This window comes from Acinetobacter sp. AYS6 (assembly GCF_025630795.1).
Classification (GTDB): Bacteria; Pseudomonadota; Gammaproteobacteria; order Pseudomonadales; family Moraxellaceae; genus Acinetobacter.
Window position 1 is genome coordinate 91,259 of record NZ_JAOTNV010000010.1, and the last position, 57,671, is coordinate 148,929.

At 37.3% G+C, this 57,671-nt stretch carries 51 protein-coding genes and 2 pseudogenes (2 of these 53 running past the window's edge); 17 read left to right on the forward strand and 36 right to left on the reverse strand.

Translation table 11 applies throughout. From position 1 onward, the window contains the following. The 4 genes from OD757_RS16165 to OD757_RS16180 all read left to right on the forward strand — a co-directional run. Nucleotides 1-610 carry the final stretch of an MFS transporter gene (locus OD757_RS16165; RefSeq protein ID WP_263032492.1) on the forward strand. Its footprint begins 1,034 nt before the window's first position, so 610 of the gene's 1,644 nt are visible here — the last part of the coding sequence; its start codon lies off the left edge, out of view; its stop codon occupies nt 608-610. A 40-nt stretch (nt 611-650) separates the two neighbouring features. Further along, the gene (locus tag OD757_RS16170) at nt 651-1,790 is read left to right on the forward strand and encodes an HlyD family secretion protein (protein WP_263032493.1); all 1,140 of its coding nucleotides are present in this window, start codon (nt 651-653) and stop codon (nt 1,788-1,790) included. Nucleotides 1,791-1,854: 64 nt separating this feature from the next. Then, nucleotides 1,855-2,736, forward strand: a complete 882-nt coding sequence (locus tag OD757_RS16175; protein ID WP_263032494.1) for a 1-aminocyclopropane-1-carboxylate deaminase/D-cysteine desulfhydrase — start codon at nt 1,855-1,857, stop codon at nt 2,734-2,736. Between the two features lie 117 nt (nt 2,737-2,853). Then, complete coding sequence (locus tag OD757_RS16180; protein WP_263032495.1) at nt 2,854-4,053, forward strand: NAD(P)/FAD-dependent oxidoreductase; 1,200 nt, start codon at nt 2,854-2,856, stop codon at nt 4,051-4,053. Between the two features lies 1 nt (nt 4,054). On the opposite strand, the gene OD757_RS16185 is transcribed toward OD757_RS16180, so the two are convergent. The 3 genes from OD757_RS16185 to OD757_RS16195 all read right to left on the reverse strand — a co-directional run bounded on the left by OD757_RS16185 (nt 4,055) and on the right by OD757_RS16195 (nt 6,494). Then, nucleotides 4,055-4,225, reverse strand: a complete 171-nt coding sequence (locus tag OD757_RS16185) for a hypothetical protein (protein ID WP_263032496.1) — start codon at nt 4,223-4,225, stop codon at nt 4,055-4,057. Nucleotides 4,226-4,353: 128 nt separating this feature from the next. Beyond that, a complete protein-coding gene (locus OD757_RS16190) occupies nt 4,354-6,039 on the reverse strand; it encodes a mechanosensitive ion channel (RefSeq protein WP_009393900.1) in 1,686 nt (561 codons plus the stop codon). 221 nt (nt 6,040-6,260) lie between these two features. After that, nucleotides 6,261-6,494, reverse strand: coding sequence for a hypothetical protein (locus OD757_RS16195; protein ID WP_263032497.1), 234 nt, complete (start codon nt 6,492-6,494; stop codon nt 6,261-6,263). A 290-nt stretch (nt 6,495-6,784) separates the two neighbouring features. Between OD757_RS16195 and OD757_RS16200 the strand changes: the two genes are divergently transcribed. Continuing rightward, nucleotides 6,785-7,204, forward strand: a complete 420-nt coding sequence (locus tag OD757_RS16200) for a hypothetical protein (RefSeq protein ID WP_009393815.1) — start codon at nt 6,785-6,787, stop codon at nt 7,202-7,204. Nucleotides 7,205-7,252: 48 nt separating this feature from the next. Here OD757_RS16200 and OD757_RS16205 read toward each other — a convergent pair whose 3' ends face one another. Continuing rightward, entirely contained in the window at nt 7,253-8,014 is a 762-nt protein-coding gene (locus tag OD757_RS16205) for a ferredoxin--NADP reductase (RefSeq protein ID WP_263032498.1), read from the reverse strand. A gap of 86 nt (nt 8,015-8,100) precedes the next feature. Here OD757_RS16205 and gigC point away from each other — a divergent pair, with 86 nt between their 5' ends. Continuing rightward, nucleotides 8,101-8,985: a LysR family transcriptional regulator GigC gene (gene gigC / locus OD757_RS16210; RefSeq protein ID WP_263032499.1), complete on the forward strand. Its 885-nt coding sequence runs from the start codon at nt 8,101-8,103 to the stop codon at nt 8,983-8,985. A 208-nt stretch (nt 8,986-9,193) separates the two neighbouring features. Here the strand turns inward: gigC and OD757_RS16215 are convergent, their stop codons facing one another. From OD757_RS16215 to ndhC, 15 genes are all read right to left on the reverse strand, one after another. Then, nucleotides 9,194-9,487 carry a cold shock domain-containing protein gene (locus tag OD757_RS16215; protein WP_009393933.1) on the reverse strand — a complete coding sequence of 98 codons (294 nt, stop codon included), beginning with the start codon at nt 9,485-9,487 and terminating at the stop codon, nt 9,194-9,196. A 117-nt stretch (nt 9,488-9,604) separates the two neighbouring features. Beyond that, the gene (gene upp / locus OD757_RS16220) at nt 9,605-10,240 is read right to left on the reverse strand and encodes a uracil phosphoribosyltransferase (RefSeq protein ID WP_009393950.1); all 636 of its coding nucleotides are present in this window, start codon (nt 10,238-10,240) and stop codon (nt 9,605-9,607) included. 100 nt (nt 10,241-10,340) lie between these two features. Then, nucleotides 10,341-11,837, reverse strand: coding sequence for an NADH-quinone oxidoreductase subunit NuoN (nuoN, locus tag OD757_RS16225; protein WP_009393750.1), 1,497 nt, complete (start codon nt 11,835-11,837; stop codon nt 10,341-10,343). Nucleotides 11,838-11,839: 2 nt separating this feature from the next. Further along, nucleotides 11,840-13,438: an NADH-quinone oxidoreductase subunit M gene (nuoM, locus tag OD757_RS16230; RefSeq protein ID WP_263032500.1), complete on the reverse strand. Its 1,599-nt coding sequence runs from the start codon at nt 13,436-13,438 to the stop codon at nt 11,840-11,842. 1 nt (nt 13,439) lies between these two features. Continuing rightward, the gene (nuoL, locus tag OD757_RS16235) at nt 13,440-15,329 is read right to left on the reverse strand and encodes an NADH-quinone oxidoreductase subunit L (RefSeq protein WP_003653465.1); all 1,890 of its coding nucleotides are present in this window, start codon (nt 15,327-15,329) and stop codon (nt 13,440-13,442) included. Beyond that, entirely contained in the window at nt 15,326-15,634 is a 309-nt protein-coding gene (gene nuoK, locus OD757_RS16240; RefSeq protein ID WP_003653467.1) for an NADH-quinone oxidoreductase subunit NuoK, read from the reverse strand. Before nuoK ends, nuoL begins: the two co-directional genes overlap by 4 nt. After that, the gene (nuoJ, locus tag OD757_RS16245; RefSeq protein ID WP_171061991.1) at nt 15,634-16,152 is read right to left on the reverse strand and encodes an NADH-quinone oxidoreductase subunit J; all 519 of its coding nucleotides are present in this window, start codon (nt 16,150-16,152) and stop codon (nt 15,634-15,636) included. The genes nuoK and nuoJ overlap by 1 nt, the downstream gene beginning before the upstream one ends. Next, nucleotides 16,152-16,694 (reverse strand): NADH-quinone oxidoreductase subunit NuoI, encoded by a 543-nt coding sequence (gene nuoI, locus OD757_RS16250; protein ID WP_013198843.1) that lies wholly within the window; start codon nt 16,692-16,694, stop codon nt 16,152-16,154. Before nuoI ends, nuoJ begins: the two co-directional genes overlap by 1 nt. An 18-nt stretch (nt 16,695-16,712) precedes the next feature. Next, entirely contained in the window at nt 16,713-17,729 is a 1,017-nt protein-coding gene (gene nuoH, locus OD757_RS16255; RefSeq protein ID WP_004703499.1) for an NADH-quinone oxidoreductase subunit NuoH, read from the reverse strand. A 3-nt stretch (nt 17,730-17,732) separates the two neighbouring features. Then, complete coding sequence (gene nuoG / locus OD757_RS16260) at nt 17,733-20,417, reverse strand: NADH-quinone oxidoreductase subunit NuoG (protein WP_263032501.1); 2,685 nt, start codon at nt 20,415-20,417, stop codon at nt 17,733-17,735. 11 nt (nt 20,418-20,428) lie between these two features. Then, nucleotides 20,429-21,760 (reverse strand): NADH-quinone oxidoreductase subunit NuoF, encoded by a 1,332-nt coding sequence (gene nuoF, locus OD757_RS16265; protein WP_009393863.1) that lies wholly within the window; start codon nt 21,758-21,760, stop codon nt 20,429-20,431. Next, nucleotides 21,757-22,266, reverse strand: coding sequence for an NADH-quinone oxidoreductase subunit NuoE (nuoE, locus tag OD757_RS16270; RefSeq protein WP_003653477.1), 510 nt, complete (start codon nt 22,264-22,266; stop codon nt 21,757-21,759). The genes nuoF and nuoE overlap by 4 nt, the downstream gene beginning before the upstream one ends. 13 nt (nt 22,267-22,279) lie before the next feature. Beyond that, nucleotides 22,280-24,067, reverse strand: coding sequence for an NADH-quinone oxidoreductase subunit C/D (nuoC, locus tag OD757_RS16275; protein WP_009393828.1), 1,788 nt, complete (start codon nt 24,065-24,067; stop codon nt 22,280-22,282). A gap of 84 nt (nt 24,068-24,151) precedes the next feature. Continuing rightward, entirely contained in the window at nt 24,152-24,829 is a 678-nt protein-coding gene (locus OD757_RS16280; protein WP_002120034.1) for a NuoB/complex I 20 kDa subunit family protein, read from the reverse strand. Between the two features lie 6 nt (nt 24,830-24,835). After that, nucleotides 24,836-25,387 carry an NADH-quinone oxidoreductase subunit A gene (gene ndhC / locus OD757_RS16285; protein ID WP_009393853.1) on the reverse strand — a complete coding sequence of 184 codons (552 nt, stop codon included), beginning with the start codon at nt 25,385-25,387 and terminating at the stop codon, nt 24,836-24,838. Nucleotides 25,388-25,811: 424 nt separating this feature from the next. Here ndhC and OD757_RS16290 point away from each other — a divergent pair, with 424 nt between their 5' ends. Next, entirely contained in the window at nt 25,812-27,230 is a 1,419-nt protein-coding gene (locus tag OD757_RS16290) for a GGDEF domain-containing protein (RefSeq protein WP_263032502.1), read from the forward strand. A 91-nt stretch (nt 27,231-27,321) separates the two neighbouring features. Continuing rightward, complete coding sequence (locus OD757_RS16295; protein WP_009393940.1) at nt 27,322-27,675, forward strand: hypothetical protein; 354 nt, start codon at nt 27,322-27,324, stop codon at nt 27,673-27,675. 21 nt (nt 27,676-27,696) lie between these two features. Here the strand turns inward: OD757_RS16295 and bfmS are convergent, their stop codons facing one another. The 3 genes from bfmS to OD757_RS16310 are packed head-to-tail and all read right to left on the reverse strand — an operon-like array spanning nt 27,697 to nt 30,274. Beyond that, entirely contained in the window at nt 27,697-29,346 is a 1,650-nt protein-coding gene (gene bfmS / locus OD757_RS16300; protein WP_263032503.1) for a sensor histidine kinase BfmS, read from the reverse strand. 32 nt (nt 29,347-29,378) lie between these two features. After that, nucleotides 29,379-30,095 (reverse strand): response regulator transcription factor BfmR, encoded by a 717-nt coding sequence (bfmR, locus tag OD757_RS16305; protein WP_003653488.1) that lies wholly within the window; start codon nt 30,093-30,095, stop codon nt 29,379-29,381. After that, entirely contained in the window at nt 30,092-30,274 is a 183-nt protein-coding gene (locus tag OD757_RS16310) for a hypothetical protein (RefSeq protein WP_034679197.1), read from the reverse strand. The genes bfmR and OD757_RS16310 overlap by 4 nt, the downstream gene beginning before the upstream one ends. Before the next feature lie 353 nt (nt 30,275-30,627). On the opposite strand from OD757_RS16310, the gene OD757_RS16315 reads away from it, so the two are divergent. The 3 genes from OD757_RS16315 (at nt 30,628) to OD757_RS16325 (ending at nt 35,072) form a co-directional block, all read left to right on the forward strand. Then, on the forward strand, nt 30,628-33,459 hold the full coding sequence (locus OD757_RS16315; RefSeq protein WP_263032504.1) for a ribonucleoside-diphosphate reductase subunit alpha: 2,832 nt from the start codon (nt 30,628-30,630) through the stop codon (nt 33,457-33,459). Nucleotides 33,460-33,515: 56 nt separating this feature from the next. Beyond that, on the forward strand, nt 33,516-33,650 hold the full coding sequence (locus OD757_RS16320; RefSeq protein WP_263032505.1) for a preprotein translocase subunit YajC: 135 nt from the start codon (nt 33,516-33,518) through the stop codon (nt 33,648-33,650). Nucleotides 33,651-33,788: 138 nt separating this feature from the next. After that, on the forward strand, nt 33,789-35,072 hold the full coding sequence (locus tag OD757_RS16325) for a ribonucleotide-diphosphate reductase subunit beta (RefSeq protein WP_009393831.1): 1,284 nt from the start codon (nt 33,789-33,791) through the stop codon (nt 35,070-35,072). Nucleotides 35,073-35,575: 503 nt separating this feature from the next. Here the strand turns inward: OD757_RS16325 and OD757_RS16330 are convergent. The 6 genes from OD757_RS16330 to OD757_RS16355 all read right to left on the reverse strand — a co-directional run bounded on the left by OD757_RS16330 (nt 35,576) and on the right by OD757_RS16355 (nt 42,195). After that, nucleotides 35,576-35,941, reverse strand: a complete 366-nt coding sequence (locus OD757_RS16330; protein WP_263032506.1) for a hypothetical protein — start codon at nt 35,939-35,941, stop codon at nt 35,576-35,578. A 71-nt stretch (nt 35,942-36,012) separates the two neighbouring features. Further along, nucleotides 36,013-36,294, reverse strand: a complete 282-nt coding sequence (locus tag OD757_RS16335) for a hypothetical protein (protein WP_263032507.1) — start codon at nt 36,292-36,294, stop codon at nt 36,013-36,015. A 47-nt stretch (nt 36,295-36,341) separates the two neighbouring features. Then, nucleotides 36,342-37,505, reverse strand: coding sequence for a cupin domain-containing protein (locus tag OD757_RS16340; protein WP_263032508.1), 1,164 nt, complete (start codon nt 37,503-37,505; stop codon nt 36,342-36,344). A gap of 47 nt (nt 37,506-37,552) precedes the next feature. After that, nucleotides 37,553-39,667 (reverse strand): peptidase domain-containing ABC transporter, encoded by a 2,115-nt coding sequence (locus tag OD757_RS16345; protein ID WP_263032509.1) that lies wholly within the window; start codon nt 39,665-39,667, stop codon nt 37,553-37,555. 1 nt (nt 39,668) lies between these two features. Continuing rightward, complete coding sequence (locus OD757_RS16350) at nt 39,669-40,844, reverse strand: HlyD family secretion protein (protein ID WP_263032510.1); 1,176 nt, start codon at nt 40,842-40,844, stop codon at nt 39,669-39,671. Between the two features lie 751 nt (nt 40,845-41,595). Continuing rightward, complete coding sequence (locus OD757_RS16355) at nt 41,596-42,195, reverse strand: TetR/AcrR family transcriptional regulator (protein ID WP_263032511.1); 600 nt, start codon at nt 42,193-42,195, stop codon at nt 41,596-41,598. A 121-nt stretch (nt 42,196-42,316) separates the two neighbouring features. Here OD757_RS16355 and OD757_RS16360 point away from each other — a divergent pair, with 121 nt between their 5' ends. The 4 genes from OD757_RS16360 (at nt 42,317) to OD757_RS16375 (ending at nt 45,947) form a co-directional block, all read left to right on the forward strand. After that, a complete protein-coding gene (locus OD757_RS16360; RefSeq protein ID WP_263032512.1) occupies nt 42,317-42,646 on the forward strand; it encodes a darcynin family protein in 330 nt (109 codons plus the stop codon). A 333-nt stretch (nt 42,647-42,979) separates the two neighbouring features. Next, on the forward strand, nt 42,980-43,621 hold the full coding sequence (locus OD757_RS16365) for an HIT family protein (protein ID WP_263032513.1): 642 nt from the start codon (nt 42,980-42,982) through the stop codon (nt 43,619-43,621). Further along, nucleotides 43,618-44,895 carry a phosphotransferase gene (locus tag OD757_RS16370; RefSeq protein WP_263032514.1) on the forward strand — a complete coding sequence of 426 codons (1,278 nt, stop codon included), beginning with the start codon at nt 43,618-43,620 and terminating at the stop codon, nt 44,893-44,895. Before OD757_RS16365 ends, OD757_RS16370 begins: the two co-directional genes overlap by 4 nt. Further along, nucleotides 44,880-45,947 carry an AIR synthase related protein gene (locus OD757_RS16375; protein ID WP_263032515.1) on the forward strand — a complete coding sequence of 356 codons (1,068 nt, stop codon included), beginning with the start codon at nt 44,880-44,882 and terminating at the stop codon, nt 45,945-45,947. The genes OD757_RS16370 and OD757_RS16375 overlap by 16 nt, the downstream gene beginning before the upstream one ends. A gap of 90 nt (nt 45,948-46,037) precedes the next feature. Here OD757_RS16375 and OD757_RS16380 read toward each other — a convergent pair whose 3' ends face one another. The 7 genes and pseudogenes from OD757_RS16380 to OD757_RS16410 all read right to left on the reverse strand — a co-directional run. Further along, complete coding sequence (locus tag OD757_RS16380; protein ID WP_263032516.1) at nt 46,038-49,844, reverse strand: DUF4365 domain-containing protein; 3,807 nt, start codon at nt 49,842-49,844, stop codon at nt 46,038-46,040. Between the two features lie 107 nt (nt 49,845-49,951). After that, nucleotides 49,952-50,515, reverse strand: a complete 564-nt coding sequence (locus OD757_RS16385) for a TetR/AcrR family transcriptional regulator (RefSeq protein WP_263032517.1) — start codon at nt 50,513-50,515, stop codon at nt 49,952-49,954. A gap of 188 nt (nt 50,516-50,703) precedes the next feature. Further along, nucleotides 50,704-50,859 carry a hypothetical protein gene (locus OD757_RS16390; protein ID WP_263032518.1) on the reverse strand — a complete coding sequence of 52 codons (156 nt, stop codon included), beginning with the start codon at nt 50,857-50,859 and terminating at the stop codon, nt 50,704-50,706. A gap of 334 nt (nt 50,860-51,193) precedes the next feature. Next, entirely contained in the window at nt 51,194-51,685 is a 492-nt protein-coding gene (locus OD757_RS16395; RefSeq protein WP_009390640.1) for a flavin reductase, read from the reverse strand. A 187-nt stretch (nt 51,686-51,872) separates the two neighbouring features. After that, a complete protein-coding gene (locus tag OD757_RS16400; protein ID WP_009390634.1) occupies nt 51,873-52,916 on the reverse strand; it encodes a methionine synthase in 1,044 nt (347 codons plus the stop codon). A 21-nt stretch (nt 52,917-52,937) separates the two neighbouring features. After that, nucleotides 52,938-53,924, reverse strand: coding sequence for a DUF1852 domain-containing protein (locus tag OD757_RS16405; RefSeq protein WP_151964661.1), 987 nt, complete (start codon nt 53,922-53,924; stop codon nt 52,938-52,940). A gap of 367 nt (nt 53,925-54,291) precedes the next feature. Further along, nucleotides 54,292-54,735 (reverse strand): annotated as a pseudogene (locus OD757_RS16410) (LysR family transcriptional regulator); the annotation flags it as partial. A gap of 249 nt (nt 54,736-54,984) precedes the next feature. Between OD757_RS16410 and OD757_RS16415 the strand changes: the two are divergent. Then, nucleotides 54,985-56,142 (forward strand): hypothetical protein, encoded by a 1,158-nt coding sequence (locus tag OD757_RS16415; RefSeq protein ID WP_263032519.1) that lies wholly within the window; start codon nt 54,985-54,987, stop codon nt 56,140-56,142. A gap of 1,115 nt (nt 56,143-57,257) precedes the next feature. Then, nucleotides 57,258-57,491, forward strand: a pseudogene (locus tag OD757_RS18340) (hypothetical protein); the annotation flags it as partial. Nucleotides 57,492-57,552: 61 nt separating this feature from the next. Here OD757_RS18340 and OD757_RS16430 read toward each other — a convergent pair. Next, nucleotides 57,553-57,671, reverse strand: partial view of a fatty acid desaturase gene (locus OD757_RS16430; RefSeq protein ID WP_263032559.1) — the 3' portion only. It continues 907 nt past the right edge of the window; only the last 119 of its 1,026 coding nucleotides appear in the window; the start codon falls outside the window, past its right edge — the gene reads right to left on this strand; its stop codon occupies nt 57,553-57,555.

Below are 57,671 nucleotides of genomic sequence, written 5' to 3' on the forward strand. Positions count from 1 at the left end.
ACTTTTTAGTGCACTTACTTTTTCACGTGAACGAATTATCTTCCACTTACTTTTTGCAGAGTTCCTCATTCTGGTTGCATGTGGATTAGATTATCACTTAACCAGTGATGTTCGGCCTGTGAACTTCTTTGCAAGTCAGTTCTTAGTCGGTTTTGCTGGCGGTTTATTTATTGGACCCTTACTTCTTATTGGCTTTGCTCAAACCTTAGCTAAAGGTCCATCTTACGTTGTGACCTTTATCGTATTATTCTCTGCTACCCAAACTTTTGGTGGTTTGGTCGGGTCATCTTTCTTTTCGACCTACCAACAACATCGTACGCAAAACTATCAAGCCGAGATTATTAAAGATTTAGAACAAGCAGACCCTTTAGTCGCTCAAAGACTCTCTACCTATCAACGCAGTGCATCAATTACTACGACTGACCCAGCATTACAAACAGCTCAATCCATGCGCTCACTTAATCAAGTGGTCACTCGTGAAGCTCAAGTACGCGCCTACAATGATGTTATTGCTTTAAATGGTATTTTTGCCGTCGCACTGCTTTTATGGGGTGGATTTAATATTGCACGTAGCAAATATCTCCAACGCAAAGGAATTAGCCGTCCTTAACGGCTCTCATATTTGATGAAATAGAAATTGAGATTGATATATGTCAGATGATCAAAACAAACCGGAACCAACACCAGCTCAGGCACCCGCCAACGAGCCAACACCTGCACCTGCACCTGCACCTGCACCTGCACCTGCAAGTAAACTGATTCCGACAAAACGTTCAACCTTACTGTGGATGTTGGTTGTTCTCATAGTCGGTATTTTAGTGATTTTATGGGCATGGAGAATCGGACCTTTTGCAACAAGTGTTCAGCAAACTGACAACAGTTATGTCAAAGGGAAAACAACAATTTTATCGTCACAAATTAACGGCTACGTTAAAGATGTAGTCGTTAAGGACTTTGATCATGTTAAAAAGGGTCAAGTGCTCATGCATATTGATGCCACCACTTATGATCAAAAAGTAACACAAGCGGCATCGGGTGTTGAACAAGCTAAAAATACTTTAGCCAATCAAACCCAATCTATTGCTCAAAAACAAGCTGATATTGTGGCTGCCCAAGCCAAAGTAGATCAAGCAAGAGCTCAATATGAACTTTCTTTAGCACAGCTTAGACGCTATCAACAGTTAGGAAATAGTGGCGCGGCTTCTAAATCTGAGCAAGATAAAGCCGCAGCAGATGCGGAAAATAACCTTGCCGCCCTTAAACAGGCAGAAGCCAATGTTTTAGTTGCAAATGAAGCGCTAAAAACAGCACAAGTTGCAAAAGCAGGTTTGGAAGCACAAGTTTCAAGTGCTAAGGCTCAATTAGACCAAGCGCAAACCACCAAAGACTATAGCGTCATTGTTGCCCCGATGGACGGCCAACTTGGTGAGGTGAACCCTCGTGTTGGGCAATATGTTGCAGCTGGGTCACAATTACTCTACCTCATTCCACAGCAAACTTGGGTGATTGCCAATTTCAAAGAAACCCAAATTGCCAATATGCGGATTGGTCAAAAGGCGTGGTTTACAGTCGATGCAATGAAACATAAAAAATTTACAGGACATGTTGAGCAAATTTCACCTGCTGCAGGTTCTGAATTCAGTGTGTTAAAACCTGACAATGCAACAGGTAACTTTACCAAAGTTGTTCAACGGATTGCCGTACGTATTACCATTGATCCAAATCAGGAAGGGATGGAACATTTACGTCCTGGCATGTCAGTGGTTACTTCTGTGGATACAAATTCGTAAACAGCTTTTTAAAGTTCTCTTTAAAAAGCTACAATGTGATCAATCATTATTTTCTCAATTTCTAATGTTTGATCACATTGCTCAATCAGTTCCTCATCAACATATTCAACTCCCCTATCCCTTGCATCTCGACATTAAGCGGTTAGATCTAATTCACCCTCAAATCTCGGGTAATAAATTTTTCAAATTAAAATACAATTTGCTTGCGGCAAAGCAGCAAAATTTATCAAGTATTTTGACTTTTGGAGGGGCCTATTCAAATCATATTGCGGCAACCGCTTATGCAGCTCATCTTTTTGGCTTAAAAAGTGTAGGCGTTATTCGTGGTGAAGAATTAGCGAGCAAACCTCTCAATCCAACCTTAGCAAAAGCCCAAAGCTTAGGAATGCATTTACATTTTGTCTCGCGCAGTGAATATCGTTTGAGAGAGGATGCGAACTACCTTCAACAATTGCACAATCAATTTCCTGAAACTTACATTATTCCTGAAGGCGGTTCTAATGAGCTAGCAGTGCAAGGTTGTCAGGAAATTCTCAGTCAAAGTGATTTGCAAAACTATGATGTGGTTTGCTGTGCAGTTGGAACTGGTGGAACGATTTCGGGGCTCATTGAACGAAGTGCATCTCATCAAAAAGTTTTAGGATTTTCGGCTTTAAAAGGTGACTTTTTACAACAAGAAATTCGGCAGTGGACCAAAAAGCAAAATTGGACGCTGACAGATGCTTATTGCTGCGGTGGTTATGCGAAAACTTCACTTGAGCTATTGGCATTTATCCAAAACTTTGAAGAGCAATACGCTGTACCCCTTGAACCGATCTATACGGGGAAAATGATGTTCGGTCTGTTTGACCTTATGAAAACTAATTACTTCCCTGAAGGAACTCGCATTTTGGCAATTCATTCTGGTGGTTTACAGGCAGATATAAGAAATACATCACATCAATAACTTATGAGTTTTTAGGACGGATTGTTCACGATCGTGGCAAATGTCTTTAGCATGACTAAGGCTCAGCATGGTAGTATATGCCCCTTTTAAATTTTCACGATTAATCGAGAATCTCTTATGTCTAACAGTCATGTCGATGTCATTGTCTTAGGTGCAGGTGCTTCTGGACTCATGTTGGCTGCACATGCTGCTAAACGCGGACGCTCGGTTCTAATTTTAGAAAAAGCCAATAAAATTGGTAAAAAGATTTTAATGTCAGGCGGCGGTAAGTGTAACTTTACCAACTTGTATGTCGAACCTGAAAACTATATTTCTCACAATCCGCACTTTGTTATTTCTGCCCTGTCGCGTTATAGCAACTGGGACTTTATCGGTTTGGTATGCGATTATAAAATTGCTTATGAAGAACGTAAACACGGGCAATTATTTACGCTAAACGGCGCTAAAGAAATTTTAGAAATGCTTGTGAATGAGTGTAATAAAACTAAAAATGTGGATATGCAAACCCATTGCGAAGTTAGTCAAATTACACCCTTAGAAAAAGGTGGATTTTCACTAAACACCAATCAAGGGCATTACACTTGTGATTCTTTAGTTATTGCCACTGGGGGCTTATCGATTCCAACATTAGGCGGTTCTGGTTTTGGCTACGAACTGGCACAAAAATTTGGACATCAGGTTTTCCCAACTCGTGCAGGTTTAGTTCCATTTACTTTTTCAGATCATATTAAAGAAGTCACCACACGCTTAAGTGGTAATGCCCTCGATGTAACGTTAAGCAATTCAAAAAATAGCTTTACTGAAGCGTTATTATTTACCCACCGTGGCTTGAGTGGACCAAGTTCTTTACAGCTTTCGAACTATTGGAATTCAGGAGAAAGTTTTAAAATTGACTTTTTCCCAAGCCAAGATTTAGCAACCTATTTAAAAGATAAAAAGAAAGCACAGCCTAAAGTTTTATTACGTACCCTTCTTAATGAGTTTACTGCCAAAAGTATTATCCAAGAGTTACAACAACTCATATGGCCAGAGCAGAGCGAAACAGCGATTGGTAATATCAGTGATGTACAACTAGATTATATTGCCGAGCAATTACATGGCTTTGCAGTTAAACCCTCTGGCACAGAAGGATATCGTACCGCTGAAGTTACTTTAGGTGGAATAGATACAACAGAAGTATCTTCCAAAACCATGGAAAGTAAAAAGCAGAAAGGGCTATTTTTTGTTGGCGAAGTACTCGATGTTACGGGACATTTAGGAGGTTATAACTTCCAATGGGCCTGGTCTTCTGCCTATGCTGCTGCCCAATATGTATAAGCTAATTTGAATTTTTTGAACTATTTGAAGCGGTCTCAGTATCTCTTGGCTGAGAAGTAGTTTGTTTTGAGCTTTCCGACTTACTAAATACAAATTTATAAGCACTCGCTAAAAACCCTACCGTAATTCCGGCAATGACAATTGGTGCTAAAAAACGACCTGGTTTTTTCATCGTATTTTCCTCACTTATTTGTTTTTATAACGGTCAAAAAAGAACGACCACTCAATATAGAGTGGTCGAACTTATCACAAAAATCAAAGATTTTTTGTACTGTTTATCTGAAATTTAATTTAATTCCCTTAAATTTCATCATTTTCGCCTGTAGAGCCAAACGGTTTATTCACTGGCGGTTGTGCTGGATTTACTTGCGCAGAATCAGCCGGTTTTGCATCAGATGAAACTGTTGATGGTGGAGTCGTTGGTGTAGATGTAGTTGTGGCTGGAGTAGATGTAGTTGTAGCCGGAGCCGCACTACTCGTACTAGAAGGTGGTTGATAAAGAGGATTTGGTTGATTCGCTTCTTTTTTAGCTTTATCCAGCAAGTCAGTTAAAAGTCGTTCTGCTGGTTGGCGACCACCTAAACCGAATGCAAGAGCGAAAGCTACTGCAACCGCACCTAGAGTCAAACCAAATGCAAGATTAACAATTGAATCGGCAATACCCATCGCTCTTAAACCAAGCGCAAGTACAAGACCAATAATTAAAACACGAACTAAACTGCCTAACCAACGTGAGCTATTATATTCACCACGTTGAACCACATTCGCCACAACATTTGCTAGCCAGAAACCAATTACTAAAATTACAGCGCCCAATAGAATGTTTGCACCGAAATGGATAAACATTGCAATGAGACCACTGATTTGGTCGAAACCAAGACGATCCGCTGCTTCAGATACTGCAAAAAGCATGGTAAAGAATACGATTAGGCAGCCGACAGCGCTAGAAACTTTAGTTTGGCCTAAAAAGCGTTGTATATCTAATTTAGCAGGAATTTCATCAACCCCAGTCCCAGCAATTAACTCTGCGACCAAGCGTCCAACAAAACGAGAAACTATATAAGCAACCAGTAAAATTAAACCAGCTGCAATAATGTTTGGAATTGCCTGCAAGATTTCATTCAACATTGCTGTCGCTGGCTGAGAAATTGTCTCAATACCTAAAGCTTCGAATGCTACAATCAATGTTGTAATGATGATGATGGCAAAAACAAATGAACCTAAAAATTTGCCTACATTAGAGCTTTTGAAAAGCCCAATTTTTTCAGCTTGAGCTTGAACACCTAAGCTATTAATTAAACCTTCAACAATACCGCGTACAATTTTTGCCAAGATATAACCAACAAAAATGATAACGCCCGCAATAAAGATATTTGGTAAGAAAGCGACTGCTTCATTTACCATATTCTGAACTGGAATGAGTAAGCCTGTAAGTCCTAATATTGAAAGAACAATCGGAAGGAAAAGTAACAATACAAGCCAGTAAAGAATCTCACCAATATTTTGGCTAATTCCACCTACACCCACTTCATTACTTAATTTATCATCGAGTTGGGTTCGGGATAAAACATTGGTAATCCCTGCCCGCACCAGTCGAGCAACAATCCAACCAATAAAACCCACCACGACAGCAGCAATAATATTTGGAATGTAAACAAGTACCTGATTCACCATATTGCTGAATGGACCGCTCACTCCACTAATGTTGAGCACATTGAGAGCCGCTACAACAGCTAAAATTAAGATAAACCAGAATACGACCTTGGAAATCAGGCCCTCAATATTTGGGGCTCTGCCAGTGGCTGAGGATAGTTTTGCATTGGTATTTACTTTTTGTAGTAGCTTTTTCACACCTGCCGCTACCAATAAAGCAATTATCCAACCTACTAATAAGATCACTATTGCAGCCAGAATAGGATGAAACTGATCCCAGTAATACATTGCATCAAATTGAGCGCCGCGAGGCCCATCAAAAAATTCATTCATATTGTTATGTCCTCAATTGTTCTGTTCTTTTCAGTGTTATCTCTAGGAAACACCATTCGTTGTAAAAAATGACGATGAATGCGGTCTATCTCACATTATGTTTTGAATATTTTCTAATCAACACACTTCTGCACAAATACAACAAATTGATGCAAAAGGTTGCAAAAAAGCCTTCAGGTTTACACCTAAAGGCTTGATATTAAGATAGACTGATTCGTTTATTACCCCGTATAGGACTTTAAATTCAAATCAGGACTACCCTTAATTACATGTGGTGTGGTCTCATATTGAAAAGCGCCTTCTTCTTTAGGAGCCTGGCTGTGGTCAGCAACCATATAGACAATAAGCGCAATAAGAAAAAGCCCAACAATAATTAAAATGTAAACTGGCAATCTTCTTTTTTTCGCAGTTTCTTCAGGACTCGTCACATGAGGTGGTTTTGAAAAGTCATGCATCTTCTTTCCCCTCTTCTATTATCATTAACTTTATATTCATGATAGCAATTTGCTTTGTTGCATTGTGTGAAAAAGCATTATGCTAAGGTGTCTAAGGTTGCAAAACTCTACTTTTAAAATATCAAAAATAGTATAAAATTTGCGCACACCAATTTAGACGATTAAAAATAATTTCTAGTTATTTATGAGCTTCGGCTATGTCCTATTTGTAATACAATATGTTTTAGCGCTTACTTTTTAGAAAATAGGCTATAATAAGCCCCCTTGTTTTAAAGCTACTCTATTTTATGATGTATCGTCAGCAAAACGTAACTCTTGATCTCGACACTGACGTCACACATCAATGTTATCTACACCAGACAAGAGACGAACATCTCATTGGTATTATTGAATTTAATAAACCAAGTTATGAGCTCAAATGGGGTGATCTGGAGTATTTTCGTCGTCGCACTGAAGAGTTTTCAGTCATGCCATTTCCCGATTGTATTAATGCCATGATTGTTGATATTCGTAATATCAATATTTTTCTGGACAATGAAGTTCCAATTTTACCTTGGCGTTTACTTGAAGAAGACTGTCCTGTTCGCTTAGTTGTTCCCCAAGACCGTTTAGAACATTATGCGGGCCTTTTTGAACCTACTTGGCTTTCAAGTGATGTAGATAGTGCAATTGCCGAAATTCGTGAATTTATGGATATGTTTGTCCATTAATAAACATATCCATAAAAATAATTTTAAAGTTCTTTTAATTGTCGTTTGTTACCAGTAATTTTCTACTGCAATATTTCCCTCACCTCGACGATTCATCGTCAAACCACGGCGTTTTAAAGCCTCTTTCGTATCATCTACCATTTGTGGATTTCCACACAGCATGACATGGCTTGTTGCAGGGCTCAGTTCTATACCAGCAACTTTTTCTAATTCACCGTTTTCAATCAGTACTGGCAAACGTTCATGTAACTGTGCAGATGGATCGCGAGTGATAATTGAAATAAATTTAAATCCGACGTGCCCTTCTCCAAAAGTTTCAGCAATCTCTTGAATACGATCGACATAAGCTAACTCGGCTGCAGTACGTACGCTGTAAACCAAATTAATCATTTGATATTTAGACCATGTATCGAAGTCTTGCAGCATCGACAAAAATGGGGCTAAACCAGTACCTGTAGCTAACAACCATAAATCATGCGGTAAAGGTTGTTGATAGCGAGCTAAAGTAAGATAACCATAAGGTATTTTTTCTAAGTAAAGCTCATCACCTACCTTCAAATGTTGAAGATTTGAGGTAAAAGCACCATCAGGCACTACAATCGAGAAAAATTCTAGCGTTTCATCAAATGGAGACGACACCACCGAATAAGCACGAACAACAAGTTCTTCTCCAACTTTCAGTCCAATACGCGCAAATTGCCCAGCCGTAAATTTAAAATGTGCAGGGCGAGTCATGGTGAAACTAAAAAGAGTTGGGGTCCAGCGGTGTACAGATAAAACTTTTTCTACGCTAAATTTTTCAATTGACATGATTTCAACGTGGCATGAAATAGTGCGCTCATGTTAGCATGACAGCCGAAATAATGAATACTTTTAAACGTTAAGGCTTTTTAAACATGCGCATGACATTACGCCAGTTGGCTGTTTTTGTAGCAGTCGCTCAAGAAGGAACTGTCACCAAAGCCAGTGATGCGGTCAGACTGACGCAAAGTGCAGCAAGTATGGCTTTAGCTGATTTAGAGGATGGTCTTGGTGCCCCTCTATTTGATCGTTTAGGTAAACGATTACAACTCAATGATCTTGGTCGTTTTCTATTGCCACAAGCACTCGAAATATTAGGTCGCTGTGAAGCATTTGAGCAAGCTGCAAAAGGTGAGCTGCAAAGCATTGATTTACGTATTGGGGCAACTCTAACGATCAGTGATTACCTCATGCCAGATTTGATGGCGAACTTTTTACAGCATCATCCTAAAGCGCACTTGCAATTACAGGTGGGCAATACACGCCAAATGATTGAGGCGGTCAATCAGTTTCAACTTGATTTGGCATTAATCGAAGGCTCATGTCATCTGCCTCAACTCCAATGTATTCACTGGCGTGATGATGAGCTTGCAGTATGTTGCTCCCCTACTCATCCATTAGCACGTTTAAATCGACCTTTAACAGCCCATGACTTTTATCAAGTTGAATGGATTTTACGTGAAGAAGGTTCGGGAACTCGTGAAGTATTTGATAATGCCATATTGCAAGATTTACCAGACGCTAATATCCGCCTAACCCTAGGTCATAATGAAGCAATCTTGAAAATCGTTGCTGGTGGTTTAGGAATGTCTTGTATCTCTAAACTCGCTATTGAACCTTTAATTGAAAAAGGACAACTCGTTATTTTAGATACACCATTCTGGCAACTGACCCGCCCGCTTTACATGCTGGTACACCGACAAAAATACCAAGGTCCTGGCCTCAAAGCATTCTTACAGTTCTGTGAAGATCAGGTTTAAGACCTGATCGTCTAGTGCCATCTTGAGTCATTCTCACATGGCTCGGCATTCTTTTCATTTCATTATTTATGACTTCAGAATAATTAAGGGAAGCTAACGCCTCCCTTAATTTTGCATTACTTACTTGTTCGAAACGTTATCAACAATCTTCTCTGTCCGTCACAGCTAAACTCGACAACAAGCTAACCTTGAAGATTGAGAGTCTCTATTAACGTCGAAAATGTGATAACAACTCTGACGTGATCGCTTTATTATGATCGGTGATTTTATTTTTTTTGGTTTTCGCAGGATTTGGGTCAACACGTTCAATCTTGATCGCTTTAAATTTCCCCTGATTGTCTGCCGCAAGAAATCTCACTTTTTCATTTCTTTTCGGTTCACCTTCGGATGCAGGGAAATCAGAAATATGAAAGAAAATATCTCCTTCAGTGGTCGAAATAAAACCAAATCCTTTTTCAGGATCATATTGTTTAACTTTTCCGGTATAAAATTCTTGCTTCATGATCTTTACCTACTTTTTCAATACTGTCGTTACAGCAGAAAATTAAAAAGAGACTTTCAATCCGCCCTCAAAAAGTCTATGGATTGATCAAGTCTCTTTTTATTGTTATTTCAAAAATTAGTCTTTTTGGACACTACCAAAAATTTTATCGCCTGCATCGCCTAAACCAGGAACAATATAACCTTGTTCATTTAAGCCATTATCAATAGATGCAGTATAAATCTGCACATCTGGATGAGCTGCTTCAACTTTAGCAACGCCTTCTGGGGCAGCAACTAATACCATAACACGTATATCTTTACAGCCACTTGCCTTTAATACATCAATGGCAGCAACTAATGAATTACCGGTTGCCAGCATTGGATCGATAATCATTGCAAGACGATTAGCGACATCTGGAACTAATTTTTTATAATATGTACGAACTTCTAGGGTTTCTTCATTACGCTCAAGACCTAGAACACTGACTTTTGCACTTGGAATTAGATTAAGTACACCCTCCAGCATACCAATTCCTGCACGTAAAATCGGTACAACCGTTATTTTTTTACCAGCAATACGCTGCGTAGTAACCGTTCCAGCCCATCCATTAATTTCACAATCCACAACTGGTAAATCTTTTGTTGCTTCATAAGTCAACAACATAGTCACTTCCTGAGCTAGCTCACGGAAATTTTTAGTACTGATGTCAGAACGACGTAACAAACCTAATTTATGACGAATAAGTGGGTGACGAATTTCTTGAATGGCCACAGATGTTACCTAAAAATATAAAAACGTATTTATTATAATCTTTTTTTAACGCCCAATAAAAAAAAGCCTCCAGTTTTGGAGGCTTTTTTGTACATCGGGATTATTGTTGTTGTGAAAGCATGAAATGTAATGGAGATAAAATTTCTGCTTTTAATGCCAAATTAATCATTGGATCTGGGTAAACACCAAGAATAATAACTAATGCAGCAGCAGCCAATACCATTAAACCACCTACTTTTTGACCCCAGTGAGCATCAGCATCAATACGAGGAGTTTCAGGTGGTGTCATATACATGACAACCATCACACGTAAGTAGTAGTACAAACCAATACCACTACCCACAATAATCATTGCAGCTAAGAACCAGTGTTGAGTTGTTACAGCAGCCATTACCACCAAGAACTTACCAATGAAGCCCGCTGTTAATGGAATACCAGCCAAAGATAACATCATGACTGTTAAAGTTGCTGTAAGTACTGGACGACGCCAGAACAAACCACGGTAATCTGCAAGACTTTGTGCTTCATCTACGTTGTTATATGGGCTAGACATTAACGCTACCGCACCAAAAGCACCGATAGTTGTTAATACATAAGACACCACATATACAGTTACGCTACCCAAGCTTGCATAAGTCATGCTGATTAAAGCAATTAACAAATAACCAAAATGAGCAATAGATGAATAACCAAGAATACGTTTTAAATTAACTTGACGAACAGCGAGTAAGTTACCAACTAAAATCGACAATACGGCAATGATTGTCAAAATAGTTACTAACGAGTTCACCATAATTGCGCCTGAAGCAAGCATATAGCGCACAAACAAACCAATTGTTGCAACTTTAGCAGCTGTCGCCAAGAAAGTTGCCATTGGCGCTGGTGCACCTGCATATACATCTGGTGTCCATTTATGGAACGGCGCAAGCGATAATTTAAATGCAACAGCAAAGATAATGAGTGCTAAACCTAATAACACCATTGGCTGTTTGATTGCGCTAAATAAAGCCTGTACAGAATCATAGAATGAAAGTGAACCAGTATATGCATAGATATATGCCATACCCATCAACAACATTGCAGAAGCTGTCGCTGAAAGTACAAGATACTTAATACCAGCTTCAAGTGAACTACTACGTTGATAAGTATAAGCAAGCAAGCCATATACAGGGATCGACATTAACTCAAGGCTAATGAAGAACGATGCATAATGAGAACTTGCAACCATCAACATTGCACCTGCTACTGAAGCAAGTAACAAAAGATAGAGTTCTTCGCGGTTGTCTTTATAGGTTTCGATGTAAGCGTGAGACAAAGTACAACACGCCAATGCCGCAATCAAAATCATAAATTGATAGAACATGGTAAATGGATCAACCATAAACATGCCCATCACATTTGCCGGTACAAACTTACCGCCAAATACTGCAAATAAAATATAAAGTGCAGCGAGGTTTAAACCAACAACAGAAGCTGTTGCGATTAAATTATGATTACGCTTAATTGAAATTAACAGCATGACGACAATTGTTGTCAAAGCAACAATCATCACCGGAGCTAAAGGCATAAGCGTAGAGAGTGATACTGTGAAGTTCATGATTATTGGATCTCCACATGGTCAAGTTGAGTAGCTGTTTGCTGAACAGTTTCAACGACTTCTTGAACTGGCACATAACTATTGACAAACCACTGCATACTTGAATGAGATACATCCAAGAATGTTTGTGGGTAGATACCAAGCCAAACGAGACCAATCGCACAAATCATCAAAATACCAACTTCACGAGCAGATAAGTCTTTTAGTGGACTAGTGTAATGTTGCTTTTGTTCAGGATTTGGTTCACCAAACAAAGCACGGTGAATCAAGATCAAGCCATATAAACCTGCAAATACAAGGCTGATAGAAGCAAGAATCGTGAATACAGGATATTTATTAAATGAACCCATCAAAATCAGGAATTCACCAATAAAGTTACCTAAACCTGGTACACCAACAAGAGCAGCCACGAAGAACATCAAGAAAAATGGCAAGTACTGAAGCTGGCCACGAAGACCACCCATTAAACGTAAGTCACGTGTATGTAAACGTTCGTAGATTTGACCAGACATAATGAACAATGCAGCTGATGACAAACCATGTGCCAACATCATGATCATTAGACCTTGGAAGGTCAAAATATTACCTGCGTAGATCGCAAGTAAAATAAAGCCCATGTGTGAAATCGACGTATACGCAAGTAAACGTTTCATGTCAGTTTGCTGATAAGCACACCATGCGCCGTAGAAAATACCAATCAAACCGAAAATAATCGCAATATCTGCAAACTGAGCAGAAGCTGTCGGGAAGAATGGAATAACAAAACGAAGCAAGCCATACGCAGCTGTTTTAATCAAGATACCCGCCAAGTCTACAGAACCTGCTGTAGGTGCTTGAGCATGCGCATCTGGTAACCAACCGTGTAATGGGAAAACTGGTAACTTCACCGCAAAACCGATGAAGAAACAGATCATGAAACCGTACGCTAAGCCAGGCGGTAAGTGATTAGCTACAGCTAATAAATAGTTGTAATCGAAACCAATCATTCCTGTCATCATGTAGCCATAAACTACAAGACCAAGAATACCGATTAACATCACTAAACCAGCGATTTGCGTGTAAAGGAAGAACTTAGTTGCTGCGTAAACACGTGAACGACCGTTTGAACCTTTATGACCCCATAACGCAATCAGGAAGTAGATTGGTACAAGCATCATCTCCCAGAAGAAGAAGAACAAGAACAAGTCAATCGCTAAGAATACACCAATAACGCCACCTAAACTCCATAAGAGGTTTAAGTGGAAGAAACCAACGTTCTTTTGAATTTCGCCCCATGAACAACCAACAGCAAGTACACCAAGTAATGCTGTTAGTAACACCATGAGTAAAGATAAGCCATCCACAGCTAAGTGAATGCCGATACCGAGTGATTGAATCCACGGTAAATAGAACTCAGCAGACCAAGTTGGGATTTTTGAACCCATCTCATAGGTATAAGTTCCACTTTGCCAAAGTGCAAGACCTAAGCCCAAAGTAATGAGCATACCAATTAAGGCAATCCAGCGTGGCAAAGTTTTGTCGAGCTTATCGACTAACCAACAAATAAAACCAGCAATGAATGGAACAAGAATCAGCGCGGGTAAAATTAAATTGTTTTCCATTTTATTTCCCCACTACCTGAATAACGATCAAGATCATCAATAACACCACTACACCGAGTGACATACTTGATGCGTATTCACGCAATGAACCGGTTTGACGTGAGCTTGTAAAACTATTTCCGCCTTTCACAAGTGCAGGAAGAACTAACCACAAACTGTCAATCGGATCACGGCCAAAGATTTTGGCGAAGAATAAATAAGGTTTAACAAAAACGATGTCATACAATGCATCAAAACCAAAAGCGGTACGGCAAATATGCGCCAGACCTGCACCCAAACTTGTTTGAGCAAATGATTTAACTGCACCATAAGCAAATGTAAATAATGCTATACCAACAACTAGACCAACTAGCGCAATTCCTACTGCTAAATGCTCTGCCCCATGCATGCCTTCAACAAATTGTTCAGCCACATGGAATTCAGGAATTTTTGCAGTATTAAGAATACCAGCTACAGGTGCTTTTAATACGGCACCCACAAAAGTAGACAGTACAGCTAAAATGCCCAATGGAGCCCAGTAAGTTGCACCTTTAATTTCATGGTAAGGCGTGTTTTCTTGACCAAAGAATACAACCCAGATTAAACGGAATGTATAGATTGAAGTCAGGAATGCACCTGCTACACCTACCCAATATAAGGTGTGATATAGAGCAACTGATTGACCTTGTACCCAAACTTCACCAAGAATCGCATCTTTAGAGAAGAAGCCAATGGTCAAGAATGGAATCGCTGCTAATGCACCGCCACCAATCGCGAAACAAGCAAACAGGAATTTGTTACGTTTGAACAAGCCACCCATTTTGAAGATGTTTTGCTCGTGGTGGTAAGCCAGAATCACCGCACCAGAAGACAAGAATAATAATGCCTTAAAGAATGCGTGAGCCAACATGTGGAACAAGCCAGCTTGATAAGCTTCCGCACCTACAGCCATAAACATATAACCCAACTGACTCATTGTTGAGTAAGCCAAGATACGTTTGATGTCTGTTTGAACGAGTGCAGCAAAACCTGCAACTAACAAAGTCACCGCGCCAGTTACTGAAATGAATTGCATCACTTCAGGAGCAAGTTCAAATACGCTGAATAGACGGCAGCATAAGTACACGCCAGCTGTTACCATTGTTGCAGCGTGGATTAATGCAGAAACAGGTGTTGGGCCTGCCATTGCATCTGCCAACCATGTTTGCAATGGAATTTGAGCAGATTTACCTGCAGCACCCAAGAACAACATTAATGCAGTCCAGATCGTAAGTGACGAACTCTTCGTCATTACTTCTGCTGCGTGTTCAACGATGTACTGAGTATTCAGCGTACCAAATTGTTGGTAAAGCAAGAATAAAGCGATAAGTAAGAATACGTCACCTACGCGGGTCACTGTAAATGCTTTGATCGCAGCCCAACCATTTGCAGGGTTTGCATAATAGAAACCGATAAGCAAATAAGAACAAAGACCTACGCCTTCCCAACCTAAGAATAACAACGCCAAGTTGTCGCCCAACACAAGCACAAGCATGCTGGCAACAAACAGGTTGAAATAAGAGAAGAAACGCGCATAACCTTCTTCACCGCGCATGTACCATGATGCAAAGATGTGGATTAAGAATCCAACACCTGTCACCATGCCCATCATGAGTAAAGATAAGCCATCTAAATGTAAGCTAATGCCCGGTGCAAAACCGCCAACATTGAACCACGTCCACAAGTTTTGAACAAAAACTTGCTGACCACTTGTGGTAAATGCCATGCCAGCAATTAGAGCAAATAATGCAGATAAACCTACAGAACCCACGCCAATAATTGCTGCAACATTTTCAGAGAGTTTGTCTCGTCCCGCCGCCAATAAAATAAAACCGATTAGCGGAAATAATACTGTTAGATATAAATAACTCATCCGCGCATCTCACTAGCAGCATCTACATCCAAATGATGGAAGCGATGATAGAACTGAAGGACAATCGCAAGACCGATACATGCCTCTGCTGCTGCAAGGGTCAAAATCAGAATGAACATCACTTGTCCATCTGGTTGTGCCCATACGCTACCCGCAAGAACAAATGCCAATGCAGCAGCATTCATCATGACCTCAAGGCTCATTAACATAAATAATAGGTTGCGTCGCACCATTACACCGTAAAAACCGAGTGCAAAAAGGATGGTTGCAACAATCAAACCATGTTCTAAAGGAATCTGGCCCATTATTCTTTTTCCTCTTCTGCACCTGGTTCACGTTTACCTAAGTGGTATGCTGCAACAAGGGCTGCAAGCAATAACATCGCGGCAACTTCAACCAATAGTAAATAGTGAGTAAAGAGTGCTTGACCCACTGCTTTTGGTCCAATCACTTGCGCCCCAAGTGGTGCTGAAATTGTGGTGTATTCACCACCAAGCATCCAAACCAAAAGCAAGCCGAGTAAGAAACTCATGAGTGCTGGATATGCCCAAGCATCTGAAGAAAGCCATTTACGTTCTTGCTCAACGGTGTGTTGACCTAAATTCAACATCATCACCACGAAGACAAACAGAACCATAATTGCTCCGGCATAGACGATGATTTCAAGAGCACCTGCAAAAGGCGCCCCCACGATCATGAAAATACCAGCAACAGCAAGCAATGAAACAATTAGACTAAGTAAAGCGTGTACAGGGTTCGTGTTAGTCACTACACGAACCGTAGAAACGATGGCCACGAGTGCCATCAAATAAAACGGCCACATCATGGTAATAGACTCCGTACATCGATTGGTGCACTTTCTTTTTGTGCTTGACCTTTCTCTTTACCGTTAATTGCCATACCCGTTACACGGTAGAAGTTGTAGTCTGGGTATTTTCCCGGACCTGAAATGAGTAAGTTTTCTTTCTCATAAACAAGGTCTTGACGTACATATTCGCCTAACTCGAAGTCTGGTGTGAGCTGAATCGCAGTTGTTGGACAAGCCTCTTCACACATACCGCAGAAAATACAACGTGAAAAGTTGATACGGAAAAATTCCGGATACCAACGTCCATCTTCTGTTTCTGCTTTTTGTAGTGAGATACAGCCAACCGGACACGCAACCGCACATAGGTTACATGCCACACAACGCTCTTCCCCATCTGGGTCACGCGTCAACACAATACGACCACGAAAGCGTGGCGGCACAATCTGTTCAGCCGGTACTTCTGGATATAAAATCGTGTCACGTTTACGCGTTACATGGGTAAATACCATAAACAACGAACGTACAATCGATCCGAATCCAGCTAGAAATTTATACATTTTGTACTCCCTGCTGTCCTAGGCCTGATTCATCAGAATCACAGCACCAGTCACTAACAAGTTGACCAACGCCAATGGCAAACAAATTTTCCAACCAAAGTTCATGACTTGGTCATAACGTGGACGCATTAAAGAACCACGAGCCAAAACAAACATCATTACAAAGAATGCTGTTTTAATCACAAACCAGAATACTGGCGGAACAAATGGAATTTCTAAATTGAATGGTGCTAACCAACCACCGAAGAATAAAGTTACGATCAATGCAGAAATAAGTACCACGTTGACATATTCAGCAACGAAGAACATACCCCATTTCATACCACCATATTCAACATGGTAACCTTCAGCCAATTCTTGTTCTGCTTCTGGTTGGTCAAATGGATGACGGTGAGTTACCGCAACACCAGCAACCACAAAAATCAAGAAACCTAAGAATTGTGGAATAACGAACCAAACATCGCGTTGCGCTTCAACAATTTCACGAAGATTAAATGAGCCTGCAATTGCAACTACACCCATCAATGAGATACCCAAGAACACTTCATAAGAAATGGTTTGAGCAGCCGAACGTAAACCACCAAGCAATGAGTATTTGTTATTTGAAGCCCAGCCACCAAACAATACTGCATAGACTGCAATACCAGCCATTGCCATAAAGAACAGCAAACCGATACTCATGTCGGCAACACCCAGTGAAGGACTCACCGGGATGACCATGAATGAAAGAACCGCTGTTGCCATTGCAACAGCTGGTGCTAAACGGAATGTAAGTTTGTCAGCAAATTTTGGTGTCCAGTCTTCTTTGAACATGATCTTAAGCATGTCGGCAACGATCTGGAACATACCACCAGGACCAACACGGTTCGGACCATAACGGTCTTGCCACCAAGCAAGTAAACGACGTTCAATAAAAGACATCAACGCTGCAACTAAAACAACAACAAGCAAAATCACAACTGCTTGAACTACAGCGTAGGCGATTGGCCAGTTCTCAGCCCAAAGTGGCGTTTGACGTATAATTTCTTGATTCATGAATTACACTCCTAAAGCCACTGAAACAGGCTCAGCTAGTGACACCATTGGTGCTAAACCAACTGGGTAACCAATATAACCTGTAGGTAAATATTCAATTACTTGTACAGGCAAGCTCACACTGGTTTCGCCTGCTTTTACTGTAATGCGTTGCCCTTCTTGAAGGTTCAAACGAGTTGCATCTTGTTCGCCCACTGCAAACATAGCTTCTGGAATACGAGTTTCCATTGCAGGTGTTTTAATTGTGAATTCACCAGAACCAAAAATATGATGCATTGGTACTAAGCGGAAGCTTTCAGGATTTGCAACTACAGGCACTGGAGCAATATAGCTACGTGCAGGGCGTTTCGCCAAGCGATCGAATAAACGAACACCTGAATCACCACCTTTTAAGTGACCACCCACTTCATCTTGATATTTGTTCCAAGATTGTGGAGAGTTCCAGCCCGGAGCCCATGCAAATGGTACTAATGATGATGCTTTTTGCGGACCAACATAACCTTCCATTGAGAATGTTAATGCTGAATCTGGATCGGTAGGCTGTTTCGGTTCATGAACCGATAACGGCGCACGCATTGCTGTACGACCTGAATAACGACGTGGTTCACGCGCAATTTTCAAACCATGTACACGGTAACCTGCATCAGGTGCCACATCTTGAATTGCTTCAAGTACTGGTACATTTTTCACGATGCTTTCAATTACATCGTCAAGCAATGTCCAATCTACAGCCTTACCTTTAATGCCAGTTTCAATGGCATGTAACCAGCGCCAAGATTCTTTAATTGCATATTCAGGTTTGTAGTAGCTTGGATCGTAAACTTGATAGAAACGCTGTGCACGACCTTCTTGGCTTACAACAGTACCGTCACCTTCAGCAAAACTTGCAGCTGAAAGAACGATATCAGCCAGTTTCACAGTTTCAGTTTCACTGTGATCAAGCACGATTACTGTTTCAGCTTTATCAAGTGCAGCTTTTACTTGAGCAGCAGGTAAACGACGGAACAAGTCATTTTCAACAATAACAAGTGTGTCGTAGTCTTGAGCAAATGCTTGTTCAAGGCTTAAGCCACCAAACAATGCCAAGCCCATAGAGTTCACTTCAGGAACTACAAGACTTAAACCAGCTTTAGCACCTAAGTTTTGAGTTAACTCAGCCGCAGCTTCCATAATAGAAGCATCTTGCAAACTTGTGCCTGCAATGATTAATGGTTTGTTTGCTGCTTTTAAAGTGTCAGCAATGGTTTGAGCAAATGCTTTTGCATCATCATCTAAACCAGTTACTACGTCACCTTTCACTGCTGCCGCTACGGCAAAGCCTAAACGTGCAATATCATTTGGAGAAGCAACCACTTCACCAGTTGCAACATCGGCAAGACGAGTTTGAGTTGCAGCCAAGATATAGATTGGAGATTTTGCTTCTTGACCAATACGTTGTACAGGTTCAGCTAACCAGTCTGGGGTACGTGTTTTCGCAGCCATTTCGCGAGCTTTGTTTTTCGCAGCTTGACGAACAGACAATGCCATACGTGGAGCAGTTTGAGTCAGGTCTTCACCTAAAATCAGAACAGCATCATAGCTTTCAATTTCACGCATGTTCGGGTTGTAAATACCCTCGGTTTGCATGATAGATGCAGCAAGTTCAACAAGTTTTTGCTCTTTTTGAGCAACACCAGTTGAATAATTTGCCTGACCTACAAGCTCACGTAATGCGTAGTTTGATTCCAAGCTTGCGCGCGGCGAACCAACACCCAAAACTTTTTTGCCTTGAAGCTTCGCAATCGTTTGATCTAAAGCTTGATCGACAGAAACAGTTGCAACAGTTTCACCGTTACGGAACTGCGGCTGACGTGGACGGTCTGCACGGTTTACATAACCTGTGCCAAAACGACCTTTGTCACAAAGGAAGTATTGGTTAACCGAACCATTGAAACGGTTTTCTACGCGACGGATTTCACCATAGCGTTCACCCGGAGAAATGTTACAACCAGAAGAACAGCCTTGACACACGCTTGGTGCATACTGCATGTCCCATTTACGGTTATAACGCTCTGAATGAGTCTTATCAGTGAATACACCTGTTGGACATACTTCAGTCAAGTTGCCAGAGAATTCAGACTCTAAAGTACCTGATTCTGGACGACCAAAGTAAACACGAGATGCATTGGCAAACACACCGAAGTCTGTACCGCCTGCATAATCTTTGTAGTAACGAACACAACGGTAACAAGCAATACAGCGGTTCATTTCATGTGCAATGAATGAGCCGAGTTCTTGGTTGTAATGCGTACGTTTTGTAAAACGGTAACGACGACGGTCATGACCAGTCATCACAGTCATATCTTGTAAATGACAGTGACCACCCTCTTCACAGACTGGACAGTCGTGCGGGTGATTCGTCATCAAAAATTCAACAATAGACGCACGGAAATCCGTTGCTTCTTTGTCTTCAATCGAGATATAGGTATTGTCAGATGCTGGTGTCATGCATGACATGACTAAACGACCACGCGTATCTTCTGGATTCGCATATTGCGTAACAGCACATTGACGGCAAGAGCCCACCGAACCTAAGGATGGATGCCAACAAAAATATGGGATGTCGATGCCCAGACTCAAACATGCTTGTAGCAAGTTTTCCGAGCCGTTGACTTCATACGATTTTCCATCGACATGAATTGTAGCCATAGTCGAATTCCTTAAGCTTGTTCTACGTTGCTGGTTTGCACGACAGGACGAGTCGTCACTTTCGCTTCAAACTCACCACGGAAATGTTTGAGTGCGCCCATAAGCGGCTCCATCGCACCTGGTGCGTGGGCACAGAAAGTTTTACCGATCCATAATTTACGAGTCAATTCTTGTAAATGGTCGATATCTTCTTTCTTACCTTCGCCTGCTTCAAGTGCTTTAAGCGCTTTAACAGCCCATGGCAAACCATCACGACATGGCGTACAGAAACCACATGATTCACGCGCAAAGAATTCTTCTAAGTTACGAGTGAGCGATACCATGCATTGAGTTTCATCTACGACCATCAATAAACATGTTCCCAAACGAGAACCTGCTTTCATAATCGTGTCTGCATCCATTGGTAAATCAATGGTATCTGCTGGTAAAAAGTCAGTTGAAGCACCGCCTGGTAACCATGCTTTGAGCTTTAAGCCTTCGCGCATACCACCAGCATGATCTTCAATCACTTCACGTGCAGTTGTACCAAATGGCAATTCCCAAAGACCAGGGAATTTCACTTTACCTGACGCACCATAAATTTTAGTGCCTGGATCTTTTGATTTACCTGCTGATAGGCCGATATACCACTCTGGACCACGAAGCATAATTGCTGGCAAGTTGTTATAAGTTTCAACGTTGTTCACAATTGTTGGACGGCCCCATGCTCCTGCAACTTGCGGGAATGGTGGCTTGGTACGAGGGTTAGCACGACGGCCTTCAAGCGAGTTAATCAATGCAGTTTCTTCACCGCAAATATAACGCCCTGCACCCGTATGTACATGCAGATCAAAATTCCAGCCAGAATCTAAAATATTTTCGCCTAAATAACCTTTAGCACGAATCTGTTCTAATGCATCATTTAGATATTGAGCTGCCTCGATGTATTCACCGCGGATAAAGATATAACCTTGAGTTGCCTCTAAGGTATAGCCCGCAATTAACATCCCTTCGATCAATTGATGTGGAAGTTTTTCCATCAACAAACGGTCTTTAAAGGTACCCGGTTCCATTTCGTCGGCATTACAGATCAAGTAACGAGGACCACCATCATTTGGTGCCATTAATGACCATTTAATACCCGCTGGGAAACCCGCACCACCACGACCTTTTACAGTTGCAGCTTTAATGACGTCTAACACTTCAGCAGGTTTCATGCCTAATGCTTTTTTAAAGCCAGCATAACCTTCAAGTGCTTCGTAATCATCAGCACTACGTACCGCTTCTTGTTTGCTTAAACGCCAAGTGAGCGGATGAGTTTCTGGATTACCGTCGCCATAAATTGGTTTTGGTTCAGTATTCATACATACTTCTCCAATAACTGTTTAATTGATGTCACTTCGACTAAACCGTGAGTATCTTCATCAATCATTAAAGTTGGGCCTTTGTCGCAGTTGCCGAGGCAGCAAATTGGAAGTAGTGTAAAACGACCATCTGGTGTCGTCTGACCATACTGAATTCCTAATTCACGCTGGAATGCTTCAGCAAGTGTTTCTGCACCCATTAAGAAGCAAGCAATTGAGTCACAAAGCAAAATCACGTGACGACCTACCGGGTGGCGATAGATACGGTTGTAAAATGTTGCAACACCTTCCAAATCAGCAACACTCATCGACAGCAACTGTGCGATGGCATTCATCTGAGCGTCATCTACCCAACCATTACGGCGCTGTACACACTTCAATGCATCCAAAGAGGCTGCACGAGGGTATGGATAGTGACCAATGTGATGTTCGATGTCGTGAATTTCTTCCGCAGTCAAAATCCCTTCAACATTCACACGTGGCTTTTTATCAGTCAAAATCATCATTATGTGTTACCTCTTAGCGATCCACGTCAGCCATAACCACGTCAATGGTCGCCAGATAAATGATTAAGTCAGATACCAAACTTCCGTTAATCACTGAAGGCATTTGCTGCAAGTGAGTAAAAGTCGGTGTACGAATACGAGTACGATAACTCATCGTCGATTTATCTGAAGTCAAGTAATACGTACTTGCACCTTTAACCACTTCAGTCATAAATGATGACTCGCCCGCTGGCATGACAGGACCCCATGAAACGCTCAAGAAGTGCGTAATCAAGGTTTCAATATCTTGTAATGTCTTATCTTTCGGTGGTGGAACAGCCAATGGATGATCCGCTTTATATGGACCAGAAGGCATGTTATCCAAACACTGTTGAATAATTTTTAACGACTCAGTAATTTCACGGAAGTGAACGAGTACACGTGCATATGCATCGCCTTCATATTCAACTGGCACATCAAAATCGAAGTTTTCATAGCCACTGTATGGACGATATTTACGAACGTCAAAATCGATACCTGTCGCACGTAAACCAGTACCTGTCACACCCCATGCGAGTGCAGACTTGGCATCGTATTGTGCAACGTTACGCGTACGACCAATAAACACAGAGTTTTTCAATGCTGCTGTGTAGTATTCGTTTAAGCGTTTAGGCATCCACTCTAGCAACTCTTTAACAAGTTTTTGCCAGTTATTTGGAAGATCGTGTGCTGTACCACCAATACGGAACCATGCTGGATGCATACGGTAACCCGTGATTGCTTCAACAATGTCATAAACTTTTTGACGGTCTGCGAACATATAGAATACTGGTGTCATACCACCGGCATCCTGAATTGCCGTACCACAGAACAACAAGTGGTTATTAATACGGAACAATTCGTTCAACATCACACGAATGACTTGAGCACGTTCAGGAACTTTGATTCCTGCCATTTGCTCTACAGCCATCACATAAGGCATGTTCTGAGCGCAACCACCTAAGTAGTCCACACGGTCTGTATAAGGAATGAAAGAATGCCATGTTTGACGTTCAGCCATCTTTTCCACACCACGGTGGTGATAACCAATATCAGGAACACAGTCCTTCACTTCTTCGCCATCTAACTGCAATACAACACGGAACGCACCATGTGCAGATGGATGGTTAGGACCTAAGTTAAGGAACATAAAGTCTTCATCAGCGTTACCACGCTTAAGACCCCAGTCCTCTGGCACAAAACGTAAGTGCTCTTGTTCAAAGTCTTGTTTCGCTTTGTCTTGCATGTACGGCGTATATTCTGTCGCACGTGCCGAATATTCTTTACGTAATGGATGACCTTCCCAATACGTTGGCAACAAGATACGACGGAGCATTGGATGCCCTTCGAAATTGATACCGAACATATCGTAAGCTTCACGTTCATACCAGTTGGCATTTGGCCAGATATTGGTCGCTGTCGGAAGGTTAAGATCATTTTCGTTCAAGGCAACCTTGATACGAATGTCACTATTACGCTCAAGCGATAATAAATGATAGAACACAGTGAAGTCAGATGCTGGTAAACCATCACGATGAACACGTAAACGTTCATCCATCGCAGATAAGTCAAACAGCATTACATATGGACGTTCCACTTTACGTAGGAACATAAGGACTTCTTGCACGCGTGCGCGCTCAACCCAGACTGTTGGAAACTCTTCAAAAGTCGCCTGCACGTAAAAGTTCTCACCAAATTTGGTTTTGAGTTCTTCTACGATTGCAAATGCTGGGCGTGAATCAACTGGTGTTGACTCTGGCATAGCAATGTCAGTTTCAGCCATTGGCTTGGCTTCCTATTTAATACAAATTCTGTCAATTTTCTCGATGAACATATCGGTTAGATATGTCAAAGCACCGTCAAAAAATTATTTAATCTCATCCATAGAGCGTAAGTTTTTAACGGCAATACGCTCTGCATTCTTACGATCACGTTCTGGCATCATCTTTGGCTTATACACTGGCTGAAGATCATCACCGATCACGGCAGAAAGCGGGCGTCGCTCTAATTGAATCTGGTCTTGTAAAAGCATTAAAGCTTGAATTAATGCTTCAGGACGAGGAGGACAACCTGGGACGTACACGTCAACAGGAATAATTTTGTCTACACCTTGTACTACTGAATAGATGTCGTACATACCTCCAGAGTTTGCACAAGCACCCATCGAGATGACCCATTTAGGCTCTAACATCTGTTCATATAGACGCTGAATAACTGGTGCCATTTTTACGAAACAGGTTCCTGCAACAATCATCAAGTCAGCTTGACGAGGTGAAGCACGGATAACCTCTGCGCCGAAACGTGACAAGTCATGCACACCTGTTAAGGTCGTTGCATACTCAACGTAACAACATGAGGTACCAAAGTTAAATGGCCACAAGGAGTTTTTACGCCCCCAGTTTACTGCTGTATGCAAGACATCCTCTAAACGAGTCATGAATACGTTTTTATTCACTTCCTCTTCTAGTGGATCTGTCACGATTTGACGTTCTTGCAATGGGTATTGATCAGCATCCGGATTCGCGCGGGTCAGAGTATATTTCATCCCGACTTACTCCTTTTCAGATGACAATGCAGGTGTATTTTTTGACTTAACACGACCTGATGATTGAGCTGGAATCTGGCCTGTAGGGTCAGTTACGAGCTCTTCAATAGAGTTAAAGCGTGTAATTTCAGCAATGTTCATTGTTGGTGAACCGATTTTAATCGCCTCACCTGCTGATTTACGGCGATCTGCTGGTGACCAACTTAAAGCACCCACAGAGAAGGCATAAACAAGCGCAATCAATAAATCAACGACAAAGATCACGACAGTGGTATATCCCAACCACCCTACTTCACGCACAGAAGTAGACCATGCATAGAGGTAAAGTGCCTCTAAGTCGAAGACAACAAAGAAAATTGCAACTAAATAGAACTTTGCAGACAGGCGAATGCGAGCGCCACCAGCACTCACGACACCCGATTCAAACTGCTCTTGCTTAGCACGCCCCCACGATTTCCCCCCGAGGAGTAAGGGAACTGTGAGCATAAAGACACAAAGAAATGTAACGCCGATCACGAAGGCGATAATCGCCCAGTCGTATGGAGTAATGGCACTCATGCGGGGATAACTCCTGGCAGGCCTATTATTTAACAAAGAATGTATGTATTGGCCTTCAAATACACCAAACACAAAATTAATCCCGCCAATTGTACCTGATTTCTAATTTCGCATGCTAGTTGAAGCGTCTTAGTCTTTCGGATGATTTTCTAAACAAAACTATTCTTCTATGGGTTGTAAGGGGGGTTTCACCGCACATAATCGGTTTATTTAATAGTTTTTTTGTTTATGATGATTTTTTTCATTTTTTAATTTTAGAATAATTACACAGTTCATCGACCATTAAGTTTTTATAACTTACTTTTTTATAATATTAGTTTGTTTTTTATTGTATTCAACTTCTCCTCTGAATTATGATGAATGTTTAGTCATGCATAATATTTTATTACTCTTGGATAAGAGTGTTTATCATTAAGGGCAGCTGATGCCATACTCACTTCGTGAATTTTCATTTCCTTCTTCTTTAAAATTTTTTCTTCTATTTTGCTTCATTATTACCATATGTTGTTTTATTGGTATCGCATCTCGTCCTTTAAGTTTTCTAGCGTTCTTTTGGCCGGCCAATTCTGTTTTACTCGGCTTACTGATTCGTTTCCCAAGCACACGTCGACCAAGCGCATTTTTAGGTGCCTATCTAGGGTATGTGATTGCTGATCTATTTCAGGGTACTCCATTTGCCCTCACCCTTGTTTTAACAACGTCAAATTTTCTTTATGTTGTTACTACCCTCGCACTTTATACATTTTTTAATCAACATATTAAAGCAGCCTACCGAGGCTATTCTTATCTCTTTTTGTTTGGTCTATGCGGTATAGGCAGCATAATCGGCGCATTATTTGCCGCAACTTTCGTGCCGATGTTTAATACTAAATTTATGCTTGGTAATTTATGGGATGAATTCGGCTATTGGTTCACCTCAGAACTACAAAACGCCTTACTTCTTTTGCCGATCATATTGAACCTACCTCAATATAGTCAGATAAAGCATTACTTTTCAAGAAATCGTGGCTTACAGGCGATTGACCTTTTACCTTTTTTGGCTGTCATTATTTCTATTGGTGCCAGCTATTATGACTCTGGCCCAGGTTCATTACTCTACCCGATTGCGGCACTCATCTGGTGCGCTATTCGCTATAAACCTATTATTGTTGCACTCATTACAACCTTTACCAGTGCCTATATTATCTATCATGTGTCTGGCCATTACCTTTTGCTTTATCCGAACGAATATTTAAGCAATACCATCTCGATTCGTATTGGCTTAATCATGATGACGATTGCACCTCTTACCGTCTCTAGCATTAGTGTTTTACATTCAGAGTTAATTCAAAAGCTTCAACATGCTATTGCACATGACGAGCTAACCTCTAGCCTTACTCGCCGCCAGTTTTTACAGTCAGTTAGACTCCTTCAAGAAAAGGTACATAAGGAAAATAAAACTTCGGCCTTTTTCATGCTCGATGTAGACCATTTCAAACAAGTTAATGACAACTATGGCCACCAAATAGGTGACCGTGCACTACAGACTTGTGTCACCACCATTCAAAATATTTTACATCCTCAGGACTTATTAGGTCGCTTTGGCGGCGAAGAGTTTGCAATTTTTATTGCAGATACAACCAAAGAAAGTGCTTTTGATCTTGCAGAACAAATACGTATTAAAATTAGTCAGCAACCGATTTATATTTATGGGAAATTACCCATTTTTATACAAGTCAGTATTGGCATAAGTTTATATTCACCATCTTCTCATAGAGCGATTGAAAGTTTATTTAAAGAAGCAGATGACGCTTTATATCAAGCAAAACGCCAAGGGCGCAATCGGGTCTTTATATCTTTATAGGTTTTCATTTAATCATCTAGTGTAATGAATTTTATACAATAACCTCTATTTTGCCATGTATGCTAATAACAGATAATAAGGAGAAAAATGCATGACTCTAGAATATACGCATAAACCAAACTACTACTTGTTTGCCCAGTTACTTGTGCGACATATAGAAAGCTATATTCACAAACATCCAGATGCGAATAATGCAATTTTTGACTTGCGAGATGTCTATGAAATATTTAGGCAGGATTTTGCGTCAACCACAACAAACCTAGAAGGTATTTTGCATATTGCTGATGAATATAAAATAGAAACGCTTAATGGAGATCAACCTCTTATTCAAAAATACCAGATTGATGCAAAAAACAATTCATTACTGATCGATTTTAATTCCGATGCGTTGACCAGCTTAAGAAGCGGAAAACCTATTTTGGAACCAGATGCAACTCGATTATAAATAATGCAATAAAAAAGCACCTTATAGAGGTGCTTTTTTATGGGCTTTTAAAGGGGGTTGTTTAAAACGTTTTGCAGGCCACGTCATGATAAAGCGAGCTCCACCTAAAGTAGGGCTTTCATCTACTTTAATTTCACCGCCAAACCAATACGCAATACGGCTTACAATAGACAACCCTAAACCATAACCACCTGAAGCACGAGTACGGCTGTCATCTAAACGGGCAAAGGCTTCAAACACTCTTTGACGATCTTGCTCTGGAATTCCGGCACCATCATCTTCAACACAGACAAAGGCCATGCCATCGCTGTGAATACCACCTGTAATTCGCACTTTGTTATCGCAATAGCGAACGGCATTACCTACCAAGTTTTGAACAACCCGATGTAAATAACGACGCTCTGCATCAACCTTCACATAAAGTGGAGGAGCAACAAGTTCAATTTCTTTTTGCGTTTTTAAAGCTTCGGTTTCTACTGCGACCTGATCTAATACATCAAATAAAGTAATTTCAGCAAAATCTAATGAAGGTGTACCCTGCTCGAGTTTCGCATAAGTCATGATTTCATCAATTAAGGTATTGAGTGCCTCAATGTCTTTATCAATCATGTCGACCTGATGCATACGATGGTTGTAATCATCTTCTTCTGCCAACATCTCTGTACCAAAGCGTATACGGGCAACCGGCGTTCTTAGTTCATGAGATACCGCTCTCATCAACTCACGCTGAGCCTCGATTAAACGCTGAATATGATCAGACATATTGTTATAACTTGAAGCCAAGTTTGCCATTTCGTCACTTCCTTCAATAGGAACACGCAATGACAAATCACCTGACTTCATGCGATTTAATGCATAACGTACTTGGCGAATTTTACGCTCTAACGGCAAGATCAACCCATAAACACCTAAACTCAGTAAGAAGAGGCTAAATAAGGTAATTCCTGCAGAAAGTTGTAGCGGCATCCAGTTAAACATCGGAACCGGTCCAAGCACCAGAACTTGTGTCGGATGATTTGGTATTGGAGATACGATTGAAATGGTTGTGCCACGCATTGTCGCACTATCTTTGTACAACATGACACTTTGGTCTTGACGTAAACGACCAATCTGTTCGGAGTCCAGATTAATATCTTGAATGTTGTAGATATTAATTGGATATGAGAAATGTTTTTGAATCTTAGCAAGATATTCTTGTTCTTGCCCGGGATAAAACATTAGATAATCTAGTACAAAAATAGGGAGAGCCTTCATTTGGCGCTCACTAATTTTGTCCACTTTTATCGATAAAAAGTGCTGAGGATCATCACGCAAACCAATAATAATATACGCAATACTATTACTGGCATCGTAACGGACAACAGATTTTTGAGCTTCGATTCTTTTTTTCTCGGTACGAGATAACTCAACCTTGCTCGCATCAGTGTAGTAAATTGGAAGTTCCAATAAATCTGATGCATCTGAAACCCAGTCTATTTTCTGCTGCTTCCCCGGTTGTCGAGCGACTCCCTCACTAATGACATAAGAAATACCATCAGTTAAAGATTCTCGGTATTCTTGTGCGCGTTGATAATTGATGATTTGTACAAGCAAATAACCAAAAACGGCAACTAAAACAACAAGAATTACCAGTCCCGCATATATTCGCAGGAATATGCTGTGTTTAAACACTCGACCAACCTTATAGGAAGTTTATGCAGATCTTATAACCCATTGGTTTCTTTAACGAACAAGTAACCTTTACTACGTACTGTTTTAATACGCTTTGGATTTTCAGGATCATCGCCAATTTTTGGACGAATACGTGAGATACGGACATCGATTGAGCGGTCCTGACCATCGTATTCGATACCGCGTAAACGTTCGAAGATATCTTCACGCGATAAGATACGGCCAGCATTTGATGCAAGCAACCATAATAGGTCATATTCTGCGCTAGTGAAATCAACAAGCTCACCATGCAGCGTTACTGAACGGCCGCCATTATCAATCACAAGGTCATCAAACTCGATACGTTGTGCAACTTCGTCTTCTACAGTTTTATCTGTACGACGTAATAACGCACGGATACGCGCTAAAAGTACACGCGGTTGAACTGGTTTAGCGACATAGTCATCCGCACCCATTTCAAGGCCAAGTACCTGATCCATATCTTCTGTACGTGCAGTCAACATCAGAATCGGTTGATGGTAATGTGGACGAACTTCACGGCAAACGGTTAAGCCATCGGCACCCGGCAACATGACATCCAAGACCACTAGATCTGGTTGTTCACTAATAATACGACGAATTGCACGGTTACCATCAGTTTCTACACCAACTTCCAAGCCGTTGCGGATTAAATACTCTTGAGTTAATCGTGCTAAACGCTCGTCGTCTTCAACGATCAGAATCTTTGGTAACTTTTCTTCTTGGCTCATATCATTGCCCCTATAAATCTCATTACATGCATCTTAAAAATCTTGCAGATACATTCGTTTATCATTTGCAATATACACACGTTTACATTGTAAACAAGTAGGCGTTCACCAAACTGATACATGACAACTGTGTTTTGTTGCATTTTATTAACCTTTGAATTTTCTCGTGTTTTTAACATTTAGTTATTGTTATTAAATTTCATATTCTATTCATATTTCCAATGTATGAATATTAAACAAATTATTTCTCTACCCCTATTAATTGTATTTAAGTGATTGTTTTTTGAGTTATCCACAAAGTTATCTATAAGCGATTCTTAATAGCTTTGCTATGCTATCTCCCATCAAATCATACAGATAAAAAATTACTAAAAAGTCAAGATTGATCTGCTATGAAAAATCCCGTATCTTGTGTTCAAAATAAACTTTAACTACTAAGTCTTGTGTTTATCCCTCAAACATCGTGGCATACTTTTTGCTCGGTTCAAACGGTCTATAAACATAACAAAAGTGACAATGGAGCTATGCTGGCATGAGCGTAATTACTTCGACTCCCGGTCAAATTCAGGTGATCAAACGCACTGGAGATGTTGCTGCATTTGATGCAGAGAAAATTTCTGTTGCGATTGGTAAAGCTTTTCTTGCTGTGGAAGGTCAACAGAGTTCGGATTCAAGCCGTATTCACGACCGTATTACCCAGTTGACGGAAATGGTATTAAATACTTTCACTCGCCGTTTACCATCAGGCGGTACGATCCATATTGAAGAAATTCAAGATCAGGTTGAACTTGCCTTAATGCGTACCGGAGAACAGAAAGTTGCCCGCGCTTACGTGATTTACCGCGAACAACGTACGAATGCTCGTCAGCAAACGAACTCAAACCACCACCCTACATTACAAGTGACCGATGCAAACGGTCAGCTTCAGCCACTTGATTTAAGTGCATTGCAAGCAACTGTAGCGAAAGCAGCTGAAGGTTTGGAAGGTATTGACGTTCAGGCTATTGTCGATGAAACCGTTAAAAACTTATATAACGGCGTAAAAGAGAGTGATATTGCCACTACGATGATGATGGCAACACGTACTCGTATTGAACAAGAACCAAACTATACTTACGTTACTGCACGTTTGCTTTCTAGTGAATTAGTGAGCACAGGTTTAGCATTCTTAGGCTTACCTACAGATACTCCTGAAAACACTGCACTTGAAGCCTTTTTGAAAAAAGGTGTAGAGCTTGATTTGCTTTCACCTGACTTGCTTGACTTCGACTTAGAAAAACTATCAGCAGCAATTCAGCCAGAACGCTCTAATCAGTTTACCTACTTAGGTTTACAGACTTTATTTGACCGTTACTTCATTCACTCAAACGGCGTTCGCTTCGAATTACCACAATTATTCTTCATGCGTGTGTCGATGGGTCTTGCGTTAAATGAAGAAAATAAAGAAGAACGTGCAATCGAGTTCTATAACTTGTTGTCTAGCTTCGACTACATGGCTTCTACGCCTACCCTATTTAACTCAGGTACATTACGTCCACAGCTTTCTAGTTGTTACTTAACAACGATTGGCGATGACCTCTATGACATTTATGGCGCAATGCGTGACAACGCAATGCTTTCTAAATGGGCTGGTGGTTTAGGTAATGACTGGACACCTGTACGTGCACTGAACTCTTATATCAAGGGTACAAACGGTAAATCTCAGGGTGTTGTTCCATTCTTGAAAGTTGCCAACGATACAGCTGTTGCAGTAAACCAAGGTGGTAAGCGTAAAGGTGCCGTATGTGCATACTTAGAAACTTGGCACTTAGACATCGAAGAGTTTTTAGAACTTCGTAAAAACACAGGTGATGACCGTCGCCGTACACATGACATGAACACTGCGAACTGGGTTCCAGACTTGTTTATGCAACGTGTATTTGAAGATGGTGAATGGACACTATTTACTCCTTCTGAAACTCCAGACTTGCACGACTTAACGGGTGCTGAATTTGCTGAGCGTTATGCTTACTATGAGTCTGTAGCGAAAGAAACAAACATGCTACACAAGAAAGTACGTGCTAAAGACTTATGGCGCAAAATGCTTTCTATGTTGTTTGAAACTGGTCACCCGTGGATTACGTTCAAAGATGTATGTAACTTACGTTCACCACAACAACATGTTGGTGTAGTTCACTCATCTAACTTATGTACTGAAATTACCTTGAATACAAATCAAGACGAAATTGCAGTATGTAACTTGGGCTCGATCAACCTTGTACAACACGTTAAAGGTGGTGTGTTAGATCGTGAGAAGTTAGCTCGCACAATTAAAACAGCAGTACGTATGCTCGATAACGTTATCGATATTAACTACTACGCTGTACCACAAGCGAAAAACTCGAACTTGAAACACCGCCCAGTGGGTATGGGTATCATGGGCTTCCAAGATGCTCTATATGAAATGAACATCGCTTACGGTTCTGATGCTGCTATTGATTTTGCTGATGAATCAATGGAAGTAATTAGTTACTACGCGATTGAAACTTCAAGCAACTTGGCTGTTGAACGTGGTGCTTACTCAACATTCAAAGGTTCATTGTGGGATCAAGGTATCCTTCCAATCGACTCTTTGGAAATTGTTGCGAAATCTCGTCCAGAACGCATGTTCGAAGTTGACCGTACTCAACGTTTAGACTGGGACACTTTACGTGCCAAAGTTCAAAAAGACGGTATGCGTAACTCAAACGTGATGGCGATTGCTCCTACTGCAACCATCTCTAACATTTGTGGTGTTTCTCAGTCTATTGAACCAACATTCCAAAACTTATATGTAAAATCTAACTTGTCTGGCGAATTCACTGTGATTAACCCTTACCTCGTTCGTGCATTAAAAGAACGTGGTCTTTGGGACACAGTAATGGTTAATGACTTGAAACACTTCGAAGGTTCAGTACAAAAAATTGCTCGTATTCCTGAAGAATTAAAAGCAATCTTTGCTACTGCATTTGAAGTAGATACACGTTGGATCGTTGATGCTGCATCACGCCGTCAAAAATGGATCGATCAAGCTCAGTCGCTTAACTTGTACATTGCTGGTGCAAATGGTAAGAAACTTGACATCACTTACAAGATGGCATGGTTACGTGGTCTTAAGACGACTTATTACCTCCGAGCTTTAGGCGCGACTTCTGCTGAAAAATCTACAATTAACACAGGTGCTCTAAACGCAGTTAAACCTGCGTCTGTTGAAGCGGCTCCGGTTGCTGCCCCTGTTGTAGAAGCGAAGAAACCAGAAGCTGCTGAAGAAGATGGTTTTACCCAAGCGGCTCCAGTGCCAATGGCTTGTTCAATCGACAACCCAGATTGTGAAGCTTGCCAATAACATTTAATAAAATTGCTCTTTTTCACTAAAGGGCAATTTTACAAGAGGTAAAGATTATGCTTTCTCATCTCAGCCATAACTATATGCTTGGTGTTGGAGTTTTAATCTTTGCCTTTCTTTTCTTTTATATACCGCTGGTTTACGCATTTTTCACAATACGTAAGCAACAGCGTAAGCAAAATAAGTTGTAGTGAGTAGAGACCAGAGGCCCAAAATTTGGTCATGCATCAATAAAACTTAATTTTGTTTACACATTAAAAGCGTATAGTAGGGACATCTTCGTTTAAGAGATGTCAAATATAGATATACACAACGAAGAGAGAACAAAAATGTCTATCCTTAGTTGGGACGATTTTGAAGATGATTCGCAAAAACCGACTGCACCTGAACACAAGTCTGCGTCCATCCAACCGGAAAAAACGCCTGATTCGCAGAATGTATCTGCTGCGCAGCCATCATCGCAGAGCATGGCAGCTCCACAATCCGCTGGAACCCATTCCGTGCGACCAACAGTTGCCTCCGATACGGTGGCTAGAGCCTCTGCAGCCTTAGAACATTTAGATGTTGCCCCTGGCCTTGAAGAGCTAGAAATGGGCGCGCAACGTGTTCAAGTTGACGACAAAGCAATGATTAACTGTCGTGCAGACTTGAACCAGCTTGTGCCATTTAAATACGAGTGGGCTTGGCAGAAGTATCTTGACGGGTGTGCAAACCACTGGATGCCGCAAGAAGTAAACATGAACCTAGACATCGCGCTTTGGAAGTCTGAAAACGGCTTAACTGAAGATGAGCGTACGATTGTGATGCGTTCTTTAGGTTTCTTCTCGACTGCGGACTCTTTGGTTGCAAACAACTTAGTATTGGCAATTTACCGTCACATTACTAACCCTGAATGCCGTCAGTACATTTTGCGTCAAGCATTTGAAGAAGCAATTCACACTCACGCTTACCAATACTGTATCGAATCTTTAGGTATGGATGAAGGCGAAGTCTTCAACATGTACCGTGAAGTTCCATCTGTTGCGCGTAAAGCAGCGTGGGGATTGAAATATACTCAATCTTTAACTGACCCTAATTTCCATACAGGCACACCTGAAAACGACCAGCGTTTACTTCGTAACCTGATCGCATTCTACTGTGTCCTTGAAGGGATCTTCTTCTACTGTGGCTTTACTCAAATTTTGAGTATGGGTCGTCGTAACAAGATGAACGGTGTTGCTGAGCAATTCCAATACATCTTGCGTGATGAGTCTATGCACTTGAACTTTGGTATCGACATGATTAACCAAATCAAGATTGAGAACCCTCACCTTTGGAGCGCTGAGTTCCAACAAGAAGTGGTTCAAATGATTGTTGAAGGCACAATGCTTGAAATCGAATATGCGCGTGACACAATGCCACGTGGTGTATTGGGTATGAACGCAAGCATGATGGAAGAATATTTGAAATTCATCTGTAACCGTCGTTTATCTCAGTTAGGTTTACCAGAGCAATTTGCTGGTGTAACGAATCCATTTGCGTGGATGTCTGAGATGATGGACTTACGTAAAGAGAAGAACTTCTTTGAAACTCGCGTAACTGACTACCAAACTGGTGGTGCGTTAAGCTGGTAAGTTTAAGCATCGTCATGCGACACATGAGTTAACATTTACGAAACATGTAACGACATTACGCGGCATATATAATGCCACTGAAATAAAAAATCCGACATAAGTCGGATTTTTTATTGTTCAGAATGTCATCTTCATTGATAGAATGGAGATATAAACTAAAAACAAACATTTAAATTACGATAATTTAATTAAAAATGTTAAGTATCTTGACAAAAAAATTCAATTAAATTTAAGAAAATCTTTTCACAAGCAGATAGACTTTTCTAAGAAGTATTCCATATAATAATATTAAAGTAATTTTTGATAAAATTAATTAAGCAAAATTACAAAAAACTTTAAATTAATTATAATTTTTTAATAAAATTAAGGAATAATCCAATTAAAGTACAAAACTAAAAAACGTATTTTTTACATTAGTGACATAGGAATTATTACTTATTATTCCCAACATTTAAAAATAAACTTTAGTGAGCTCAGTTACTTTAACAAAGCTCACTATTCTCTTATTTAAAAAACTTAGTTTTAATAAAAAACACTAACGAACCAAGCTGCATTAAAAATAAAGATAACAGCAAAGAAATTAAAGCACCTTTTAAATCAAAATAACCTAAAATAAAGCAAATAAAGATAAATAATAAAACTACCAAAAAAGACAGAAATAAAGAATTTAAATATTTAAAACCACTAGCATTCTTAATGTATACATACCCCAAATAAATAAAAAGTATATAAGTTAAATAAGTACCAATTTCTACTGCATTATTGCTATCAAAACTAAAAACAAAGCGAAGTAATAGAGAAAATAAACTACCTATTAGAAAAACAATAATAAATCTAGTAACACCAAAACCAAAATAATCCAAGTTCATAATATAAATTCTCTATACAAAATAATTAACAACTACTCTATAAAAGAGTAGTTGCCTTATCCATTTATAAATTAACTGTAATCTGTACTACCACCACAATAATCAGTACCACCATTTAATGCTTCACCAATCATTGAAGTAGCACCTATTATTGCCTCAAATGCCGGAGTTTCAACAATTACACTAGTCATCCCGCCTCTATCATAGGCATCGATATACTCTTGTGTTTTATCAGCCATTTCACCGATAGCCCATCCCACAACACCATCAGTAATAGTCCCTTTTGCAGAAGAACCAGACTCACCTGCTCCACCACCAATATTTTCAAGTTCTTCTAGATTTAAAGTTCGCATTTAAAGCCTCATATTAGAATAAAATTATAATTTAAAAGTATAAAATATTATTCAAAGCGAATAATATCAAAACAAGCTAATTTAAAAAGCATATTTTTGATATACTTTTTGTCAAGATTTGGCATTTTTTTAAACAATGTATAAGTAGAAATACCATGATGATCAAGTATGCATTGTAGAACTTTTCTCATTTCAGGCCTACTTTCAATTTTTAAAAAAGTACCATTAGCAATAATATCTTTTTCTAAATCCTCCACGCAATGAAATAAATTAATATATAGTGATTTTTCTTCAGGTATTTCTTCAATATTAGGATCACATAGACTATTTAAATTTAATGTATCATTAGTTCTATAATGTTCAACAGCATGTAGGCGGTGAAAATTTCTTAATAATTCCGGATCAGTTAATTTCTCATGGATAAGATTTGCATATGCAGTCAAATCATCAATAGAATTATATGAATTTAAATGCATTCTAGCTTCTGAATGACTTGGTAAAATATTTTGAATAATCCAATGCAAATAATCATTTCTATAAATAGCATATGTACCTACACTTAAATGAACTGTGCGCTCTCCACATGGTACTGGATCGTGCCACCATCCTCTAGGAACATATAATAAATCACCTTCCTCTAAAATAACTTCCATATAAGGTTCAGTAGTTGGACATTTTACTACATGCTCCATATCTTTACTTTGCTGGCTTGGTAAAGGATATTCAAAATTTGGTTCATGCAATATCCATTTTTTTCGACCTACTAATTGTAAAACAAATACATCACGCGTATCCCAATGAGCACGGAAAGAACTATCATCTTCATTCCCGTAACTAATATATAGGCTTGATAATGCAGGTCGATTTGCTATTTCTTCAATTTGTTTATGATAGTTATATATTAAAGGCTCATTATATATTTTATTAGCAATAAGTGTCGCGCCACGTCTCATATAATCAACTAATGCTGCTTTTATAAACCGATGACGTACTTTTCCTACATCTTGAAAACTTTCAACATATTTATTTTTTGGTAGAACTTTTCCTTCAAAATTAAGCTTAAAGTCATCTTGAATAATATCTGTGCGCAGCACTATTTCATCAATTTGTCGATCTGTTATTTGAGGGACAAAAGAATTTCTAACAAGAAATGGTTTTTTACTTTGGAATTCATTCCGAAATTTATTAGGTGAGATATCAAGTTTAATCATAAAATAATTCTTAAAAGTATAAAGTTTCAAAGCTAAAATTTGAGAGATCATTTGATCTTATCAAAACATATTTTTCCCTCCTTAAGTGAAATTACACGATCAGCAGACATAATTGTTTCTTTTCTATGAGCAATAATAACTCTGGTAATTTTTAAATCAGAAATCATTTGGTTAATTTCTTTTTCTTTTCGTATATCTAAATGACTTGTGGCTTCATCCATAAAAAGTATTTTAGGTTTTTGATAGAGAGCACGTGCAATTAGTATTCTTTGTTTTTGCCCTCCTGATAAACTACTTCCCATATCACCCACTAAACTCCAATATCCCATAGGCATCTTAATTATTTCATTATGAATACCTGCCATTTCAGCACATCGCTCAACCCATTCAAGATTTACATTAGAATCAAAAAAACTAATATTCTCAATAATATTTCCAGCAAATAAAGTATCGTTTTGGTCTACACAGGCTATTAATGACCTTAAGTTTTTTGTACCCAATTGTGAAAATGGAATATTATCAAGAAAAATTTCACCCGAAGTTGGTTCTAAAGATGCATTAAGTAAATTTAAAAATGTTGTTTTCCCACATCCGCTCGGTCCTGTAAGTGCAATACTCTGACCTGCCTCAATTGTTAAATTCAAGTCTTGAATAATTTCAGCTTCGAAATCCCCATATTTAAAACTAATATTCTCAGCTTTAATCTGACCTTTAATTTCCTGCTTTAAATTTGATGTTAGTTCAAAAGCTGTTACATCTTCTTGATCAGTTAAAACGATATCGCTCAATCTCTCACCATGAAGACTCAACATTTTTATTTGAAAATAGCTATCAATAAGGCTTGAAAATCTAGTTGAGAATTGAGTTTTATATGCAATAAATGCCGTAAGAAAACCAATAGTAAATGTTTTATCAATTACAAGATTTGCGCCAAACCATATAATTAATAAATTCTCAACTCCAAATATAAATTTATTAATTACTGAAATTACTACACTTAATTTTTGACTTAATAAGGAGTTATTTGTCTGATTAACAAACAAACCAAGCCAATTATTAGAGCGTTCATCTTGCTTATTATATTGCTTTATTGCTCTAATTCCTCGTATAGTTTCCATTAAATAACTATTTTGTGAAGCACTAAGAATAATTCCCTTTTCAGCCAAACTACGTAAAGGTAAATACGTGATAATTTTTAATAACAAATAAAGCATCATAGCAATTAATGTTATTAATGCTAATTGAGCACTAAAATAAAACATTAAGCAAAGTGTAAATATCGCTAAACAAGCATTTAAAAGTGTTATTATAAAAGTTGAAGTTAGAGTAGATTGTATAGGATCAATTGAATTAAACCGACTAATAATATCCCCTAAATGCCTTTTAAAAAAGTACTCATTAGGAACATTAACTAAATGATTAAGTACATTTGATTTCCACTGTACATTTAAAGTAGTAGAAACAAACATCCCTATTAGTGTTTGTGTTGTGGTTATAATAATATTAAAGATCATTAACATAAAGAAAGCTATTGTTAGAGTTAACAATAACTGTCTATCACCTTCTGGAATAACATTATCTAGAACAAATTGCATATATAGAGGCGAAACCAAACCTAAAACCTCTAAAACAACCGCCAGTATTAATATGTAACTAAATGAAGGTAACAGGTTTTTTAAATCATGTAAAAGATAGAAAAAATTAAATATTTCTTTTTTTTCATTCTTCTCAAATTTGGAATTTGGCCAGATTTCTAAAGCGATACCCGTAAAGATATCAGAAAATTCATCGATTGAAAAAAATCTTTTCCCCAAAGTAGGGTCAATCACTTCAATTTTTTTATTAACAGAAACTAATACAACAAAATGATCCATGTTAATATGAATAAGACATGGTAGTCTAAGTTTAGAGAGTTCATTCATCTCTAATCTTAAAGGTCTTGAGTTTAAATTTATTTGTCCAGCAATTTTTATTAAATCACTTAAACTACTGCCTTTTATTGAAACTGAATATTTTTGCCTTAATGTAAAGATTGTTTCATAGTGGCCATAATAGCTTGAAATCATAGCTAAACAAGCTAAGCCACATTCACTGCTTTCCGTTTGTAGGATTACTGGAACCTTTGATCTAAATGTAAATACCAAGTTTTGAATATAAGACATTTTAAATATTACCAGTCACTGTATACAAAGGTTCAAGTATCCATTCATAAATTTTTCTCTTCTCAAGCTTTATATCTGCTTCAAGTAACATTCCTACCTTTAAGTTTACTTCTTCTCCATATGCAGAAATAGTCTGCTTATCTAATGAGGCTTTTATAATATATACAGGCTCATTTGAAGTAATGCCTTGCATAGGTATCAGTCCTAATGAATTTAAATCTTGATAAGGAATTGGGGTTTCAGATATGTTTAATACTTTTGCTTTAGCTAACCCAAATTTTTGATATGGAAAAGCAAAATATCTAATTGAAACTTCTGTGTTAGGTTTTATAAAACCTATAGCATTAGAAGGAACGTATAAAAAACATACTAGCTTAGTGTTTGTTGGTACTATAGACATCAATATTTTATTGAGTTCAATTGTTTGTCCCTTCTCGATATTAATTATCGAAATTTTGCCATCAATTGGACTCTTTAATATTTGATCACTATTAGACTGATTCTGAATTTTTTCTTGATTAATTTCAGATTCTTCTCTTTTTAACTGTGTCAAATGTTTAAGATGTTCTTGTTCTAAAGATAAGATTTCAAATTTTTTATTTCTTAAATTTTCTTTTAAGCTGTCTAAATCATTCTCTATTTGTTTAAGTTGATTCTTAAAATCCAAAGTTTGACTTTCTTTTATTTGGACTTCATCCAAACTAGCCGCATTATTTCTATGGGCTATTTTATAACGTGCGTATACATCATTAGCTACACTCAATTTATATTTTGTAGTATAGAAAAGTTGATTTGCATTACTTATTTCTTTATTTATATATTCTAGCTCCTTAATCATATTTTGTTTTTTATTTTCATAAATTGTTTTTTCTTTAGCAACTTCTTTTGAAAACAACTCTGTACGCTGATTAGATTCATAACTAATTGAATCATACAAGTCTTTATTATTTTCTAAGAAAAATGAATTATTTATATGTAATAGATTCTGACCAATTTTTACAAAATCATTTTCTTTGACATAAATATCCTTCACAATACTAGTTCTTGTACTGTATATTTTTACGAACCCATCATTTGGCATAATTTGGCCTGAAACTCTAACTTTTTTAGTAAATTCACCTAAAAAAATAAAAATGAGCAAACTAAGGCCCATTAAGCCAAAAATAAGTGCTAACATCTTAAATGTAATTGGAACTGAAATGATTACATTCCCAACGAATCTATTTTTCCTTGACTCAAAAACCTCTTTTCGGAAAAGGCTATTATTTTTAAGCATAACAATTAATTTTACACTAGGACCAAAGGTTGAAATTATTTTAAAGTTAACCCAATTTTAACTTTGTTCGGGTTTAAAGCGGGATAATTTATAACATTTTTCTTTTATTGTCGATATTTTTTTAAAGAATAACTAAAAAATCACGATAGTATTTTTTCTTATATTACTAATAAAATCTACAAATAAACCGTATAATGAGTTTATAAAAACCATGCAAACTTGCTTATATAATGTGAGTAAATTAAATAATAGATCCAAAATAATTATCAAAAAACTTTATGATATTAATTTTTATTAAAATAGCCTCTTTTCTTTTTTCTCGTATTATTCTAACTATCAAAATTAAAAAATCTTTTAGAAGTTTTCTATCCAACTCATTACAAGAATCAATACCTAACACTATATTAAGCGTAAAGATATCTTGCTTGTCAACATATTATCTTATGTATCATTTTTCTTACAAAATATTAACATATTTGTTGTATTTTCACGAAATTAACTGATTAATTTCTATCTAAATATTTGTTTTATAAATAGAAAAAATAACAACTTATGCATCGTGTGGCGGTATAACAGTACAACACGTATACTGTAAAAAGGGTTGCTAATAGCAACCCTTTTCCATATCTAGAGATTGATAATTTAATAATATTTAGGTCAAATCTAAATACCCAAATACAGTCTTTTTAACTCGCTGCTGTAAATAAATTAAATCACTTTCCCCTGCTATGCCTGCCGCGTTAATCATTCCTTTGCTTAAAGCAATCACATCTTGTGCGGCTGTCTGTGCATGTGAAATGCCAGAACGCATAAACAAGTCAGAAATTATAGTTTCAAGTTCGTGTTGAAGTTCATTTTCCTCAGTGTCTTTACCAATGAGTTCAGAAGCAAACTCTAGTGTTCGTGCCAACTGCGGACGGCTCAATTGATGTTGCACAGCGGCCTGTATGACGAGTTTTAGTTTTTCTTTTAAGTCTGCGGCTTCATGTTGTTTTATGGCTTCAACGATACGACTTGAGAGTTTAGTGCGCTCACGTCGAATTAACTCGACGATTAAAGCATCTTTAGATGGAAAGTACTGATATAGGCTACCAATGCTTACGCCAGCAAGTTCAGCCACGGCATTTGTGTTAAATCCAGCAAAGCCTAATGACTCTAAAACGCGAGCAGCCGCCTCTAAAATAGCTTCAAATGTAGCTACTGAGCGTGCTTGACGCGGGCGTTTGCGTGGGTCTGGGAAGGTTTCTGACATGAGCCGAAATGCGAGTATGTAATGTGAGTAATCACTCATATACTGACTGAGTCATATTGATATGACAAGCAAATGCTGTCTTTTCAGTTGAACTTCAACTCGGCTCAGTCATGGAGTGGTTATGTCTAGAACCTATACTTTTTTTATTCATTTAAAAGCTTTGCCTGCTTGGTTGGTTCTAGCTCGTGAAAAGCGGGCTGAGTTTAGTGCACAGAAGCTTGAGCCTATTTTTGAGAAGTACCCGACTGTAAAAGTTCGGTGGTATGACGTTGAAGCATTTAGTACTAAAGCCAGTGATATTGCTGTGTTTGAGACGACATCTCTGCAAGATTATTATTTTGTGATTGATGCGATTCGAGATTCTGAATTTTGTACAGTGCCCTACTTTAAATTTGTAGAGATTATTCCTGCAATTGAAGATGGGTATGTGGAGTATGAGGGTTCTTTATAAAGGTTGAAGCTACTCTTTCTACTTTGCACACATACTACCCTTGTTGTGAGTTTTAAATTCTCTAACAAATTTTTGAAATACCTATACCTGTCTACTAAACTGGTGGAGCGTTAAGTGGGTAAGTTTAAACATATATAACATAATATATGTACTGTAAAAGAGCTGCCAATGGCAGCTTTTTTCTATTTGTTTTAAGAGTTAATTCTAAGACGCATTTTCTATATAAAATTAAATTCTTTTTTAAACTATAAAATAGTTTTAAGAAATTGTTTGTTTTTTGATATATTAAAACTTAATAAATTCATACTTATAAATTTATATAAGAGGTATTACATGATTAATGATTGTGTGTTTTGTAGGGAACTAAAAGGTAGTCGTGACACAAATTTTGCTGAACGATATCCCGAAATTCAAAGTAGAGTTATTTTCGAAACAGAGTCTTTAGCTGCATTCCCCTGCATTGGGCAACTAGTTTATGGGCATTTCCTTATTGTGCCCAAGAATCATGATTGCACGTTAGCGCAAACGATTAAAAGATTAAGTAATCTCAATCAAGAATTAATGCACATTCTTAACGAAGTACATTTAATATTAGGCTGCGATCTGGAAAAAAGCTTATTTTTTGAGCATGGAGCTTTAGGTCCAAATGATGGTAGTTGTGGAATTTACCATGCTCATCTGCATGTTTTACCTTCAACAAATAACATTGATCCAGTTAAGCTTCATAATTTTAAAAAAAATAAACCTTTAAAAACTATTGAAGCAGTATTAAAAAATACACCAATTGATAAACCATATATTTTTGTGGGAAATTTTAAAGATGGTTTTTACCAATCTTTATTAGAAGAGCCTTTACCAAGTCAAACTCTTAGAAAAGCGGTAGCTAATCAACTTAATATAAATAACTGGGATTGGAGAAAAATAGGGCAAGAAGAAAATATGGTTTCTATCCTTAAGCAAGTGGAATTAGCATGAATACACAAACTATAGATATACAAGAAAATATTCCACGAAACTTAGATCTAGTTGAAAAAATTAAATTTGAGTTCAGATTTGACCGTGACTTTGAGTTACATAAAGATAAGGCTCAAACAAGAATTGAGCTGATCCAGCAAGTTATTAACAATCATTTAAATAGAAATTTCACTATTGATAAAGTAGATTTGTATCCGGTAGCTCGTGCTGGGAAAAGTGGTAGTGAAGTTTTTTATTTTGATTATTATATTACAGATACCAGTACCCCTAGAAGATTTATTGCAAAATTTCAAGATAAGAATAATACAAATAAAGAACTAGAAGCAGCTACCAGAGCTGAGCACCACTCCTTATGTACACGAGTAATTTCAGAAGAACACTCCTCTATAGATTTAGGTGTGATTGTTTATGATTTAGCAAAAGTTCCGAATCATCAAGAATTTCGAGGATTTTTCCTAGAGATGCAGAATTCTCACAATGATTGTGCGATAGCTCTTGATTCGGTTTTCAGAAAAGTTTGTTTATATACTAATAATATAGGTTCAATAAACTTTATGGAGGATTTTTCAAGATATCTAAATCGGAAAAATAAACCACTTGAAAGAATAAAAACCCTTATCGAATCTTCTAAATCTTATCCAGGTATTTATCAACTTGGAGACAGTATTTTTGAGCATTACTCCAGAGTTGAAAAAGAGCTAAATTTTCCTTTTGTTCCTTATTTAGTCCACGGAGATCTACATGCAAGAAATTTAATTTTAGATGCTAAAAGACCAGTTGATACTGAATTAATTGATTTTGGATGGAGTCATTATGGACATCCTGCCAAAGATTTTGTACTTATAGAAGCAACTTTAAAATATATGCTTTTGGCTGAATTACTACAAAAAATAAAAAGACCCTCTAGAGAGCATCCATTACATATATCTATAGATATCTATGAAGAGATAGAAGATTTTCTATGTAAATACTGTTTTGAATTGCCTACATGGGATATTTTTATTGATCAAGTAAAATCAATTAATAGGCTTGAGGATTATCAAATCGACGCTATACAACGTGTGTATCTTTGCATCTCTTCAACTCGTAAAGCAGCACAACCAGTGTTAGAAAAGTTTTGTGCTACTAATGAAAATGCTCCTTCTGCTGAAAAAAATTATTTTGCCAGTCTCTTTTTAGTTGTCTTAGGGCTAAGCGGCTATGATGAAATGGAATTAATTTGGACACTAATTGGCTTAGATAAGATGGGAGCAGCAATATGGCAATACCATTAACTGTTTCAGACTTGGGTGAAATTCAATTATTAAAAGAAATATTTATTCCTGATGTTACTTCCCATACAGATGAAGTAAATGATGATTGCGCTCATTTTCAAGCTAATGGAAACATGCTTTGGTCAATTGATCCTTGCCCCACGCCTATGGCCAATTGGTTTGGTAAGGCAACACCAGAAGTATGGGGTTGTTATACAGCTATTATAAACTTATCAGACATAGCAGCTTCTGGGGGAACACCAGTAGGTATGTTGGTGTCTTTAGAAATTCCTGATAATACTCCTGTTGAATTTCTTAAAAGATATCAAAAAGGTTTGATGTCTGCCTTAAAAAAAGCAGATGCAAAATTACTAGGGGGTAATCTCAAGAGTGCTGCCAAATTTGGAGCAACAGGTACTATTATCGGTAAAACGACTAAAAGACAAGTTACCCGAAAAATAGAACAAAAAGATTGTACGATCTATTTAGTTGGCAAATCTGGTCGTTTTTGGTCCTCTGTAATTGGAAATCATCTTGGGTGGGGTAATCTCTCTATAACATTACAAGATGAGTTAAATGAAGCTCTATGTTTCCCTACTCCACAGACAAAAGCTGGACAAGTAATTGGTTCATTGGATTTTGATGTTGCATGTATGGATTGTTCTGATGGTGCAGCAAACGCTCTGTTTCAGCTTGCTCATTTAAACAATTTAGATATAACCGTTCATAACAATATCGAATGGGATCTTAATCCTCAAGTTAGAGAACTTGTATTAAATAAAAATATTAATTTAGATAATATTTTCTATAGTTTTGGTGATTGGCAATTGACTTGTGTGGTGCCAAATGAAAATAGTGTGATATTTGAAAGTAAGCTCAATGATTTTGTTCTTACAAAAATAGGTCATACTCAATTAGGTATAGGTAAAGTTAAAACCGAAGATGGGCGTGTTCTTAATAATAATAGTCTTAATCAGAACTTTTCTGGTGGATATAACTCAATTAATACGATAGAGGATATGATTAGTAAATTTATGAATATACCAATATTTATTGATGACAATCTAAACTAGCTCAGTGAATTCAAATTAAATTTTAATCTTGCCTCACCTCTTTAATTTTATGTGTATTAATAAAGTAGAGTCCAAGGACTCTGCTTTATTTCAAATAATCCCATCAAAGCTTTCTAAATATTGATACTCTTCTGAACCTTTTACAAATGAAGCTTTTAAATTTTCAAAAGCTACTTCTTTAATCTTATTATTCATTTTTTTGATAATATCTTTTAATAAAAATTCATTTTCATACGTAATTTCATTTAAAAAAATCGTAACCTCCTTATATTTAATCCATAATTCTTGATGAAATTTACTTACAAAGTTATCAGAATCTATTTCTATTTTTCTTTGTAATCCACAATGTACAAGCCAAGTATTTAAAATTTCTTGTGGATCTACCGTAGGATTATTCTCTAACAATTTACTTATTAGACTCAACAAAACTTCTGCTGATAAATTAGCTATATCTACAGAATTAAACATATTTATAAATATATTTAATTTATCGATAAAGCTTTCTCTTTCCATAAGAAGCTTATCAAAAACTATTTTAAACCTCGTATCCTCATAATTATCAACCTCACCTCTTAATAAATAATAGTTAATTAATTTACTCAATAAATCAAATTGAATATTAAAACCTAAAATTCCAAATGAAAAACAATCAACCATTTTTTCAAAATATTCTTCTTCATTCAAAATATTTTTACAAAAAAGAAAATTCAAGACATTAAAGACATTAGCACATAAAATATTTGAATTATGCTGCTCCATTAAGACAGACAAATATAAATCATCAGTTAATAATACTCCATATTCATTTTTAGAAACACAATCATAGTTAAAAAAATTGGCCTCACTATCATCAATCAAATGCAATTTTTCTATATTATTTTGAAGTGCTCTTAAAATACTCCCTGAAATCTGACTATTAGGAGAAATATAATTATGAGTAGTTAAATTTATTCTCTTAAAAACTGAATCTAAGATCGAAAATTTTGGTAAGGCCTTCAAGAAAAAATCTAATACATTCAAATCATTCAAAATTAATAAAGATGTTTCTTCAATTAAAATAATATTGGAACTATCAACAAGTCTAAAAAAAACTTTAGGTTCAATTTGAGGAGAATGTGATATTTGATATTCCGTTTCTTCTTCCTTACCACACTTTGACAACATCCAAGTTGTGTAAACATCTCGAGTATTTTGCAAAAACTTTCCACGCATAAAAAATGGTACAGGCAGTTCTCTACTCCTTAATTTTTGCTTATTATTTTCCCATTTTTCTTCTAGTTCTGGAGTGACTCCAGTTAATTTCTTTAAAGAGGCTAAAAAATCTTCAGCACCACTCTCAACATCTACGTGACCTCTTCTTAAAATTGTTGAATCAGGAAAGTTTTCAAAATATCTATTACTTCTTTCTTGGTAACGCTCAATTTGTGCATCATTTTCAAAAGGCTGATGTAGCATACATAATTGTAAATAGTCACCTTCTTGCTGAACACTATTTTGATCAACTAAATCTCCATATTTTATAATAGCTATTTTTAATTTATTGATATAATTTGGATTATTTGCATATACCTCAATCAATCTTCTAATTAGATACCTTTTTTCATCCAATTCTAGGTTACCAACTAAATTATTTTCCAATATATCTACGACTTCATCTATAAATCCCAATGAAAAACATAAGTTAATATAAAACTCCTGATTTAATTCTTCCGCATTATCTTCATGGATCGCTTCACGTATTATATTATAAGCATTACCAACCTTACCTTGATTTTTGAGTGCAGCAGCCTTTACTAATTTCCATTTAGAAATAGCAACACCTTTAATTATATTTTTCTCTGCTAATGCTTCTGCCTCTTTCCATCGACCTGTTGTAAAAAATGCTTGTGCTAAATCTAGATACCTATTTTTTCTAAGTTCTCGCACATTCAATACTTGCTCAGCTAATTCAATTATTTGATGTGCAGATATAGACTCATGAGGATTTAAATATGGTAATAGTTGTTCTGCTATAACTATAGGTTTTCCTAATTTTAAATAAGTTTTATATAAGTCTTGAGCAAAATCATTTCGTCGACTTTTATCATTATTTGATGCCGTCACAAATTTTTGAATAGCAAGAAAAGCCTCACCATCTGGTAGTTGTTTAACAATATTTTCATATTTTTCAACTAATTCTTTCTTAAACATCGCCTCAGCAATTTCAATACCATTACAAAAAATTGCAGGTATATTATCTTTTTTTGAGTTTATTAAGAAACTTTCATATTCATTTATAAGATCTAAAGATTGTTTATATTTTCCCAAGTATGAGTATGAAAGAATTTTAATTCCACACTCATCCACATCCAAACTATCTAATTTATCTAATAACTTTATAGTCTTTTTATAATTTCGCGAATTAAAAAGTATCCGAATATAAGGTCGTATTATTTCTTTATTATAAGGCCTTTCAATCAATAAAATATCAAAATAATCTGTTAATTCATCTAATCTATTAAAATATCCATACACTAAAGGACTGATATCCATAAGCATTACTACATCACGTGGATAACCTAATTTTTTTGCAGAATTCCAAGCCTTTTGTAATAGTTCATAGGATAATTTCATCCCTTCAATATCATAATTTGCGAGCCCATCAAGTGGTAAAATTTCTCCAAATACTCCTATCTGATTTGAAGCCTTATGAAAATATCTTCGTGCTGCTAAAGAATAAAAATCATATTTTTTTCTTTCATTATCAAAGTCTAAGTTAATATTTTTATCTATGATTTCATCTAGCTCTTGATAAAGCTCCCCCATTGTACATATTCCCATTTGAGCAGTTATCTCATTAGGATATTTCTTTTTTAAAAAATTTAAGGCTTCCAATGGTTTTTTAAGTAAAGCAAGAGACTTGGCTTTAATAACACATTTAGCAAAGTTTCCATCATCTAAAGAATTCACTATTTCTTCAAGCTCCACCTCCGATGGCATAGAATCTAGTTTAAATTTAGATTGGAGATATGCTAAGTGATAACGTTCCTTTTGATCTTTTTCGTATGACAATTTATATAGATTTTCTGCCTCATCAAAAAAACCTTCATATGAAGAAATATCAGCTTTTTGATAATAGAACTCGGCAAGCTCATGACTAGTGAAACTATCCTTTTTTTCTTCTAACTTATCTAATATTTTTTTTGCATCTATAACACGATTATTTGCTAAAAAATCAGAACAATTTTTCAAATCTGTGGTTACTTCACCTTTAGGATTATCTATCCAAGGAGCTTCCCCCTGTAACTCAATAGATTTTAAGAAAATAGGTTTTTCATCTATAACTTGTGTAATTCGACTTAAAGTTTCGACTACTGGTTTTTCATGTTCACTAATACCCTTTTTAAGCTCATTAAAAGCTAATTTCTCTTGAAATCTACTTGCATAGAAATCATAGATATCTAAATCTTGATCTAAAATATTTACTTTAGGGATATTTATTGAAATGCTTTTTTGATTTACTAATTTCTCATGATTTTCAGCAAACCAGTTATCATCAAGCCAAAGATAATAGATCGGACATTCATATAATTTTTTTTCATCATGAATATCAGCGACAGCTACCATGACTAATGGTTCCTGACGATGGTAATACTCTAGTGTACTGGTTTTAAAATCATATGATATTAAGGTATTTGCTGTATTATAAGCAGGTGCTGTAGTGCCCTTAAGTTGTAAGTAAAAACTAAACTCAACATGGCCAGTATTATTTTTTAGTTGTATTAAATAGTCTATACCAAAATCTGAATCACCATCTTGTTCTTTCTCTATCCAATTGAGGGGCATATTAATAGCTAAAACTTTTTTAGCTAAACGACCAATTCGCTGACTTTCTCCTTCTTTAGGTAAATTTGTCATAATTATTACCCCTATCTCACTATTTTTACTACTAAATTTACTATAATGACTTTTAAAAAATTAATATAGTTTGAATAATAAAAAACTGAAAATATTCTGATACACCTCTATATAAAATTATTACCCCTCCCCCAAAACCACTCCAACACCACATCCCGTTCATCCACACTATTTGAACTTAAAACCTGTAGCATCAAGCCATCAATTAAGTTTAAAACCATATTGGCATCGGGATTAAATGCATTAGTTTCCAGACTAAAGACCAGATCAAAAAGCTCTCGAAGTAGCCATTTTCGATATTCAATTGCCATGCGGTAAGCCGTTGGATAAAGCTGTTTTATTTCAAATATGGCTTTAAACAAAAGATGGTAAAGGCTATTTATATCGGCATGTAAACACACAATTTCTTTGAGTTTATCGGTTGGTTTTGAGTAGCGGTGTGAGTAGACAATTGCCAGCACTTCTTCTTTCAGTCGGCTTTTTTGAAAGCTTATGCACGATTCTATAAGGCGTTCTTTTGAGTGAAAGTAGTTATAAAGCGTGGCTTTTGGAATTTTAGTTTCTTTGGCGATCAGGTCTACGCCTGCATTATGGAATCCATGCGTCGTAAAGAGTTGGATGGCGGTATGTATTACTTTTAATTTTTTTGAAGTCGTTTCTAAATTTTGCATAGGTTTACCGTTATAAATTCTTGTTGTTTCTAAATGAGATAAAAAGCCTGCGCCCTTTCTGGGAGAAAAAAAGGCACAGCAAAGCCGCAAGACGGTGCTTGGCACATCTCAAGTTTGTTATTGCTAAGTTTTAAGTAAAAATGACTTAAAGCCTGAAAACCTTATGGCGTTCAAGCTGCTTTAATTTTTTAAGCTGTGTCGTTATAGCCTTTGGCAATGAGTGCCAAGAAATGATAGATGTGCATAGCCAACTCCTGATTTTGGGAGTTCTGCCAGAGCATTTGTTTGGAATTATGGTGGCAGAACGAAAGAGGGTTGACAGACTGGCTTCGAGAACCCAGCACACCCGAAGGTGTCCCCCTTCCGTCCTACCGCTACAAAAAGGGAGACGAGTGGGTCTACATCAAAAAAAATGAATTTTTTCAATGTCCTCAAAGATCAGCCTGTCAAAGCCGGCTGGCAATGTGGCCAGCACGCAAAGCATAATCGGAGAGTTGAAAGGTGTCAATGTAGCTTTTATGACAAGTATTTAAATTTATTATTGTTTTTCATTAGATTAACTTAATTATTATTTTGGATATTATATATAATTGTATTTTTAGATTAAATGAAGCGATCCATGCTTATTGATTTCTATTTTCTAACTTTTAAAGTGAAACAACAAAATGGAAAGTGGGATTAGACAATCTCCGTCTGCCCCACTTGGTGATAAGCACGATTAAAATAAACCAAGCTTTGGTCATGCTGGCTTTGTTTAATCGCCACAATCGGACAAATCAAAATGGTGTGTGTACCGACTTGTTGAATTTGTTCAATCTCACAATCGAAACTCACCAAAGCATCTTCTAACACAGGTGAACCTGTTTCTAACTCAATCCATTCGCCATGTTTAAAGCGCTCTTCTGGAGTCAGCTTAGACGAAAATGCTTTTGAAATATGTTCGTGGTGTGCGCCTAAAACGTTCACAGTTAAGATTTTGTTATCTAGGAAATGTGCATGTGAACTCGCAGATTGGTTCATACACACCAATAATGTCGGAGGTGTGTCAGTCACACTACAAACAGCAGAGGCAGTAAATCCAAAACGGCCAGACATGCCTGCCGTAGTCACAACACTAACTGCACTTGTGAGTAAAGACATTGCATTTCTAAAGTCTGTTGCTTGAACCATGACATTATTCCTAAATTGAATCGTACCTTGTCCTGAGTGTTTGCTATACCGCCCAACTCCATCAGGAAGGTACTTTATCGACATGAGTCCTGATTAGAACTACATGTAGTAAGTAAAATGAGGGTTACTTGTTTGATTATCAACTGCCATCAAAAAAGTAACCCTTTATACCACTTATTGGTAAATATTAAGCAGTAAGATCATAACCAGTCAGTTCTCGGCGAACGATTTCTGCACCTGCCGTTAAAGCATTTAACTTGCCACGTGCCACTTCACGTGAAAGAGGCGCCATACCACAGTTTGTGCAAGGGTAAAGCTTGTCGGCATCTACAAACTGAAGCGCTTTACGAAGTGTGTTAGCCACTTCTTCTGGTGTTTCAATTTGGTTAGATGCTACATCAATTGCACCAACCATGACTTTTTTACCACGAATGAGTTCGAGTAAATCGATAGGCACATGTGAGTTGTGACATTCTAACGAGATAATATCGATGTTAGATTTTTGCAGTTTCGGGAAAGCTTCTTCGTACTGGCGCCATTCAGAACCGAGTGTCTTTTTCCAGTCAGTGTTAGCTTTAATGCCGTAACCATAGCAAATGTGAACCGCAGTTTCACACTTAAGACCTTCAATTGCACGCTCTAAAGTCGCAACGCCCCAATCATTTACTTCGTCAAAGAATACGTTAAATGCTGGTTCGTCAAACTGAATGATGTCTACACCAGCAGCTTCTAACTCGCGCGCTTCTTGGTTCAAAATTTTAGCAAATTCCCAAGCAAGTTTTTCACGGCTCTTGTAGTGACCATCGTAAAGCGTATCAATCATGGTCATTGGGCCAGGTAATGCCCACTTAATGGGTTGATCAGTTTGCTGACGTAAAAACTTAGCATCTTCAACAAACACAGGCTTTTGACGAGACACCGCACCTACAACAGACGGTACGCTTGCATCGTAACGGTCACGAATTCGAACTGTTTCGCGCTTCTCAAAATCTACACCATTTAAGTGTTCGATAAACGTGGTCACAAAGTGTTGGCGGGTTTGTTCACCATCGCTCACAATGTCGATGCCAGCAAGACGCTGTTCGTGCAAAGCTAAACGTAGCGCGTCTTTTTTACCTTCAAGCAGACCTTCGTTTTCGAGTTTCCAAGGCGACCAAAGCTTTTCAGGTTCTGCAAGCCAAGACGGTTTAGGTAAGCTGCCAGCAGTTGAAGTCGGTAATAATTTTTTCATGATCAATGACCTATATGTTGATTAATTAAGAGCGTAATTAGCAGACCACTGCTCAAGAATCGCTTGGTATGGTTTGATAAATTGCTCTTCAACAAACTTCCCTTGCTCAATAGCGAGGCGGCTACGTTCTTCACGGTCATACACAATTCGAGTAAGTGAGTAATCTTGGTTCTTTAAGCTTGGCTGATAAGACTGTCCAGCCACTGAATTTGCGTTGTAAATTTCAGGGCGGTAAATCTTTTGGAACGATTCCATGGTGCTGATGGTGCTGATCAACTCAAGGTTGGTGTAATCACTCAGCAAATCACCCGTAAAATAGAACGCCAAAGGTGCAGCACTGTTTTTAGGCATGAAATAGCGAACTTTTAAGCCCATTTTTTGGAAATATTCATCAGTGAGTGAATAGTCTTCTTGCTTGTATTCAACACCTAAAACAGGATGTTCGTTTTCAGTACGATGGTACACTTTAGTCGTCGAAACGCTTAAGCAAATCACTGGCGCTTTTTTAAAGTTGGCTTTGTAAGTTTCAGAGTTAATAAAGCTCTTAAACAAGTTACCGTGCAATTCACCAAACTTCTCTGGCGTGCTAAAAGTAGACTTGTTTTTGTTGTGATCTAACAACAGCACACTAAAGTCATAGTCACGTACATAAGATGAGAAGTTATTACCTACAATGCCTTCGATGCGCTCATTGGTTTTCTTATCAACAATATTGGTTTTCAATATTTCGATTAAAGGAAGTCCGCTTGCACGGTTTTCGGCATCAATATTCATTTCAACTGAAATGATTTCAAGTTCAACGCCGTAGCGGTCACCTTTAGGATTGTCCCAATGAGCTAAGGCATTAAAACGATTGTCGATCATCTGTAAGGTGTTGCGCAGATTCTCTTCACGGCTCATCCCTCTCGCTAAGTTAGCAAAGTTGGTTGTAATACGCGTATTGTCTGCTGGACGATAGTTTTCATCGAAACAAATACTCTTAATCGTAAATGTAAATTCTTTACTCATTTTGATCAGTACCCTAATTTCTGAGATAAACCTAAAAATATTTCGAACTCTTTTTAAACTTTCCAGCCTTGTCAGATTTGTGCCTTATGGTCTTATCAAAAGTGAATTACTGGAACGCTTCAGAGCGTGAATAGATTTATACCGCAATCACAACATGAATAAAAATGATTTAGTCTCATTCAAAACTGAGTGAAATTCATGTTTAGGATTTAATAAAGAAGTATGAAGTTAAATTTTTTTCATCATTGGGAATTTTAGACAGCAGAAATTCAATATACGGCGCTCAAGCAGCGCTTTAATAATTTTAAATATTTATTATTATTTTCAAATGCTTAATAAGAAAAATTCAAGTTAAGAAATAATCAACTTAATGTAATTTATGCTGACTTCCATTCATCTCTGCTTTTAGCCATTCTAAAATATGGTTTTACGTGAATCTTCCTCAAAAGCGCTATGAGAAAGTAAAAAATAAGCTGAATTATCTTGTACAACAGGTGATTTTTTTTGCAGTAAGTTCCACTCAAGCTCTTTTTCAATCATATAAATTGAGATGACCGTTGCGCCGAGTCCAGCTAAACAGCCTTCTAAACATAAATAAAAATGCTCGAGTTCAACTTTGGTGTAGTCTTTTAAACTTTGCTTTAACTCAGCAATACGACTCATGTTTTTGAAAAAATTTGGCCTAGAGGTCGAGATCAGTACGTCGTTTGTTTCCGATGGTTTGGTTGCTTGAACTAGAGCGATATATTCATCGGCAATTTTTTCACTATAGATATGCTCTCCAAGCGAAGTCATTTCGGCAGAGTATAACGACTAGCCCAAAGCTACCTGCCAGATCTACTATAACGAATATAGCCAATTAAACATTTCAGGCAAAAAACCGCTATAGAGGGGATATTTTCTGCCCCCTGAGAATAAAGCAGGTTCTCATGCCTACGCACAGATTTTGCTGTGCTTCTTCATATCGATTGCCGTTAGTGTGCCATTATGTCAAGATATTAAAGAAGCAATCTTTATAATTTTCATTAATAAATAAGCTCTACAAAGAGGTAAATGCAAAATGTCAGAAGACAATAATAGAGATTATATTAGTCATGATAATTTATCTATTATTAATACTAAATATTATCATAACAACCTTCTGAATATACACCGTAGCTTATTATTGATGAGAAATGTAGTTATTATTGAAACTGACTCCCTAAATTTTAGTTTTGATTTAGATGATTTTTTATCAGAAATTGAGAAAAGTATCTTTTTAATAAAAGAATTTCCTTTATATTTCCCTGCCAACGAAGCAATGATTGAACTTACAAGAGAGTGGATTGAACGAATTGAGAAGGTACTAAAATTAACTTCAGGGAATATTAGTCATACATTTTTTAATGAAAGTGGATTTTTATTAATAAAAAATTTAATTAATGATATAAATTCTTTTTTTGAAAAATATTCTGATAAAAAGAACACACATTATACAAATGATCATGAGTATCGAATTTTTGTTGAAATGCTAAGAGGAAGAGAGCTTAGTTCAGACAATGCACTTGAAGCAAAAAAGCTATCTGACCAACTTGAAGAAATTAAAAATAAATTAAACCAAGATAAAGAACTTTCTCAATCTGTAAAAGATGCATACGAAGATATCAAAAGACAACATTCTAGTTTTAATGCATTTATTGAACAAAATTATAATAATGCGACAAAGAAAATATATGATGAAATTTTTAACACTGAAAATACTTTAGCAAATGAATATCGTTCATATGCTATTAAAGTATTCGGTGTAGTTGCCTTGATTGCTTGTATTACGTTTATTACTCCATGGTGGTTTGGAGTACTGCATTGGACTAGAACCTATAAATTTGTAGTAGATCCAGTAGACACTCTCTTTTTTGTTAAATCTTTATTTATGTTTTTACTAACTGCACCTGGTTGGTATTTTGCAAGAGAATCAGCTAAGCATCGTCAGGTTGCATATAAAGCCAAAATCATTAGTGCTGAATTATCTGCATTACCATATTACATTGCAGATCTAAATGAAGAGAAAAGGCATGAAATGCGTATTAAAATGGCAGATAAATTTTTTGGACAAGAACTATATAATGATAAGAAGAGTGATAATAGTAATGTAAATGAACAGACCAAAGCTACTACTGAAGCTATTAAAACTATTAATGCTTTATTGGGTAAAGCAAATAAACCGGGTGAAGGAGCTTAAGACTATGAAAGTTAAATTAAGTATTGATTTTGAAATCTATCAGAGATAGTTAAAAATTGGGAATAAACCTATATAGATTTTTTAGTAAACCTCTCTAAGCCAATTAGTGATGATTTACCTATAAGGAAGTTTATCTGAATGACTGATTGAAAGGTAATTTTATATGTTTAATTCTATTATTTACTATTTATTAGAGATGGATATGATCAAAAAAAAAGAAGAAAGTGAAGTTGAACGTAAAGAACGCAGATGGCAAAATATTGAAATCCTTTCAATATTTGCTGCACTAGTGTTAATTGGTTACATCTGGAAAATTTATCCTGATACCTTACGAGAAATTGATCAAGAAAAAACACCAGTTACTGTTCCTTTTAAACAGAATAACGCCACTGATTTGCCCTATGATGAAAAGAAATCATATGCACAAAAAATAGGTGAAAAATACGGTACTTATGGTGATACGTATGGTTCTTTAAATACTTTATTTAGTGGTTGGGCTTTTGCTCTATTATTAATTTCATTATTTATGCAACGAAGAGAATTACAAGAACAAAGAAAAGAATTAGCTGCACAAAGAGATGAAATAACAAAAGCAAATGAAATTGCTGAGTCTCAAAGAAATATTACAAAGCAACAATCAGAATTATTAGCTCAACAAAGCTTTTATTCACTTTTATTCAAATTATTAGATGAAAAAAATAATAAAATTAATTTATTTTACTTTAAAGACTCACATAATGGGCGTTCATATGAAAAACAAGAATGTTTTATTTTTTATAGTAAAAATATTTTAAGAAGTGCAGATACTTTAAATATATTTATTACTGATGAAATGACTCCATCAGAAGTACTTGATGCTTACAGAAGCTTTATAAAAAGTTTCTATCACGATGCTTCAGAACGTTCTGATAATTTGTTTGAAGCAACCTTATATTTTGAATTAATTACTAATATTTTAGATTTAATCGATAAAAAAGCAAATCCTAAAAATATAGAAACAGATATTGCTTTCTTAAAATCCTATATAAGTCATGATGAGTTAGTTATTATTGCAACTTATGGTTTCTATAATTCAAAACTTTATCGCTATATAAATAAATATGGTTTATTAGCCAATTTTGATAGCATTCTTTATGAGATACCATATCAAATTTTTTCTCACTTATATGATACTAATGCTTTTAGAACTTTTACCCCAAATGAAGCTACTGAGACAGAAAATGTTAGCCAAGCAAGTGCAGCTTAATAAAGTGATTGGTTCAATTTTATGTGTATTAGGTGTGATTCTGCTTTTACTAAGTTTCAGTAGAGCCGCTTATTGTTTAATAATCTTTATAGTGATTTTATGATTAATGGACTGAGCACTTTACATAGAACTCAGTCCATTTGAGTGAGATAGACAGCTATTCTTTAACTCTTCGATTCAGATAAATTATTTACATTCCAACGATTTGCTCTTTTAAATGTTCCGACATCATTAAACCGCACTCCCATATCACGCATCACTTTATGAGCAACGGGCGCGGTCA

Bases quoted from the DNA above. Each gene is read 5' to 3' on its own strand.
- nuoM (WP_263032500.1), bottom strand. From the start codon at position 13,438: ATGGAAAACAATTTAATTTTACCCGCGCTGATTCTTGTTCCATTCATT.
- OD757_RS16380 (WP_263032516.1), bottom strand. From the start codon at position 49,844: ATGACAAATTTACCTAAAGAAGGAGAAAGTCAGCGAATTGGTCGTTTA.
- OD757_RS16180 (WP_263032495.1), top strand. From the start codon at position 2,854: ATGTCTAACAGTCATGTCGATGTCATTGTCTTAGGTGCAGGTGCTTCT.
- OD757_RS16205 (WP_263032498.1), bottom strand. From the start codon at position 8,014: ATGTCAATTGAAAAATTTAGCGTAGAAAAAGTTTTATCTGTACACCGC.
- OD757_RS16395 (WP_009390640.1), bottom strand. From the start codon at position 51,685: ATGGTTCAAGCAACAGACTTTAGAAATGCAATGTCTTTACTCACAAGT.
- OD757_RS16400 (WP_009390634.1), bottom strand. From the start codon at position 52,916: ATGAAAAAATTATTACCGACTTCAACTGCTGGCAGCTTACCTAAACCG.
- bfmR (WP_003653488.1), bottom strand. From the start codon at position 30,095: ATGAGCCAAGAAGAAAAGTTACCAAAGATTCTGATCGTTGAAGACGAC.
- OD757_RS16280 (WP_002120034.1), bottom strand. From the start codon at position 24,829: ATGAAATATACTCTGACCCGCGCGAATCCGGATGCTGATCAATACCCA.
- OD757_RS16320 (WP_263032505.1), top strand. From the start codon at position 33,516: ATGCTTTCTCATCTCAGCCATAACTATATGCTTGGTGTTGGAGTTTTA.
- OD757_RS16365 (WP_263032513.1), top strand. From the start codon at position 42,980: ATGATTAATGATTGTGTGTTTTGTAGGGAACTAAAAGGTAGTCGTGAC.
- gigC (WP_263032499.1), top strand. From the start codon at position 8,101: ATGCGCATGACATTACGCCAGTTGGCTGTTTTTGTAGCAGTCGCTCAA.
- nuoL (WP_003653465.1), bottom strand. From the start codon at position 15,329: ATGAGTTATTTATATCTAACAGTATTATTTCCGCTAATCGGTTTTATT.
- OD757_RS16335 (WP_263032507.1), bottom strand. From the start codon at position 36,294: ATGCGAACTTTAAATCTAGAAGAACTTGAAAATATTGGTGGTGGAGCA.
- nuoG (WP_263032501.1), bottom strand. From the start codon at position 20,417: ATGGCTACAATTCATGTCGATGGAAAATCGTATGAAGTCAACGGCTCG.
- OD757_RS16355 (WP_263032511.1), bottom strand. From the start codon at position 42,195: ATGTCAGAAACCTTCCCAGACCCACGCAAACGCCCGCGTCAAGCACGC.
- nuoH (WP_004703499.1), bottom strand. From the start codon at position 17,729: ATGAATCAAGAAATTATACGTCAAACGCCACTTTGGGCTGAGAACTGG.
- OD757_RS16310 (WP_034679197.1), bottom strand. From the start codon at position 30,274: ATGTTAAAAACACGAGAAAATTCAAAGGTTAATAAAATGCAACAAAAC.
- nuoJ (WP_171061991.1), bottom strand. From the start codon at position 16,152: ATGTGGCCGTTTTATTTGATGGCACTCGTGGCCATCGTTTCTACGGTT.
- nuoN (WP_009393750.1), bottom strand. From the start codon at position 11,837: ATGAACTTCACAGTATCACTCTCTACGCTTATGCCTTTAGCTCCGGTG.
- OD757_RS16375 (WP_263032515.1), top strand. From the start codon at position 44,880: ATGGCAATACCATTAACTGTTTCAGACTTGGGTGAAATTCAATTATTA.
- OD757_RS16370 (WP_263032514.1), top strand. From the start codon at position 43,618: ATGAATACACAAACTATAGATATACAAGAAAATATTCCACGAAACTTA.
- OD757_RS16200 (WP_009393815.1), top strand. From the start codon at position 6,785: ATGTATCGTCAGCAAAACGTAACTCTTGATCTCGACACTGACGTCACA.
- OD757_RS16315 (WP_263032504.1), top strand. From the start codon at position 30,628: ATGAGCGTAATTACTTCGACTCCCGGTCAAATTCAGGTGATCAAACGC.
- OD757_RS16325 (WP_009393831.1), top strand. From the start codon at position 33,789: ATGTCTATCCTTAGTTGGGACGATTTTGAAGATGATTCGCAAAAACCG.
- OD757_RS16290 (WP_263032502.1), top strand. From the start codon at position 25,812: ATGCCATACTCACTTCGTGAATTTTCATTTCCTTCTTCTTTAAAATTT.
- nuoI (WP_013198843.1), bottom strand. From the start codon at position 16,694: ATGTATAAATTTCTAGCTGGATTCGGATCGATTGTACGTTCGTTGTTT.
- nuoC (WP_009393828.1), bottom strand. From the start codon at position 24,067: ATGGCTGAAACTGACATTGCTATGCCAGAGTCAACACCAGTTGATTCA.
- OD757_RS16415 (WP_263032519.1), top strand. From the start codon at position 54,985: ATGTCAGAAGACAATAATAGAGATTATATTAGTCATGATAATTTATCT.
- OD757_RS16175 (WP_263032494.1), top strand. From the start codon at position 1,855: ATGTTTGATCACATTGCTCAATCAGTTCCTCATCAACATATTCAACTC.
- nuoE (WP_003653477.1), bottom strand. From the start codon at position 22,266: ATGATGATTTTGACTGATAAAAAGCCACGTGTGAATGTTGAAGGGATT.
- ndhC (WP_009393853.1), bottom strand. From the start codon at position 25,387: ATGAGTGCCATTACTCCATACGACTGGGCGATTATCGCCTTCGTGATC.
- OD757_RS16405 (WP_151964661.1), bottom strand. From the start codon at position 53,924: ATGAGTAAAGAATTTACATTTACGATTAAGAGTATTTGTTTCGATGAA.
- OD757_RS16170 (WP_263032493.1), top strand. From the start codon at position 651: ATGTCAGATGATCAAAACAAACCGGAACCAACACCAGCTCAGGCACCC.
- OD757_RS16385 (WP_263032517.1), bottom strand. From the start codon at position 50,515: ATGCAAAATTTAGAAACGACTTCAAAAAAATTAAAAGTAATACATACC.
- nuoF (WP_009393863.1), bottom strand. From the start codon at position 21,760: ATGAATACTGAACCAAAACCAATTTATGGCGACGGTAATCCAGAAACT.
- OD757_RS16330 (WP_263032506.1), bottom strand. From the start codon at position 35,941: ATGAACTTGGATTATTTTGGTTTTGGTGTTACTAGATTTATTATTGTT.
- OD757_RS16215 (WP_009393933.1), bottom strand. From the start codon at position 9,487: ATGAAGCAAGAATTTTATACCGGAAAAGTTAAACAATATGATCCTGAA.
- OD757_RS16195 (WP_263032497.1), bottom strand. From the start codon at position 6,494: ATGCATGACTTTTCAAAACCACCTCATGTGACGAGTCCTGAAGAAACT.
- OD757_RS16340 (WP_263032508.1), bottom strand. From the start codon at position 37,505: ATGATTAAACTTGATATCTCACCTAATAAATTTCGGAATGAATTCCAA.
- OD757_RS16350 (WP_263032510.1), bottom strand. From the start codon at position 40,844: ATGTTAGCACTTATTTTTGGCTTAATGGGCCTTAGTTTGCTCATTTTT.
- nuoK (WP_003653467.1), bottom strand. From the start codon at position 15,634: ATGGGCCAGATTCCTTTAGAACATGGTTTGATTGTTGCAACCATCCTT.
- OD757_RS16360 (WP_263032512.1), top strand. From the start codon at position 42,317: ATGTCTAGAACCTATACTTTTTTTATTCATTTAAAAGCTTTGCCTGCT.
- OD757_RS16190 (WP_009393900.1), bottom strand. From the start codon at position 6,039: ATGAATGAATTTTTTGATGGGCCTCGCGGCGCTCAATTTGATGCAATG.
- OD757_RS16345 (WP_263032509.1), bottom strand. From the start codon at position 39,667: ATGTCTTATATTCAAAACTTGGTATTTACATTTAGATCAAAGGTTCCA.
- OD757_RS16185 (WP_263032496.1), bottom strand. From the start codon at position 4,225: ATGAAAAAACCAGGTCGTTTTTTAGCACCAATTGTCATTGCCGGAATT.
- OD757_RS16295 (WP_009393940.1), top strand. From the start codon at position 27,322: ATGACTCTAGAATATACGCATAAACCAAACTACTACTTGTTTGCCCAG.